We start from the raw sequence: 57,297 nt of genomic DNA on the forward strand, positions 1-57,297 counted from the left end.
CTAGTCCGGTTCGACTCCGGAACGCGCCTCCACTTTATTTCCCGAGGCCGGATGGTGGAATCGGTAGACACAAGGGATTTAAAATCCCTCGGCGTTCGCGCTGTGTGGGTTCAAGTCCCACTCCGGCTACCATGGGAAAACAAGAATAAAATCAATGATAAGCAGTGTCGTGAAACCGCCCGCAAAGGCGGTTTTTTTATTGCATCGATTATCCCCCTCATTCCATTCTCGATACACCTTGTTATCTTTCCCGCACTGCGCACAAACCCGCACTTTGATGCCTTGATGTCTCCCTTATACCCACGTAATTTGTATTGTTAATGCCATATCCCAGGGAGCAGTCGCGGTCATGAGTAGCCAACGTCGGCGTCAACAGCTGGTTCGTGAAATTAACGTCATCAAACAGGCGAGCGTTGAAGAGCTCGCTAAACTGTTCAGCGTTTCTGTTGAAACTATCCGCAGGGATCTGGCGTGGCTGGAGACCACCGGGCGTCTGGTCAGAATTCACGGCGGCGCCCGCACGCTGCAAAGTGATGATGTCGGAGTGCTGTTCAAAAAACGGCGCAATGAACACACTGAGGCTAAAAATATCATGGCGCAAAAAGCGCTATCGATGATTGATCGCTACATGACCATCGGGTTAGATGCCAGCAGCAGCGACTGGTATCTGGCAAGAATGCTGCCCGATATGCCGTTGACCGTGGTGACAAATAGCCTTGAAGTGGTGAAAGAGCTGAGCTCCCGCGAACAGATCCACGTTATTTGTGTCGGGGGCGATTACTGCTCTCGCTATGCCGATTTTATTGGCGAGATGGCTCAGCGTAATTTCCGTTGCTTCACCATCCACATGAGTTTTGTGTCCTGTTTTGGCGTAAATCTGTTTACCGGGCTGTGGGAAAACAGTGAAATGAATGCCGCAACCAAGAAGACCATGATTGAGGTTTCGCAAAAGACAGTATTGTTGGCGGATTCCAGCAAATATGGTCGCCGTAGCCCCTATAATATGGCGGATTGGTCAATGATTGATTACGTCGCCAATGACGGGTTGATGGATGATGAAACGCGCAATTCGCTGAATGCGCTGGGCGTGACGATTGTCTGACGGGCGTTTTATTCTGCACGCTACCCCGAAAAAGGCTATAGCGTGCAAAGTGCGATGACTTATTCTGCTATGTACACAATTTTAATGCCTTCCTGCCGCATATTTATCTCCATGGCATCGGCCAGTTTTGCTAACGGGTAGCGGTGGGTGATTAATGATTCAAGCGGCAGTCCGATGGCCGTCGCCCGGCGAATAAAATCAAGTGTGACAGGGTAATCCTGAAGGCTATAGGCCCAGGAGCCCACGGCGATAATCTCTTTATTACACAGATCAAAATGCGGGTTGATACTGCATTCCCCATTATTAACAAAAAAGCCGACTTCGCAGAGCCCGCCGCCGCGCCGGACAAATTTCCAGAGATTCGCCGCAGCCTGAGGAACGCCGGTACATTGAAACGCAAAATCAACACCGTTTCCGCCTGTGAGCGTTTTAATCTGTGCCGTCAGTTGAGCAACATCCGGAAAATCGCTGATGTTGATCTGATGCGTGGCGCCCAGTGCTTCAGCCATTGCCAGACGTTTTGGGTTACCGTCGAGGGCCATGATATTTTCGATCCCCATTGTGCGTAACGCCGCAATCTGGAGCAGGCCGATGGGGCCGCATCCCTGAACCATGACTTTGCTGTTAAAGCTGAGCAGGCCCGTCAGTTTGGCTCGCTCGAGCGCATGAATCACCACGGCGGCGGGTTCAATCAGCAGGCGTTGAGCCAGCGTCATGTCATTCACCACAAAGAACGTACTTTTTGGCCGTAACACAATATATTCCGCGAACCAGCCATTGAGGTGATAGCGCTCATCATCGGGCAGCAGGCCATATAACCCAAGGTTTTCGCACAGATTCCCTTTACCGGGCGTTTGCCGGCATGACGGACACTCGTTGCAAACCAGCACGCTGGTGACGATATGATCGCCGCATACGACAGGGTGTCCGGCTGAATCGCATTTTACCTGTTTTCCGAGCTGTACAATTTTACCGGTCCCTTCGTGTCCGAGAATCACCGGCGCTAAACCAAACGGGTCGCTTTTATATTCGTGCACGTCTGTCCCGCAAATCCCACATCCTTCCACTTTCACCAGAATCTCGTCGTCACCCATTTCTGGCAGTGGAAAGGCCTGTAGCTGGATCTGCCGTGGCCCGGTCAACACTGCGGCAAGAGACTGTTGTGGTTGTATCGTCATAACCTGAACTCCTTTTGATGAATAAATTCCTCCAGTTCGCTGAGCGAAACGGCTCCCTCAGTTGCCGATACGCTGAACAGGTTAAACCGGGCGCTGGCGCAGCCAAGACGTAGCGTATCGACGAGTGACCACTGCTGATGAATGCCGTACAGCATGCCCGCACAGAACGCATCACCCGCCCCGAGCGTGCTGACGACATCGCAGTCTGCAACCTGATAAGCGGAGACAGTGGCGTTTTCCCCCTCGCGAGTCATCACCGTTGCGCCTTGTGGATAATGGATGCAGACCAACTGCCTGACGCCTTTTTCAAGCAGCAGGGCGGCCTGCTGCAAATAACTGAGCGTGCTCTCTGACGATGTGGCTGTTAATTGCCGGGCCTCCTCGTCGTTGATGATCAGATAATCGACGTAAGGCAGGGCTGGCACGACCCAGCGCTGATAGCGATCGGTGTTGCTGGCAGAAATCAGGTCTAATGACACTCTGAACCCCTGCTGTTGCAAGGTATAAAGCGCCCTGGCACCGGTGGTGCCAAACTGCTCGTCGTCTTGTTCCAGCCCCGGGAGTAACAGAAGGTACGCGACATGAGCGATCCGCGCCTGGCTGTTCAGTCCGTTGAAGTCATTCACGCTGAGGCACTGGTTTGCCCCCATAAAATGGAAAAAGGTTCGATGACCATTTTGTTTATTGATCATCACATCGGTAAACGAGGTTTCATCACTGTCGGTGATCTTCACCTGATGCGTATCGATGTGATGTGCGTGGGCTTGTTGCAGAATAAACTGGCCTAATTCATCGCGACCGACCTTGCCACAGAGCGAAAGCGGCAGCTGTGGATCCAGCTTCGCCAAATCAAACAGCACGTTAGTGCATCCCCCTCCGCAGCTGTTGACCACCTCAGACACCATCGTCAGCAGGGATTCACGGGGATATTCACTACAGCGTAACGTACGGTCTGCCAGCAGATTTCCGATAGCCAGAATCCCATGGCGATTACGCATAAAGCACCGCCTTATCGATGCTGTTAAAGATAGCCATCTGCTCAGAAACGGTTTGCGTGATGGCTTGCTGAACCTCTTTCATCAACAGCAGGTAGTGATCGTATTTGCAGCTCAGTTCCGGTGCCTCTAACCGTCCCGCCAGCGTCTGTAATGCCACTTGTGACATTCCGGTGTAGAAGTTAATTTTGGCAATGCCGAGCGCAATCGCGCGTTGAAAATCCTGCGTGGATAAACCGGAACCGCCATGCAGCACCAGAGGGATATCGACGACGTGTGATAATGTTTCCAGACGCGCAAAATCCAGTTTCGGCTCGCCTTTATAGCGTCCGTGGCTGTTGCCAATCGCCACGGCGAGGGCATCAACACCTGTCTTTTTCACGTACTCCTGCGCCAGCGAAATATCCGTATAGCAGGCGATATCCGCAGCGCCTTCCAGCGCTCCCCCTTCATCGCCGCCCACTGCGCCAAGCTCTCCTTCGACAGAAACATGGCGGTTATGGCACATTGCGACGACTTCCGCGGTCTGCCGGACATTTTCTTCATAGCTCAGATGCGAACCATCAAACATGATTGATGAAAACCCGCAGTTCAGGGCGCGCTCCACCATCGTAAACGTCAGCCCGTGATCGAGATTCAGGGTCACTGGCAGTGCGGTTCGCCGGGCTTTAAAGCTGACGTAAGACGCAATTTCTTCAATCGTCACCAGCCGACTGTGGACTTCAGCAAAGTTAAGAATAACTGGCGAACGATGGGCTTCGGCGGCGGAAAAGATGGCATCCACAAAATGGCTGTCGATGGCATTAAAGGCACCGACCGCAAAGCGGTGTTTTTTCGCCGGGGATAGCATCGCAGACAGGGTAATCAGGCTCATAGATTATCCTTTAATCAGGGAGTATTCGTTGCACAGGACCCATTTCACGGGCTCATCTTCTTCAATGTCGGCAAAGCGTTCCTGCGGTTTGAGGAAACGGTTGTCGAGGTAATCGTCGTTCACCATCGAGACTTCCCAGCCCAGCACCGGTTCGCCCTCGGCCCAGAAGCGGTGATAGGTTTTAGGCGGGAAACAGACGCCCTGGCCCGGGTGCAGCACCAGTTTTTCGCCCGGCTTCAGTTCAAGCCTTTTTCCTTCTACCGAAAGCGTGACTGGCCGGTGCAAATCGAGCTGCTCATCTTCGGTCGCATGGTAAATTTCCATGCAAAGACTGCCGCCCCCGCGATTGAGAATGTCCTCCATTTTGGAATAGTGAAAATGGAAAGGGGTTTCCTGATTGACACCGACCAGCAGCATTTTCTCTGCATAGGGCTTGCGATAGCGTTTATCGCTCAGGGAGCCATTGCGCAGGGTAAATAACCCAAGCCCAAGTTTGTCAAAATGACCGCCGCCAAAATCGGTGACATCCCAGCCAAGCTGTAAATCCAGGACTTCCTGCCATGCGGTCAGATCTTTAGTGCGCCAGTCATCCAGGGTGAAATAAGCGAAGTCAGGTAAGGCAACCTGATATTTTTTTGCGAATAAAAGGGCCTGATCCAGCGTTCTGTTGATAAATGATCGTTTCATCGTGCTTTCCTGCAAAGGTTAATGGTCGGCTGAACAACGCAGTTGATAATTCAACGTCAGTGCGTCTTCAGCGCCCAGAGAGATAAAAGTGGCGGCCCCCGTTTCCTGGAGTAAGTTGGAAGCCAGGCTGACGGGGCCGAGATCCCAGGCCGAACAGACAGGCTCCACGCCCAGGCAGACGTTTTGCCCGTTCCAGGGGGCGAACTGGCGGCCGCCATTGCTGATCCACAAAAGGCAGTGGGGAAGCACGGCGGTGTCCCATGTCAGGGCGACGCGCAAACGTCGCTGCGGGTAACGCAGAGCGATCCCCTTCTGAGGGTAAATCAGCTGGACTATCTCCTCGGTGGCGTAAGGCAGGGGCAGGGCGCTAATGTCGCAGTACCCGCCATCGGTTGTAGCCACCTGGGTAAGCCGTTTAAACGTCTGGCCGGGGGATAAGCGGCTGACGCCGGGCTCAGTCGCCTTTGGGTAAGTGATACCTTTGTCGTGGCCGCCGGTCTCGATAAGCACGTTTCCGGCTTCGCCGCCCACAGGGAAAACGGGGTGGATGCCGAGGGGAAAGCGGCATGCTTTTGCGGAGCCAATCTTCAGGCTGAATGCCACCACCCCGTCGTTTTGCAGGCTAATGGAGCGCGATAGCTCACGTAGCGGGAAACCGGGTTGGAAGCGATAGCTCAGTTGAATACTGTGCTTATCGCTGTGAACGCACTCCCAGCTTTCGTTCGCGGGTGCGCCGTGGGGCGAATCAGCCGAAAACAGGGCATCGCTTGCTTCAGCGCAACCAAAAGGCACGCCGACCCATTCACCGGACAAGTGCTGAAGCAAGGGTGGAAGACCTTCTGACTGTGACGGTTTATCGAGCCAGTGGGCCTGAAAGAGAACCGGGATCTTCTGCGTATGCCCGGCACCATAGTCCAGTGCAGAAAGCCTTCCTCCCTGTAAATCAACGCGGCCAGACAGTAAGCCATCCGGGCTGGTAAGGTGATAAACAGCCACCATTTCACGCCTCCTTCTGCGAGGTTTGCGCCGTCTGGTTTCGCACGCGGGCTTCATGATGAAAATGCTGCCCAATGTCTTCCAGAGAGCGCCCCTTGGTCTCAGGCAGAAAGCGCAGACAGACCCACAGGAAAATCAGCGTCAGGCCGCCGTAAACAAAGAACGGGAAGGCGCCGTGGAAAGTGGCAATCAGCCAGGGGCTGTCGTTGATCATCGGGAAGGTCTGCGCGACGACCACGTTGGTCAGCCAGAAGAAGACCGTCGCAATGGATACGATCGTGCCGCGATAAGCGTTGGGGGAGATTTCGGAAACGATTATCCAGGTGAGAGGGCCAATTGTGCCGCCAAAAGCGAAGATAAAGAAAATAATCACGGCCAGCAGCCAGATACCGGTGAGTTGTAAATAGACTGCAGCGCCAATAATCAGTAACGAAGCAGCTACGCAGACACAGCCTCCCACCATTAAGGGCTTACGCCCCAGACGTTCAATATAATAAAGCGCAACAAAAACGGACAACGCCACGGCCAGGCCAATCAGAACATTCTGAAAGAAAATATTGCCAAGGAGGGAGTCACCGCCGCCAGTGCCAATACTGCTGAGCAGTTTGGTCGCATAGTAAATAACAACGTTGATGCCGGTTGATTGACTCAGAATTTGCACGACAATGGCAAGAAGCAGAACCCCGCCGAATCCTGCGGCAAATAATCCTTGCGAAGCCTTAACGCTGTTCAGATCGTTTTTTATTTCCTGAAGGACGTCGCTGGCGCGTTGTTTATTTCCGTTAATGCGTTCCAGTAAGGCCAGGCAAATCGTGTCGCGGCCCTGTTGCATTAACCAGCGGGGGCTTTCCGGCACGGTCTGCGAAACGATCAACAATATCAGCGCCGGGATTGCCCCTAAACCAAACATCCAGCGCCAGCCGTAGTCGATAAGCCACTGCTGCTCGCCCGAGTTTTGCACCAGGTAGTTGACCATGTAGGTCAACAGGATCCCAAAGGCGATGGCAAATTGATAGAACGTCCCCAGCGCACCGCGCTTTTCCCTGGGTGCAATTTCTGCCAGATACACCGGGACAACAAATGAGGCAATCCCCATGCCGACTCCGCCGACAATGCGGAATATCACAAACTGGCTGAAGGTGACCGGAAATGCGGTGCCCAGTGCGCCAATAAAAAACATAATGGAACAGACAATCAGGCTTTTCTTGCGGCCAAATTTATCGCTGAGTTTGCCTGACAGCATCGAACCGATAATACAACCCACCAGCGCGGAGGAAACGCCCCAGCCTAATTCAGCCGGTGACAATGCAAAGTGCTTCTCAAAATAATTTACTGCGCCAGAAATAACGGCGGTGTCATAGCCAAATAACAACCCGCCGAGTGATGCAACAACGGCAACAAAATAGACATAAGTATTCGATTTCATTATTGCTCCCGGTTATCGTAGTTTTAATTTCCGGGTCAGCATACCTGCGCTGATTGATAAAAATATGATCTGACTCGCAATCCCCCAGGGGCGGTCAATATACATGACCGATTACACTGCTATATTCGTGAAACGGGCGAAAAATTGCGTTATTTTGCCCGTTTTAATGCCTGTCCCCGAAACCGGGCAGAAATAAGCAGCGTTATTGTTATTGCTGCCTTTTTATATTTGCGTGCAGGTGAAAGGTTCAATGCAAAGGGCGCACATCGCGCGCCTGATGGTGCGGTGGCGTAATCTGTGTATACTAACGGCGTTTTTTGGCGCTCAACCCTGCCGCTTCATCTTTAACACTTCCAACATGAGATCTCAGTAATGAAAACCGGACCGCTAAACGAAAGCGAACTTGAATGGCTGGACGATGTTCTGGCTCGTTATGGCAATGAACACGCGGTCATGGACGTCTCTGAGCTTGACGGCATGCTGACGGCTATTCTGTCTGCTCCGGTGGAGACAGAACCTGCTGAGTGGATGCTGGCCGTGTGGGGCGGAGCGGATTATGTACCGCGCTGGGCTAACGATCGTGAGCGCGATCGCTTTGTGAATCTGACCCTGCAGCATATGGATGATGTCGCCGAGCGTTTAGGGGAGTATCCGGACCAGTATGAGCCACTGTTCGGCACACGTGATGAAGAAGGCCAGGAAATCACGATTGTTGAAGAGTGGTGTTTTGGTTATATGCGTGGTGTGAGTTTAAGCGACTGGTCTGCGCTGCCCGCTGAATTACAGCCGCATTTCGATACCATTGCGCTGCACGGTAAAGAAGAGAATTTCGAACGTCTCGATACGCTCTCTGCTGAAGAGTATGTGGCAAGCGTGGATGCCATTAAACCTGCAGCTCTGGCGTTGTGTCACTATTGGCTGGATAATCCGCAGCCAGCGCCAGTGAAGCAACCTGTTAAGAATGAAAATAAAACAGGTCGCAACGATCCTTGCCCGTGCGGCAGCGGTAAAAAATATAAAAATTGCTGCATGAAGTAATCAGTAAAAAAGGCCCTTTACGGGCCTTTTTCTTATTCCGGGCAACGATAGACATTGCCTGTGAGCGTGACGTTGGTCTGCTCAACGCTGCCTGAACCGTTATACGCGCTGCCCGTCTGGCCTGCGCGCTGGGTGATAATGGATACCACATTTCCGCCCATATTGGCCGCCTGGTTTTTCAGGTCATTGCGAGCGCCGGTTTCCAGATTACTGTTCGACGTCCAGCCACCGGTAAAGAAATTACCCTGGCTGCCGGTAATATCACCCAGGAATTTACACTCTTTGCCAGGTTCATTATTGGTCACACGAACATGGCTGGCATTGGTATTTACGCTGGTCGCACTGCAACCGGCGAGCGTCATCATTACTAAGATAAGCGAGATCTTTTTCATATACTTTTTCTGTCTGGTGGAAAAAACAGCGCAAGATTACGTCAGATAAAAACAGGCTGTACAGGAAAAGTCTTAATGCGCAGGAGCGAATGGCGGAGTGATTCGGGTTTCGTTTAGGTATGTTGAAAACATTCGGCAAATCAATGGTTGTTTGTGATTTGTTTGTTAATTTTATGAGGGTAATCCAGCGCCGTTGCGCCAGATTACCCTTAAACGGCTTATCCCACTGAAGGCAGCAGGTCAGTTGCGATGAGAGCCTGAACCAGAATCACTGCGATGCCGCAAACGAACACCAGCCATAAGGCGGGCTGACCGCCAGCGACACGGTATGGCGCATCCGGATGCTGCTGGCGGCTTTTCATTGTCAGAAGTGACGGGATGATCAGTGCCAGCACCGCGAGTGCCACCCCGGCGTAGCCCAGCGCCATGACAAAGCCTTTTGGATAAAACAGTGCGAAAGCCAGCGGCGGCACGAAGGTGATCACGCCGGTTTGCAGACGGCCGCCGGTGGTGTTTTTGCGCTGGAACAGATCGGCCAGATAGTCAAACAGACCCAGTGCAACACCGAGGAAAGAGGTCGCCAACGCCAGGTCCGCAAACAGGTGTACAGCCAGCTCGACATGGGGTGAGGCGACCACTTCGCGAATGGCCTGCAGCAAGCCATTCAGCCCAGCGTGGTTAGCCAGCAGCGCGCTAAATACCGGGGATTCAATGCTGCCAAGCGTCGCCAGCTGCCAAAAGATATAGGCCACCAGCGGAATGAAGCTGCCGATAATAAAGATGCGGCGCAGCTTACGCACATCGCCCTGCATGTAGCTGACAATGCTCGGGACGCTGCCATGAAAACCAAACGACGTGAAGATAACCGGGATCGCCGATAGCGCCAGGCCCTGCTGCAGCGGGAGCGTCAGCAGGTTCATCTGGTGAATATGCGGCATCAACAGCGCCAGCATGATAACCAAAAAGATAATTTTGGCGCTGAACAGGAAGCGGTTAAAGAGATCGACCAGCGCGGTGCCGACACAAATGACGCCACCCCCAACAAGGGTAAACAGCAGTGTGCCCGCAGAAGGGGGCAGGTGGAGGTTAAACCAGTCGCCAAGGCTGGAGGCAAGAAGTTCTCCCGCGCCACTGATATAAGCCGCTGTCAGGGCATACATCAAAAACAGCATGCTAAATCCCGTCACCCACTGGCCGTAGCGTCCAAGATAACGCAGCGCCAATGAGCCAAGACCGGTATCGGCAGGGACGTGCTGATACACTTCCAGCAGCAGTAAAGCGGTGTAGCACATCAGCGCCCAAAGGCTCAGCAGTAACACCAGTGTGACACCAAAGCCCACACCCGCAGAAGCCAGCGGCATCGCCAGCATCCCTGCGCCGATGGTGGTGCCAGCGACGATTAAAATACTCCCTACGGTGCGGTTCTTCACGCTTTCCTCTGCTATTCAGGATTCATACGGCAAAATATGCCGCGCAGGGTAGGGGAAAAGCGTCAGCTCGTCAAATCTGAATTACAGTGGGTGTAACGACAGGTTTACGATGTGCGGGGAAGGAGAGAATGGCAGCGAGAGCCGCTGCCATTTGAGGCATTAATTCTGTGCGTCGAGGGTGGCCAGTTCTTTATCGACAAAGTACAGGCCTTCACCGCTTTTACCGACCAGAGACAGTTTATCGAGAACGGATTTAAACAGTTTCTCTTCTTCGTGCTGTTCAGCCACATACCATTGCAGGAAATTAAAGGTTGGATAATCCTGATTGGTCATGGCCGCATGAGCCAGTTCATTTATTTTCTGGGTGATCAGCTGCTCGTGTTCGTAGGTTGAACGGAACAGTTCATCCAGCGAATTATATTCTGCGAACGGAGATTCAATGGTATTAATGCGCGGCAGGCTTCCTGTGTCAGTCAGATAATCAAACAGGCGCTGCATATGAGTCATCTCTTCCTGAGCGTGGCGACGCAGAAACGCGGCGGCCCCTTCAAAGCTGTGGTAGCTGCACCAGGCGCTCATCTGCTGATAGAGCAGAGAGGAGTACAGTTCCAGATTCATTTGCTCATTCAGTTTGTCGATCATTTCCGTTTTCAGCATGTTTTGCTCCGTGATATTAAGCTCAGGTGACGATGCGGAAAGTCTAAGATGTAATTAAACTATTTGCAAAAGGTAAAATAAAAAATATTTATTGTTAAATGCAAATGGGAATAAAACGCATTGCGGCTATTAAATAATAAAATGAGAATAAGTATTTTTACCGCCGGATATTTCCGGCGGAATAAAAAGCATTACCAATAATTTGCGTTTGGGGTCGAAGTCACCGCAATACCACGGCATTGATATTGCAGCGTGACGCTGGAGTTCATACAGAGTGGGCCGCTGGTCACGGTACAGGTTGTCACCGGTTGGCCAAAAGCCACCGCCGTGGCATAGCCCATTTGCTGGCACTGTTTGGTCGCGTTACCGTTCGCCACATAGTTGTCGGTGGTCGCCGACTGCAACATTGCCTGACCATAGGTGAGACGCACGATGCCGCTGGTGGCATCCACGTCGGTGACGTTAGCCTGACGATGAACCGTACAGGCGGAAAGCACTATCGCCGCAGCGACAGGGATGAGTTTCTTCATAGCTCACTCTGCGTAAATGTCCGATCGCGTTATCTTATCGGCTGAGCAAACCAGCAATGCGTTGAATAACCCGCAGATCCCGCCTTAGTTTTCGTCACTGCCCATTTAATCAGCCTGATTGTCATAGATGGCCTGGAATTTGGGATGGAGTTGTCTGAAGAGATGAATCAGTTCCGGATCAAAATGTTTTCCGGCCCCGGCAAATATCAGCGAACAGGCGTGCTCGTGAGTGTAGCCGGGCTTATACACCCGCTTTTGGCGTAATGCATCGTACACATCCGCGAGCGCCAGAATGCGGGCTTCAATCGGAATTTGTGCCCCGCACAGGCCTTCAGGATAACCGCTGCCGTCCCACTTCTCATGATGATAATGAATGATGTTTTCCGCCACCGGCCCCAGGCTGAGCCCCTGAATAATGCGCCAGCCTTTCAGGGTATGAAGCTTCATTTCATTGAATTCATCTTCGTCCAGCGACCCTTGCTTGCGCAAAATCCGCTCCGGAACGGCGATTTTTCCGACATCGTGTAAAGAGGCAAAGCGTGCAATTTCATGCACCCTTTTTCGCGGTAAGCCAATTTCACGGGCCAGTAATTCGCAATAAGCAGACACTCGCTGAATATGACTGCCGGTTTCATCATCGTGGGCTCGGTTCACTTTTTCCATCGCTTCGACAATGCTACGGTTCACTGCCCGGCTTTGTTTCATGTGGCGCCACATCAGCCAAAGAAGACACAGGCTAAACAGGACGGTGATGAGCAGCACCACGCTGATAATTTTAAAGGTATTTTTGCTGAATTCCGGCAGCAGCGAGCGTTCAGGCTGGCGCTCCATCTGCGTGCGGAAACTCGAAATGCGGTGGATTTGTGTCAGTAAGGGATGGAGGGGATGAGAGCTGTCCACCCAGGAAACGATACGGTAATCCGATCGGGTCAACCCGGCGACTTTTAATACTCCACGGAACAGATCGTTTCCGCGTAAGGAACCCTCCAGTGAACTTAAATCACCGAGGATAAAATCAATTTTGCGCTGTTCGATGGCGCTCACCAGGGCTTCGATGGAGCCTGCGGGCACAATGGTCACATCGTTACCAAAACGCTGGTGCAGATACAGTGCCGAAAATGAGCCTTTAATAATGCCCACGCGCTTATAGCGAACCTGTTCTTCATCCCACAAAAACGGCTGTTCACTGCGATTGTAATAGGCATTATGCCAGGAGAGCGCGGGGCCAATGATACCCTCAGCCTGTGATTCATCCCGGCTTTCAACGATATTCACCAGACGAACAGGCCAGTTCTCCTGGCGCAAATGGGTGATGTAATCCTCGGTGTATTTCACATCAATGTTGACGTGCAGCAGGTCGCGCATGTCATTGATCATATCCAGCACGCTGCCGTGATAACCCTGAGCGTCCTGCCACAGCAAAGGGGCAAAATTTTCACTTTTAGGCAGCCAGACCGTGAGGCGGTTATCGCGGATCCACGCGGCTTCTTCGGGCGTTATCTGGATCCTGCTGACCAGGTAATTGCGCTTGCTTTCGTTTTCCAGCGCCTTGAGTCGGCCATTTTGCTGCCATTCGGCAATCAGTTGATTGATGTTATCTCGCATAGAGCGCAGCTCGGGGCTAAACCCCATCACGCAGGGAAGGCGAAGATCGGCGAACGGGCGCGACATCGTGTAGTAATGCAGCGTGTCGTCCATTTCGGAGTCGTCATTAATATAGAAATCAGCTTTGTGTTCGCGCAGCAGGGCAAAGGCTTCCGCGCTGCTGTCTACCAGAATCACCTTGCGAAATTTGAGCCACGGGTAACGTTGATCAACCTGAAGATGAGTGGCGTCGTCGCGACGGAAGATAACGCGGGTATCGTTCAGGTCTTCGGGTACCGATGCCGTTCGGCTGAGGCTTGCGGCAAGTACTTCGTTATCAAACAAGCGTGCCGAGAGGATTTTAGTGCGAGAACGTTCTTCCGTTCGCACCACGCCGGCATACAGGCCAAAACTATCCGCGTTAAAGCGTTTCCCTATTTCCTCGCCATTGATCGGCTGCAGTTCAAGCTGGTACCCGTAGCGTTTATTGATTTCCCGAATGAGTGACTGGTAATACCCTTGATACTGACCTTGCTTGTCACGCCAAAATTCAAAATTGTCAGCATCAAAAAGCCAGACCGGTACCGCGTGATCCGAACGAGAGGTATTGGCCGTGGAAGCCCGCAGAGAAAAAGGGTAAACAGAGCACAGCATCCAGATCAAAGTGAGCGACAATCTGAGCAAGGAGCGCACAAGAAAGGTTCCTGATTTTTATCGTATCGTTTGTTTTCAGTCTAACCAGGCGAGGCGGTTGCGGGTAGTAATTTATTGATTTTGTGAATAGTCATGCATTTTACTGATGGCCGATGAAAATTGTGAACTCATCAATAATTAATGAAACAATATTTCATTAAGTTTGAAAATGCGTTTGATGAGCGCTAAGGTGACACTCACACATCTGTTCACTGCGGAGCTTTCCGCGTAGATCTCAGGAGAGGCATGAATGAAAATTGCACTGATGATGGAAAACAGCCAGGCGGCGAAAAACGCCATTATTCATCGTGAGCTAAAAGCTGTCGCGGATGAGAAAGGCTATCCGGTTTACAACGTCGGCATGAGCGATGAGCAGGATCATCATCTGACCTATATCCATCTCGGGATCATGGCCAGCATTCTGCTGAATGCCAAAGCCGTGGATTTTGTTATCACGGGCTGCGGTACCGGGCAGGGCGCACTGATGTCACTGAACATTCATCCGGGCGTGGTGTGCGGGTATTGCATCGATCCGGCGGATGCTTTCCTGTTCGCGCAAATCAACAACGGCAACGCGCTTTCGCTGCCGTTTGCCAAAGGGTTTGGCTGGGGCGCAGAGCTGAATGTGCGCTTCATCTTTGAGAAAGCCTTCACCGGGCGTAATGGCGAAGGGTATCCGCCAGAGCGTAAAGAGCCGCAGGTGCGTAACGCGGGCATTCTGAATCAGGTGAAAGCGGCCGTGGTGAAAGAGAACTACCTCGACACCTTACGCGCGATTGATCCTGAACTGGTCAAAACAGCCGTTTCCGGTCAGCGTTTCCAGCAGTGCTTCTTCGAAAACTGCCAGGATAAAGAGATTGAAGCTTTTGTTCGTCAGCTGATTGCGTAATCAGCCGGGTCTCCGGCGGCGTTCTGCCGCCGGAACGCTATCTTTTCTTTTTCGATACCGAGCTGCCTGCATCCCGCGTCAGCTGTAGCGTATCAAACATCCCGACCAGGCAAATCAGCGCAATAAACACGAATGCTAACCGGAAGCTGACGCCCGGCAGCGTCGTCATATCGAGCCAGATACTCACTTTTTCCCCGAGACGAATGCCTATCGCGCCAAGCGTGATGCCAAGCCCAACGGCCAGCTGTGTGGCGGTACTGAACAGCGTGTTGGCGTAACTCATTTGCGCAGAAGGCACGTCGGCAAAGGCCAGGGTGCTGACACCGGTGAACTGAATCGAGCGGAACACGCCGCCAAGATAAAGAATCAAAAGCGTCACCCACAGCGGCGTCTGTGGTGTGAGAAATGCGCAGGCCAGCAGCGCCAGCACGTTTAGCGCGCCGTTGATCAGCAGTAGATTGCGAAAACCTAAATGACGGATCAGCGGCGTGGTGGCGGGTTTGATGGTCAGGTTGCCGACAAAGACCGCCAGAACCAGCAAACCGGCATGGAAGGGGTCCATCCCGAAACCGACCTGAAACAGCAACGGCAGCAGGAATGGCACCGCACTTATTGAGGCGCGGAACAGCGAGCCTCCGTACATTGTCACCCGGAATGTCGGCACCTGTAGCGCATCCAGGCGGATCATCGGCCATTTAGCGCGTTTAAAATGACGCAGGGTGAAGATAAACGTAGCGGCACCTGCGGCAAGCAAAGCAAAAGGTAACCAGCCGTGACCGTGTTCTGCGCCGAAGGCTTCCATTGCATACACCAGGCTGACCATTGCGACGGCGGTAGCAATAAATCCGGGCATATCGAAGGGGCGACGGTCATCATCGCGGATGTCCGGAATAATGCGCAAAGCGAGAACGATCGCCAGGATACCCAGCGGCACATTGATAAAGAAAATCCAGCGCCAACTGGCAAAGCTGGTGATAAATCCGCCCAACGGTGGGCCGATAATCGGTGCGACAAGCGCCGGCCACGTCAGCGTCGCAATGGCGGTAATCAGTTGGTGCTTGGGCGTTGTTCTCAGTACCGCCAGTCGCCCAACCGGCACCATCAATGCGCCGCCTACGCCTTGTAAAATACGCATCGCGACAAAGCTGTTAACGCTGGTGGCTAAGCCGCAAAAAACGGAAGCCAGAGTAAAAATGGCTAACGCCAGCGCGAAGACTTTACGCGCACCAAAGCGATCGGCAATCCAGCCGCTGGCAGGGATAAGCACCGCTAAGGTGATGAGATAAGCGCTGATGCCAATGTTGAGCGCGACGGCTTCGACACCAAAGCTCTTTGCCATGTCTGGCAATGCAGTCGCAATGACGGTGCCGTCCAGAAACTCCATAAAAAACGCGCCAGCCACCAACAAAGCGGCGGGCGAAAGACCACGGCTCTCCTTTGCGGAGATGTTTTCACTCATGATTAGGCTGCCATTTCCCGACTCGTTCACCGAACGCACATCGCCTGATAATAACGGGAAAAGCGCCGGATTGTTTTCTGTTTATGGCCCTAAATCGGGTACTATTGCGGCCTGGAAAACAGGAGTAAATCATGTCCCAAAATCTGACTGAAAACGATGAGCTGGTCTCCGACGTTGTCGCATGCCAGCTCGTTATTAAGCAACTTCTTGATGTTATTGATGTTATCGCCCCGGTTGAAGTCCGTGAAAAAATGGCGAATCAGCTGCGAGCTATCGACTTCAGCGCAGCGGGTGCCGATCCGGTGACCATGCGAGCAGTGCAAAAAGCCATTGCGCTGATTGAACTGAAGTTCACTCCGCAGGAAGGCGGTACGCACTAATAAAAAACGGCGCACTCAGCGCCGTTTTTTATTTCGGGGGTTCAGAAGAACGCTTCAACCAGCAGATAGCTGGCGACACAGGCGCAGCTCACGCCAATCAGACCTGGAATAATAAAGCTGTGGTTGATGATGAATTTACCGATGCGCGTGGTGCCGGAGCGATCAAAGCCAATGCAGGCTAAATCGCTGGGATAGGTTGGCAACACAAAATAGCCGTAGGCGGCAGGAAAGAAGGCAATCAGCATTTTCGGCTCTACGCCCAGCATCAGGCCCATCGGCGCCACGGCGGTGAGCGCAGCGGCCTGGCTGTTCACCAGCTTTGAAACCAGAAACAGCACAATCGCATAGGTCCACGGATGGCTTTTCAGCACGCCTTCCAGCGCCATTTTGAGCTCAGGTAGGTGCGACTGGAAAAAGGTATCGCTCATCCACGCCACGCCGAAAACAGAGAAGATAGCCACCATCCCAGCTTTAAACACCGCACCACCGGAAATACTGGCGGCGTTGACTTTACAGGCGACCAGCATTACCGCCCCGGCAATCAGCATCATCATCTGAATCACCAGGTTCATCGACAGCGGTGCCAGTTTGCCTTTCACCTCAAAGGCAGGGCGTAACCCCGGGAAGGCGCCCAGCAGCACCACGAATAAGATCCCGGCGAAGAAAATCCAGGTCGACCAATACGCTTCTTTATTAAAACGCTGGTCGAGCAGAGTTTCGCTGCTGCCGTAGATAAATTCCTTTTGCTTAGGGTCACTGATTTTTGCCTGAAACTCCGGGTCATCAGCCAGATCTTTACCGCGACGCAAACTCCACAGCGCGGCAATGGCCACACCAAACAGCGATGCAGGCACAGAAATTGCGAGGATCTCCAGAATGCTCCATCCGTGTCCGATGCCATGTTGAGCGCCTAAAATCGATACCAGCGACACCACCGCGACGGAAACGGGCGAAGCGGTAATCGCCATCTGAGACGCAATGGAGGCGACGGCCATCGGGCGTTCCGGGCGGATGCCTTTTTTCAGCGCGATATCGGCGATGATTGGAAACATGGTGTACACCACATGCCCGGTGCCGCACAGAAACGTCAGCGTCCAGGTGGTGAACGGGGCGAGCAGGGTGATGTGCTGAGGATGCTTACGCAGCAGCTTTTCCGCGCATTGCATCATCACGTTCAGGCCGCCTGCCGTTTGCAGCGTGGCCGCACAGCCGATCACCGCCAGAATAGTTAACATGACATCCACTGGCGGTTTTCCGGGCTCCAGGCCGAAAACAAAACAGAGGATAAATAAACCGATACCGCTGATAAGCCCAAGACCCATCCCGCCAAACCGGGTTCCTGCCAGCAGGCACAAAATAATGACAACAAACTCAAGCGTAATCATGACTCACCTGTCTCATCCATAAAGAAAGGAAAATCATTACATTTCATAATGGTATTCACTGAGAGGCAGATCGGATTTACAAAAAGCTGTAAAAACAAACTGTTGAGTACATTTTGTTAACAACTGGAAGGCGATGTGGGCGACGCTCGTCGCCCTGAGGAGGTTAGTGCTGTTGCTGGTTAACGACGTTGAGCAGATGCTGGTCGGTTTGATGCATACAGAGCCCCGCTTTATGGGCACTGCGGACTTCATCAAGGATGGTTTGCAACAGAATGCCGTCCTGGTGTTGTTCTTTTTCCAGGGCGTTTAAAAAACGCAGGGTGGTGTCGTCCTGCATCGCTTTCGCCTCACGGGTTAGTGCCGAAAGGGTACTGCTGCGCTGGTGATGTTCTTCCAGCGTTTGCAAAAACAGATCTTCAAGGGTGACGCAATGTTCATCAATGGGCTGTGAGGCTTTTACGACCGGATAAGCACCTGCTTTTTTCATGAAATCAAACATGCGCATCATTTGGGTGACGTTAGCCTGAGCCTGGGAGCGCAAAAACGTGGCGGTCCCCGTCAGTTTATGTTCGGAACACCATTCGCTCAGACGCAGGTACAAATTGGAAGCACAGAACTCAAGATTCATCTGGGTGTTGAGCTTTTGAACCATTCCTGGAACTGCCATAGTAATATCCTTATATCCTGAAGAAACGAACTCTGCTGATTACCGCAGAACATCCGTTCACACGACGACAGAAGCTTGCGCTATTCAGCATTCACACTTATGGATGGTCACTACGATATTCACTGTCCTGACCGTTTAAAGAATACGCCTGGTTTTTCTATAAGAAAACTCCTGGCTGTTATTATTTACGGTTCGTTACATGATCGCTGAATTAACTCGAATTTAGAGATGATTTGACGAGGAAAAACCGCCTGAACAGTATGATGTTTAAGTAACTTGCATTACGCTTTTTAGTGGGAAAACTGCGATCTCGCTAGCATTCAATAATATTAATGGTCGGAAAAGGGTTATTTGTTGATGTCATTAATGCTATTACCAGTAATGTTAATTCGGGCTTAAATTGCAGTAGATCATCTTTTATCGGAATGCTTAAAAAAACAGAAGCTCAAAAAATTTGATTTTAAGGAGGAATAAATGAAAAAGGTCGCGGTGCTGTTGGCACCTGGATTTGAAGAAGGGGAAGCCATTGTCACTATCGACATTCTGCGCCGGCTGAATCTGGAAGTAGAGACTCTCTCCTGCGCGGAATCTCGCGGTGTCACCAGCTATCACAATATTCCCATGGTGGCAGATTGCACCCTTACGGAACGTAGCGGCGCACTTTACGACGCCGTCGTCCTGCCCGGCGGGCCGCAAGGCAGCGTGAATCTTGCTGCTGTTCCCGCGGTTATCGATTTTGTTGCTACCCACGATGCTGCGGGAAAATTGATTTGTCCTGTCTGTTCTGCTGCGGCACGCGTGCTGGGCGGCAATGATTTGCTGAAAGGACGTCGTTATGTGTGCTCCGGCGATCTCTGGCAGGACGTTCGCGATGGCGAGTATGTGGATGCGCCCGTGGTGGAAGACGGCAATTTGATCAGCGGTAAAGGGTTGGGTCATGTGTTTGATTTTGCCTTTACCGTCGCCGCCCGATTATTGGGTGACGAAGCTCCGGTTCGTGAACACGCCGAACATATTTATTATCGTTGGTGAGATAAGGATTCACTGGCTGTTGATATAGATTATTCTGCTAACCCCTGGGTGAATTGTCTGACAACTCGCCCTTTATTTATGTCATTTCCCGCTAAATATATGCACGCGATAACTGTAATTCTGCGGTGTGATGGCGCTCTCCTATGGATAATTAATTTCCCGCTATTAATGTCTCAGCGTAACTGCTCTCCATAGCGAAACCGCTAATGCATTGTTTTACTGCTGATAAATAAAATTAGTTTGAATTTCCCCTACGAAAAAGAACATTAAAGCTGGAGTTAACCATGCACAAATTCACTAAAGCGCTGGCGGCCGTCGGCCTGGCCGCGGTTATGTCACAATCGGCTATCGCTGAAACCATGAAACTGGGTTTTCTGGTCAAGCAGCCAGAAGAACCGTGGTTCCAGACTGAATGGCGTTTCGCCGATAAAGCAGGCAAAGATCTCGGTTTTGACGTCATTAAAATCGCCGTGCCGGATGGCGAGAAAACCCTGAATGCCATCGACAGCCTGGCGGCAAACGGGGCCAAGGGCTTCGTTATCTGCACGCCAGATCCTAAACTCGGGCCCGCCATCATGGCGAAAGCCCGCAGCTATGACATGAAAGTCATCACCGTGGACGATCAGTTCGTTAATGCCAAAGGCAAACCCATGGACACTGTGCCGCTGGTGATGATGGCGGCCAGCGAAATCGGCGCACGTCAGGGTGATGAGCTGTACAAAGAAATGCAGAAACGCGGCTGGGATGTGAAAGATACCGGCGTCATGGCGATTACTGCGGATGAGCTTGATACCGCGCGCCGCCGCACGACTGGTTCCATGGACGCGCTGAAAAAAGCGGGCTTCCCTGAAGCGCAAATCTACAAAGTACCGACCAAATCCAATGATATCCCTGGCGCATTTGATGCCGGTAACTCGCTGCTGGTGCAACACCCTGGGGTGAAACACTGGCTCGTGCTGGGCATGAACGACAACACCGTGCTCGGCGGCGTGCGTGCCATTGAAGGGCAGGGCTTCAAAGCGGCTGATGTTATCGGGATTGGCATCAACGGCGTGGATGCAGTGAATGAGCTGTCTAAAGCTCAGGCGACCGGTTTCTATGGGTCACTGCTGCCGAGCCCGGATGTTCACGGCTATAAGACCAGTGAAATGCTTTACAACTGGGTGCAGAAAGACGCTGAGCCACCGAAATTCACCGCGGTGACCGATGTGGTGCTGATTACCCGCGATAACTTCAAAGCCGAGCTGGCGAAGAAAGGGCTGTGATTTGAATTGCCCGGTGGCGCTGACGCTTACCGGGCCTACGGACTGGCGCCATCTTTTGACTTTGTAAGTCGGGTAAGCGAAGCGCCACCCGACAAAAAAGACGTGTAGAAGTGAATTCGCGTTCTCTGGAGTGCATATGCAACAGTCACAACCTTATCTCTCATTTCGCGGCATCAGCAAAACCTTCCCCGGCGTGAAAGCCCTGACCGACATCAGCTTCGACTGTTATGCCGGGCAGGTGCATGCGCTGATGGGGGAAAACGGTGCCGGAAAATCCACGCTGCTGAAAATCCTGAGCGGTAATTACACCCCAACCGCTGGCACGCTGGCATTGCGCGGCGAAGAAGTGAGTTTTCCGGATACGACGGCCGCACTGAACGCCGGGGTTGCCATCATTTATCAGGAGCTGCATCTGGTGCCGGAAATGACGGTGGCGGAAAACATCTATCTCGGCCAGTTGCCGCATAAAGGTGGGATCGTCAATCGCTCGTTGCTCAACTATGAAGCCGGGCTGCAGCTGCAGCACCTTGGGCTGGATATCGATCCGCAAACGCCGCTGAAGTATCTCTCCATCGGGCAGTGGCAGATGGTGGAAATTGCCAAAGCGCTTGCCCGTAATGCCAAAGTGATTGCGTTTGACGAACCGACCAGTTCGCTGTCGGCGCGTGAAATCGAGAATCTGTTCCGCGTCATCCGTGAACTGCGTAAAGAAGGGCGCGTCATCATTTATGTCTCGCACCGCATGGAGGAAATTTTTGCGCTTAGCGATGCGATCACCGTGTTCAAAGATGGTCGCTACGTTTGCACGTTCGACGACATGCAGCAGGTTAATCACGACCAACTGGTACAGGCGATGGTGGGGCGTGAGATTGGTGATATTTACGGCTGGCAGCCTCGTGAATACGGGGCCGAAAGGTTACGCCTCAATAACGTCAAAGCGCCAGGCGTTCGCCAGCCTGTCAGCCTGAGCGTCAAAAGCGGTGAAATCGTCGGCCTGTTCGGTCTGGTGGGAGCGGGTCGAAGTGAATTAATGAAAGGCTTGTTCGGTGGCACCCGGATCACCGAGGGCGAGGTGTTTATCGACGGACAGCAGGTGAACATTCAGAAACCGGCGCACGCCATTCGCGCAGGGATGATGTTATGCCCGGAAGATCGCAAAGCCGATGGCATCATTCCGGTTCACTCGGTGCGGGACAACATCAACATCAGCGCTCGCCGCAAACACATTCATGCCGGGTGGCTTATCAACAATGAGTGGGAAGCTCGCAATGCGCAGCACCACATTCAATCGCTGAATATCAAAACGCCTGGAGCGGAACAGCTGATCATGAATCTCTCCGGCGGCAACCAGCAAAAAGCGATTCTCGGGCGCTGGCTGTCTGAGGCGATGAAAGTCATTTTGCTGGACGAACCGACGCGCGGCATTGATGTCGGCGCTAAGCACGAAATCTATAACGTCATTTATGCGCTCGCAGCATCCGGTGTGGCCGTGCTGTTTGCCTCAAGCGATTTACCCGAAGTGCTCGGTGTGGCTGACCGCATCCTGGTGATGCGCGAAGGCGAAATCGCCGGGGAACTGATGCACCAGAGCGCCAATGAACAACAGGCGTTAAGCCTGGCGATGCCGAAAACAACCCAGGCCGTCGCCTGATAGCCTGAGAAGGAGAGAACCATGTCATCTGTCACAACGCCCGGCGTGCGCCGGAATTCGTTCAGCCTGGGACGCATCTGGGATCAGTACGGCATGCTGGTGGTGTTTGCCGTCCTGTTTATTGTCTGCGCCATTTTTGTGCCTAACTTTGCCAGTTTTATCAATATGAAGGGGCTTGGCCTCGCCATTTCAATGTCCGGCATGGTCGCCTGCGGCATGCTGTTTTGCCTCGCTTCGGGCGATTTTGACCTGTCCGTCGCCTCGGTGATTGCCTGTGCGGGCGTCACCACGGCGGTAGTCATTAACGTCTCTGAAAGCCTGTGGTTAGGTGTCTTTGCCGGGCTGCTGCTTGGCGCGGTGAGTGGGTTAATTAACGGATTCGTCATCGCCCGTTTGAAAATTAACGCGCTCATTACCACGCTGGCAACGATGCAAATTGTGCGCGGGCTGGCGTATATCATCTCTGACGGTAAAGCGGTCGGGATTGAAGACGAGCGTTTCTTCACGCTGGGCTACGCTAACTGGCTGGGTTTGCCAGCGCCTATCTGGCTGACGGTTGGCTGTTTGATCCTCTTCGGCCTGCTGCTCAACAAAACGACTTTTGGGCGTAATACGCTGGCAATTGGCGGCAATGAAGAAGCGGCAAGACTGGCGGGTGTGCCGGTGGTACGAACCAAAATCATTATCTTCGTGCTGTCGGGGCTGGTGTCTGCGGCGGCAGGGATAATCCTGGCTTCGCGTATGACCAGCGGCCAGCCGATGACGTCGATTGGCTATGAGCTGATTGTGATTTCGGCCTGTGTGTTGGGCGGCGTGTCGCTTAAGGGCGGTATCGGCAAGATTTCCTACGTGGTCGCGGGGATCCTGATCCTCGGCACCGTGGAAAATGCCATGAACCTGCTGAATATCTCGCCGTTCTCGCAGTATGTGGTGCGTGGTTTGATACTCCTCGCGGCGGTGATCTTCGACCGTTACAAACAAAAAGCGAAGCGCATGGCCTGATTTATCCCCAACTTTTAAGTGTAATCCCAACCCAACGCCAGCGCCGAATTCCGCTGGCGTTTTCCGTTTAAAATGGCGAGCCCGGTCACACTGTCTATACTTACACTGCTAACGTTTGATTAACATTAGCTGAAATTGAGTCAATGTCAGGAGGTAGACAGGGTGACAGACCCGTTAACCGCTCCGCCGGTTTTGCGCGGAAATTACGCTTTTTTCTTTGATTTGGATGGCACGCTTGCCGAGCTCAAACCCCATCCCGATCAGGTATCCATCCCCGAACCTACCCGAGCGGCGCTGCATCAGCTAGCGCAGCAGCAGAGTGGGGCACTGGCCTTGATCTCAGGGCGCTCAATGGCTGAGCTTGACGCGCTCGCCGCTCCGTACCGATTCCCGCAAGCGGGAGTCCATGGAGCTGAACGCCGTGATATCAAGGGTCAGGATCATATTGTCACCCTGCCTGAGACGCTCGCCGGGGCGCTTCATCTATGGCTGGTTGACTCGATGTCAGGTCTGACAGGCTGTGAGCTGGAAAACAAGGGCATGGCCTTCGCGCTGCATTATCGCCAGGCCCCTCAGCATCAGCAGGCTATCGAACAGCTGGCCGAACAGGCTGTTGCTCGTTTCGACGGGCTGGCCGTGCAGCCGGGTAAATGTGTGGTAGAGATAAAACCGGCCGGAATTCATAAAGGTGCAGCCATAGCGGCCTTTCTGCAAGAAGAGCCCTTCCGTGGACGGATCCCTGTTTTTATCGGCGATGACCTGACCGACGAAGCTGGCTTTGAAGTGGTGAACAAGGCGGGTGGCGTGTCAGTAAAAGTCGGGCCGGGGGAAACGCTCGCCCACTGGCGATTAGCTCGCGTGGCGGATACCCATTCGTGGCTGCAACAACTCGTACAACAAGACAAAACCGCGCTAACAGACAGGAGAGATGGCTATGAGTCGCTTAGTCGTAGTATCTAATCGTATTGCGCCGCCTGATGATAAGAAAACCAGCGCAGGCGGGCTGGCAGTCGGTGTACTGGGAGCGCTTAAGGCCGCAGGCGGACTGTGGTTTGGCTGGAGTGGTGAGACGGGTGATGAAGACAAGCCGTTGAAGAAGGTGACGAAGGGCAATATCACCTGGGCGTCGTTTAACCTTGAAGAGAAAGATCACGATCTCTATTACAACCAGTTCTCCAACGCCGTGCTGTGGCCTGCGTTTCACTATCGTCTGGATCTGGTGAACTTCCAGCGTGAAGCGTGGGAAGGGTATTTGCGCGTAAATGCAACCCTTGCAGAGAAACTGTTGCCGCTGGTCAAACCCGACGACACGCTCTGGGTGCATGACTACCATTTGTTGCCGTTTGCCAGTGAGCTGCGCAAACGCGACATAAACAATCGCATTGGCTTCTTCTTACATATTCCGTTTCCGACGCCGGAGGTGTTTAACGCCCTGCCGACCCATGCTGAACTGCTGGAACAGCTTTGCGATTACGACCTGCTGGGCTTCCAGACCGAGAACGACAGGCTGGCTTTTCTTGATTGCGTCTCCAGCCAGACGCGTCTGACCAGCCGCGGCAGCAAAACGCATAATGCATGGGGAAGAACGTTCCGTACAGCCGTTTATCCTATTGGCATCGATCCGGATGAAATCGCCCGTCAGGCCGAAGGCCCACTGCCACCAAAACTGGCGCAGCTGAAAGCGGAGCTGAAAAGCGTGCAGAACATCTTCTCCGTGGAACGTCTGGACTACTCGAAAGGGCTGCCGGAACGGTTTCAGGCTTATGAGGCGCTGCTGGAGAAGTACCCACAGCACCACGGCAAAATTCGCTATACCCAGATTGCGCCGACCTCGCGCGGTGATGTGCAGGCCTATCAGGACATCCGTCATCAGCTGGAAAACGCCGCAGGCAGAATTAACGGCCAATACGGTCAGCTTGGCTGGACACCGCTCTATTACCTCAATCAGCACTTTGACCGAAAGCTGCTGATGAAAGTCTTCCGTTACTCTGATGTGGGTCTGGTGACGCCGCTGCGAGACGGGATGAATCTGGTGGCGAAAGAGTATGTTGCTGCACAAGATCCAGCCAATCCTGGCGTGCTGGTGCTATCGCAATTTGCCGGGGCGGCAAACGAACTCACGTCAGCATTGATCGTCAATCCTTATGACCGCGATGAGGTCGCCGCCGCGCTGGACAGGGCATTGACCATGCCTCTGGCCGAGCGTATATCACGGCATGCCGAGATGCTGGAGGTGATTAAGCAGAATGATATTTATCACTGGCAGGCGCGGTTTATTGACGATCTAAAGCAGATAACGCCGCGCAGTGATGAGAGTCGATTGCAGAATAAAGTCGCGGCTTTTCCAAAACTGGCGTGATAAACGAGAGGTGCGCCCGGTGAGGGATACCGGGCACTTTTTCATTCGGTTACTCGTTTTCGAGCGTGACCAGCAGAACGTCCACTCCGCTGTTGCCGACCACATTTTTCGCCGCACAGGTTGCGCGTGAGAAAAAGCTTTGGTTGTGATTCCCGCAGATAACCAGGTCGACCTGCTGCTTCTGGCAGAACTCTTTGATGTGCTCGCTTAATTCACCGCAGGCGATACGTGTGTGGGTGACCGGGTAATCGGCGTGCGCGATTAAGTCATTGAGGAACTGGCGGGTTTCTTCCTGCATGACTTCACGCAGGTTTTCGAGCATTGGCGCCGCGAACTGGTTATACATCTCCGGGTCAGCAGAGGAGGTGATGAGACTGATGCGCGCATTGATCGGGCGCGCAATAGACACGGCCTTACTGACGAGCTTTCGACTTTCCGGTGTCGGTGCAACAGCCACCAGCAAATGTGAGTAGGTCATCCTGCCTCCTTCCTGTTCGACGAAAAAACGCCCATGTCCTGGTATTACTCCGTTTCGGCATCGGCTGCAAGAGGGGCCATGAGCCGGAAATGTGAGTTTCTTCGAATATTCATTAATTATTCTTATGTGACGAATATCCCTTGACAGCCTGTTTTACTGAATTTTTACGCACTTATCTTAAATTCAAAAATTAAATAATAAATTTGCAACCTATTTCACATTAAAACTAAATAAATTGAAATTGTTACTCTGTGTAATCATCATAAAAAACTGAATGGATAACTGTCTGTTTTACAAGGCTAACTTTTTATCGTCTTTCAGGCGTTATGGTCGGTTTTATATCGCAAACGGGACGGCAATTTTCCCTGACTAAAAAAGAAGCAACAAAATGTGTTCAGGGTGTTTATTCAAAAGCCAGGAATAGAAAAGCGGTGTAATTGAATGAAAAACCAACAACTCACAATTGTAACTGATGGATTTAGTGTTATCATTCACCTAAATTATGTGATATCTATCACATAATTTTCAAATTTACGGTAAAGCCACGTTGTATGTGTCAGAACTGGCGAGTAGAGTTGCGTCGAATTAGGAAAAATCTTAGTCAATTGTAAGAATTGTTTAAAATTGCAGGCTTATCCTCACACTCGTGCAGATGACCTTGCAGTGCGCAGGGATGCAACACCTAAGTCAACTATGCATTTGGCCGTTTCTTTTTTTTACCGGGTTTTTTCCCGGCGACATCACGGGGTGCGGGTGTTACCGCATAAAATAATGGTTGGTTATTCGGGATGGGAAAAATGCATACATCCGAGTTGCTAAAGCATATCTATGACATTAATTTGTCCTATTTATTACTTGCACAGCGTTTGATTAGTCAGGACAAAGCCTCTGCTATGTTCCGTCTCGGCATCAACGAAGAGATGGCCACCACGCTTGGCGAACTGACACTGCCTCAAATGGTTAAATTAGCGGAGACCAACCAGTTGGTCTGCCAGTTCCGCTTCGACAGCCACCAGACCATCACCCGACTCACTCAGGAGTCGCGCGTTGACGATCTGCAGCAAATTCATACCGGTATTCTGCTCTCGACCCGCTTACTGAAGGAAGCCAGCCTCGCAGACGGCTCTGCACGGAAGAAAAGGGCCTGATCATGAGCGAAAAAAGCATTGTTCAGGAAGCCCGCGACATACAACTGGCAATGGAATTGATCACGCTTGGCGCGCGTCTGCAGATGCTCGAAAGCGAAACGCAACTCAGTCGCGGCCGCCTCATCAAGTTGTACAAAGAGCTTCGCGGCAGCCCGCCGCCGAAAGGCATGCTGCCGTTCTCAACCGACTGGTTTATGACCTGGGAACAGAACATTCACTCCTCCATGTTCTGTAATGCCTGGCAGTATCTGCTGAAAACGGGGTTATGTACTGGCGTTGATGCGGTGATTAAAGCTTACCGTCTGTATCTCGAGCAGTGTCCGCAGCAGGAAGATGGGCCGATTCTGGCGCTGACCCGTGCGTGGACGCTGGTGCGATTTGTCGAGAGCGGCATGCTTGAACTCAGCGGTTGCAACAGCTGTGGTGGCAATTTCATTACCCATGCTCACCAACCCGTGGGGAGCTTTGTGTGCAGTCTCTGCCAGCCGCCATCACGAGCCGTAAAAAGACGTAAACTTTCCGGCGAAGGTGCCGATATAACACCACAACTGCTGGATGAACAGATAGAGCAAGCTGTTTAACCGAGATTCAGGTGTGGCAAAACACTCCAGCAGCGGACGCAGGTCCGCTGCTTTTTTTTTGCCGCCGCTTAGGTGAAATGCTCTGTCGTTCGTCCCGGGCTTATCAATAGCGGAAGGATGATGTCGTGCTTATCTTATTAGGTTACCTGGTTGTTCTTGGTACAGTTTTCGGCGGTTATGCAATCACCGGCGGACACCTTGGGGCACTCTATCAGCCTGCTGAACTGATTATCATTGGCGGCGCGGGGATAGGGGCGTTTATCGTTGGCAACAACGGGAAGGCCATCAAGGGCACGCTGAAAGCGCTGCCGTTACTGTTTCGCCGTTCAAAATACACCAAATCGATGTACATGGATCTGCTGGCACTGCTGTATCGCCTGATGGCCAAGTCCCGTCAGCAAGGCATGTTCTCGCTGGAGCGTGACATCGAAAACCCGACCGAAAGCGAAATCTTTGCCAGCTACCCGCGCATTCTGGCGGACAAAGTGATGCTGGAGTTTATCGTCGATTATCTGCGCCTCATCATCAGCGGCAACATGAATACCTTCGAAATCGAAGCGCTGATGGACGAAGAGATCGAAACCCACGAAAGCGAATGTGAAGTGCCAGCCAACAGCCTGGCGATGGTGGGCGATTCGCTCCCGGCCTTCGGGATTGTTGCTGCGGTTATGGGCGTGGTTCACGCACTGGGTTCAGCGGATCGTCCAGCCGCAGAGTTAGGGGCGATGATTGCCCACGCGATGGTCGGCACGTTCCTCGGTATTCTGCTGGCTTATGGATTTATCTCGCCGCTGGCGACCGTGCTGCGTCAAAAAAGCGCGGAAACCACCAAGATGATGCAGTGCGTCAAAATCACGCTGTTGTCGAATCTGAACGGCTATGCGCCGCCAATCGCGGTGGAATTTGGCCGTAAAACGCTTTACTCCAGCGAGCGTCCTTCGTTCATCGAACTGGAAGAGCACGTGCGTGCCGTCCGTAACCCAACCGCACAGCAGACGACGACTGAGGACGCATGAAAAATCAGTCTCACCCAATCGTCGTCGTCAGGCGGCGCAAGCATAAAAGTCACGGCGGGGGCGCGCACGGCTCGTGGAAAATTGCTTACGCCGATTTTATGACCGCGATGATGGCCTTCTTTCTGGTGATGTGGCTTATCTCCATCTCCAGCCCGAAAGAGCTTATCCAGATAGCCGAATACTTCCGTACGCCGCTGGCGACAGCCGTCACCGGGGGCTCGCGTATCTCAGAAAGCGAAAGCCCGATTCCCGGTGGGGGAGATGACTACACCCAGCGCCAGGGCGAAGTGAAAAAAGAACCGAACATCGATGAGCTGAAAAAACGCATGGAGCAGAATCGCCTGAAGAAAGTGCGCGGCGATCTGGACCAGCTGATTGAATCCGACCCGAAATTAAAAGCTCTGCGTCAGTACCTGAAAATCGATCTGGTGCAGGAAGGGCTGCGTATTCAGATTATCGATAGCCAGAACCGGCCGATGTTCAAAACCGGCAGCGCGGAAGTGGAGTCGTACATGCGCGACATCCTGCGCGCCATTGCGCCGATTCTGAACGAAGTGCCGAACAAAATCAGCCTGTCCGGGCACACCGACGACTACCCGTACGCCAACGGCGACAAAGGGTACAGCAACTGGGAGCTTTCCGCCGATCGCGCCAACGCCTCGCGTCGGGAACTGGTTGCCGGTGGGCTTGATGACGGAAAAGTGATCCGCGTGGTGGGCATGGCAAACACCATGAAACTCCAGGCGCACGGCGGCGATGATGCCATCAACCGCCGGATTAGTTTGCTGGTGCTCAATCACCAGTCCGAAGCGGCGATCCTCAACGAGAACGCCGAAAGTCAGAACGAACCTTTAAGCGTATTACAGCAGCCGGGCGCACTGCCGAACCCGGTCAGTACTGGATCGCCACAATCCGATCAGAGGTGAGAGCGTGAGTATGGATATCAGCGATTTTTATCAGACGTTTTTTGATGAAGCCGACGAATTGTTGGCGGATATGGAGCAGCACCTGCTGGATCTGGTACCGGAAGCCCCTGACTCAGAGCAACTGAACGCCATCTTTCGTGCCGCACACTCCATCAAGGGCGGCGCAGGCACCTTTGGCTTTAGCGTTTTGCAGGAAACCACGCACCTGATGGAAAACCTGCTGGACGAAGCACGGCGCGGTGAGATGCAGCTCAATACCGACATTATCAACCTGTTTTTGGAAACGAAAGACATTATGCAGGAACAGCTCGATGCCTATAAAAGCTCGCAGGAGCCGGATGCTGCCAGCTTTGAATACATCTGTCACGCCCTGCGCCAGCTGGCGCTCGAAGCGAAAGGCGAAGCACTGGCTCCCGCTGCGGCTGGGGCAAAACTGACGGTGGTCGAAAGCGACGAAGCGGAAGACGACGCCGTTGCACCTGTCGCCGCCGAAGGGCAGCTGCGCATTGTGCTCTCAAGGCTGAAAGCCGGTGAGCCGGACATGCTGCAGGAAGAATTAAGCAACCTGGCGCAAATCAGCCAGGTGGTGAAAACCGCTGATTCTCTCAGCGCCAGTCTTGATGGTGCCGTCTCGCAGGATGATATCGTGGCGGTGCTGTGCTTTGTCATCGAAGCCGATCAAATCGCGTTTGAAACCGCCTCAACGGCCGTCGCCGGGACAGCGGCAGCGCCTGCGGTGGTGGAAACCCCAGCAGCACCGGTGTTGAAAGCCGTGCCAAAAGAGACTGTTGCCTCGCCGCGCGTTGAACGTGAAAAACCGGCGAAGGTGAGTGAATCCACCAGTATTCGTGTCGCCGTTGAGAAGGTCGATCAGCTGATCAACCTGGTCGGTGAACTGGTGATCACTCAATCGATGCTGGCGCAGCGCTCCAACGAACTCGACCCGGTCGAGCACGGTGACCTGATCACCAGCATGGGCCAGCTGGAGCGTAACGCCCGGGATCTGCAAGAGTCGGTGATGTCGATTCGAATGATGCCGATGGAGTACGTGTTCAGCCGCTTCCCGCGGCTGGTGCGCGACCTGGCCGGCAAGCTCAACAAACAGGTCGAACTGACGCTGATGGGCAGCTCCACCGAGCTCGATAAGAGCCTGATTGAACGCATCATCGACCCGTTAACGCACCTGGTGCGTAACAGCCTCGACCACGGTATCGAATCGCCAGAAAACCGCCTGGCCGCCGGGAAATCTGCGGTCGGCAACCTGATCCTCTCCGCTGAGCATCAGGGCGGCAATATCTGCATTGAAGTCACCGACGATGGCGCTGGCTTGAATCGCGATCGCATACTGGCGAAAGCCCTTTCGCAAGGCATGGCGGTCAACGAAAACATGACGGATGAAGAAGTCGGGATGCTGATTTTCGCGCCGGGCTTCTCCACGGCGGAACAAGTGACCGACGTTTCCGGACGCGGTGTTGGCATGGACGTGGTGAAACGTAACATCCAGGAGATGGGCGGCCACGTCGAAATCAAATCGAAGCAGGGCGCAGGCACCACCATTCGTATTCTGCTGCCGCTGACGCTGGCGATTCTGGATGGCATGTCCGTCAAGGTAAGCGGCGAAGTCTTCATTCTGCCGCTGAATGCGGTCATGGAATCACTGCAACCGCGCGAAGAAGATTTGCATCCTCTGGCGGGTGGCGAGCGCGTACTGGAAGTGCGCGGCGAATACCTGCCGCTGGTGGAACTGTGGAAAGTGTTTGATGTTCAGGGGGCGAAAACTGAAGCCACTCAGGGCATCGTGGTGATCCTGCAAAGTGCAGGCCGACGCTACGCGCTGCTGGTGGATCAGCTGATCGGCCAGCATCAGGTCGTCGTTAAAAATCTGGAAAGCAACTACCGCAAAGTGCCGGGCATCTCTGCCGCGACCATCCTCGGAGATGGCAGCGTCGCGCTGATTGTCGATGTCCAGGCGTTGCAGGGTTTGAATCGTGAACAACGTGTGGCGCACACCGCCGCCTGATTGCAAGAAGAAGGGAAAAAAATGACCGGTATGACGAATGTAGCAAAACTGGCGGGCGAACCCTCGGGCCAGGAGTTTCTGGTCTTCACGTTGGGGAATGAAGAGTACGGCATTGATATCCTGAAAGTGCAGGAGATCCGTGGTTACGACCAGGTGACGCGCATCGCCAACACGCCGTCATTCATCAAAGGTGTGACCAACCTGCGCGGCGTGATCGTGCCGATTGTCGACCTGCGCGTGAAGTTTAGCCAGGAAGACGTCGAGTACAATGACAACACCGTGGTTATCGTGCTCAATCTCAGCCAGCGCGTGGTGGGAATTGTGGTCGATGGCGTTTCTGATGTGCTTTCACTGGCCGCTGAACAGATTCGCCCGGCGCCAGAATTTGCGGTCACGCTGTCCACCGAATACCTGACCGGCCTGGGTGCGCTCGGTGAACGTATGCTGATTCTGGTGAACATCGAAAAACTGCTCAACAGCGAAGAGATGTCGCTGCTCGACAGCGCGGCTGTCAGCGTGGCGTAACGGATTTCCCCCTGTGAGTGCAGGGGGAATTTGTCTTCATATTTACCCTTCCTTAATTGCTGATTAGCCCCACTAATATGTCCCACTTTGCGATATGTGATTAAGATCACAATGAAAGCAATATATTCTTTGCAGTGTGTCATTTTATCCTGCCGCTTTGCTTTCAATTTACTGATAAATAATCACTTTTATGTAAATAGCGAAAAAGGCTTAAATTATCGCCCTGAGTTGGTTGAATGAAATCTCCTGAACTAAATTTCAGATAAGGCACCCGCGCCGGGGCCTGATAACCTTCTGACGCAAAACAATAAAGCGTCAGGACTCTGACTCTGGAGACGACCGATGAACAAAATACGTCTTCTTATCGCTACAGGAAGTTTGCTGGCCCTGGTGTCATCAGGCGCGCAGGCGGTGACCAGCAGCGGGACGATAGCTGCGACCCTCACGCTCACTAACGGGTGTCTGATCAACGGGCAGCCAACCCAAAGTGGGATCAATTTCGGTACTCTGGATTTTGGTACGCATCCCGCGACCTTCTCGCAGCTGACCACACAGCTTACCGGCGCCAGCGGCGGCAACAGCTTTAGCGTGCAATGTACAACCAGCAGCTACACGGTGCAGATAACCGGTAACGCCAACAGCACGGCACCCGGCACGGTGATAGGTACGCCAGGTACGCCCGCACGCTATCTGATTAACACCACTAACGCGGCGCAAGGGGTGGCATACAGCCTCTACAGCGACAGCGGCTACAGCAATGTCGTGGCCAATGGCGCGCCACTGCCGATTGCCTCCACCACCGGCGGGGTCGATAACTACACGCTGTATGGCCGAATTTCGGGCGGTGGCAACAGCGTCACCGTGGTGCCGGGCACGTATACCGACACAATCAACGTCAGCGTCACGTACTAACACCCCTTATGACTCCGGGTGCATCAGGCTTCCTGCGGGAAGCCCGGGGCTGGCTACGCCTTTTGATCCCCGTTGCGTTGCTGTTCAGCACAACGGTGCAGGCGCTGACGGTCACCACCCAGTCATTCAAGGTGAATGCCACCATTACGCCAGGCTGTTCGGTGGCGACAGGCAGCGGCGGGGCGATGGGGACGCTGAATTTTGGCAGCTACAGCGGGGTAAAAACGGGGCAGGTGAGCACCCAGTTTGTGCCGAATGCGTCGCTCTTGTTGGCCTGTACGCCTGGTGTGGCGCTAAGCATGAGCATCAACGGCGGGCAGAATTACACCACGGTGCGCAACATGCAGCGCTCAGGCGGAACGGACAGAGTGCCGTATCGCCTGTACAGCAGCAGTTCGCTGGCGGCGAACAGTGAAATTGGCGTCAACCAGAGCGTCTCCGTGGCCTACAGCAACAGCAACAATATCGCGCTGACAATTTTTGGCGCAGCGCAACTGACCGGGTTCAGCCCGGCGGGAACCTATAGCGATCAACTCACTGTGACGTTGTCATGGTAAGACAGGGAGAAACAGCATGAATGTAAGGTGGCTGCCTCAGACCTTATTCTGCGCCTTATGCCTTGCACCGCAGGCTCACAGCGCCGCGACGGTGCTTATCTGGCCTATCGATCCCATTCTGACGGCGGACAAAAACGCCACCGAACTGTGGATTGAAAATCAGGGAACCACCGCCACCACCATGCAGGTTCGCATCGTGCGCTGGCAGCAGGAAAGCGGCTTTGAGCGCTATCAGCAACAGCAGGACGTGGTGGCCAGCCCGCCCATTTTGCGGATCGATAAAGGCGGCAAGCAGCTTATCCGTTTGATTAAGCAAGCCGCCGTGCCGCAGAGCAAAGAGCAGGCTTACCGCATTATTGTCGATGAAATTCCACAGCCGACCGATACCAGCAAGCCGCAAATCGGACTGAAGTTACAGATGCGCTACTCCATCCCGCTGTTCGTTTACGGGCAGGGCATGCCGGTAGTGACGGAAGGTGAAAACCACGTGCTGGTGAGCCCAAACAATCTCAGCTGGCGTGTCACCTCTCTCGACGGAAAACCCGCCATTGAAGTGCGTAATCGCGACCTTGTCCATGTTCGCCTGAGCAACGTGTCGGTTCGACAGGGCAGCAGCGAGCGGGAAGTGGCACCGGGGTTGCTCGGCTATGTGCTGCCAGGGCAAACCCGAATCTGGGCGCTCCCGGCGGGCGTTACGCACCCCACAGAGCTTAGCGCCACCGTCAATGCACAGGACGCGAAATGGCAGTCCGCCGCGGGCAACTAACGAAAATTGCCATGTGCCTGCTGCTTTCCGGTTCAGGGCTTTGTCGTGCAGAGCCTGGGGACGATCTTCTGCCGCCGCCGCCGGATGCGAACGCGATTCAGAAACAGTCGGTGTACCAGCTTGGGCTGGTTATCAACCACTACGATACGCAGAAGGTGGTGCCCGTGACTCAGCGCGACGGCCGCTGGTATATCGCCAGCGCAGATTTGCAAAGTGCAGGGCTCCCGGCGGCAAAACTGCCTGTCGGGGAAGTGGATCTTTCCTCGATTGAGGCGATTAAAACCGAGTATGACGGCAACGGGCAGCGCTTGTTGCTGACGGTGCCGCCGGACTGGTTTGCCGCAAAAGAGGCCATGTTTCAGAATGGCACCCAACGTGCCGTTCCGCAGGCGGGCAGCGGTGCGCTGTTCAATTACGATTTCTACACCAGCCAGACAGAGCACGGGGCCGGGCAGGCCGCGCTCTGGCATGAGCTTCGCTTTTTCAGTGGCAAAAACTCACTCTCCTCCACAGGCTATGTGCGCCAGAGTCTTAGCGGCGGCGATCAGCTGGATGACGGCTACATTCGCTATGACACCACGCTCAGCTACACCGACGACGACTCGGCAACAGAATGGAATTTCGGCGACACCATCAGCGATGTGCTGAGCTGGAGCAACAGCGTCCGGGTCGGCGGGGTGCGATTCGGGCGTGATTTTTCGGTGAGGCCGGATTTAGTCACCTGGCCGCTGCCGACCTTTTCCGGTGATGCAGCGGTACCCACGTCGGTGGATTTATTTATTGATGGCTATCGCGCGGGGTCCACTCAGCTGCAACCCGGCCCGTTCACGCTGACCAACTTGCCGTATATCAACGGGGCAGGGAATGCGGTGCTGGTCACCACCGATGCGCTCGGGCGGCAGGTCAGCACGACGCTGCCCTTTTATGTCGCCAGTGAAATGCTCAAACCGGGGCTCAGTGACGGTGCAGCAACCTTCGGCGCCCTTCGTCGCAATTATGGCATCGAGAACTTCGACTACGGCCCGGCGGTGGGCAGCGGCACTTACCGCTATGGGGTCAATGATTATCTGACGCTGGAAGGGCATGCGGAAGGCGCTGAGTCGCTGGCGCTTGGCGGAGCAGGGGCGCTGGTGAAGCTTGGGCAATTCGGGATCGTTAACGGCAGCTACACCCACAGTCAGATGTACGGCGAGGGCGGGCAGCAGCTCAACTGGGGCTATCAGTACAGCACCGGCATTTTTAGCTTCGTCACCCAGCATACTCACCGTGACAAAACCTTTGGCAACCTGGCGCTTTACGATCAACCGCGCCTGTACGATGACCAAAATAACCCCATCGCCAGCCTGAGCCAGAGCAGTGACCAGTATTCGCTGTCGCTGAACATGGGCGACTACGGCAACCTCGGCGCGGCGTGGATTGGGGTGAAGAGTTTCGACAGTCAGAAAACCGAGCTGCTGAACCTGTCGTGGAGCCGCAGTTTATGGGGCGCCAGCAGTATTTATCTTGCCGCCAGCCGCGATCAGCAACGTGATGACTGGACGGTGGCGCTGTCGCTGCAAATTCCGATTGGCGATCGCGACAGCGTGGCGGTCACCACTGAAAATACGCCTGATTTGGGCAGCACTCAGCGCATTAACTACAACCACACCATGCCCTCCGACGGCGGTTTCAGCTGGAACATGGCGTGGGCGCGTCAGTCGCAGACCAGCAACTACCAGCAGGCCACGCTTGGCTGGCGTAATAACAATATCGAATTGCAGGGCGGCGGCTATGGCGAACAGGATGCGATGACCTGGTGGGGAGAGGCGATGGGCTCGCTGGTGTTGATGGACGGGCAACTCTTTGCGGCCAACAAAATCAACGATGCCTTTGTGGTGGTCAGCACCGACGGGCAGCCTGAAGTGCCCGTCAGCTATGAACACCAGCCGATTGGCAGTACCAATGACAAAGGCTATTTGCTGATAAGCGGCGTGTCGGCCTGGTATCCGGCCAATTACAGCATCAACGCGCTGGATCTTCCTGCCGACACGCAGCTTAAACAGACAGAACAGCGGGTGGCGTTACGGCGTAACAGCGGCTATCTGCTTGAATTTCCTATGGAACAGGAGCGCGTTGCCAGCGTTGTCCTGCATGATGAACAGGACAAACCGCTGCCGGTGGCAAGCGTGGTTTCACGTCTAGGGCTGCCTGATTCACCGGTGGGCTATGACGGTATTGCCTGGCTTGAAAATCTCTCCAGTGTGAACCCGTTGACGGTGACGACCCCGGACGGTAAACGGTGCCGTACCACGTTAACGATCCGCGCCAATCCAGTCCATAAGTTGCAGACTTATGGGCCGTTGCTTTGCCGGGAGGTGAAATGATGATCCGCCGTTTAGGGTTGCTGTTGGCGTTGTGGCTTGTCAGTTTGCCGTTGCAGGCGGCTTGTACCGTGACTATTGCTAACGGCGGGTTTGGCTCGCTCTCTTCCTTCACCGTGAACAGCACCGAGCAGCAGACCTCCGTAAATCTGGTGGTCACCTGTGACGCTATTTTAAATCTGCTGACCAATGACACCGTCTCGATGACCGTGCAAAGTGCCACCGCGACCAGCGGGACGCGTCCGGCGTTGAAACGTACTGACAACTTAACGGTAACGGATGCCATTCCTGTTCGGGTGTGTGGCACCTCCTCCTGTTCGAACAGCACGGAAACCCCCATCAGCCAAAGCTACACCTGGAGCGGAAGCACGCTGCTCAGTTTATTAGGCTCGAAGAGCTACACCCTGCCGGTCTATTTCCGTACGGTTGCCGGGCAGAGTGTCAGTGCCGGGCCGTATCAGGTGTCCGTCACAATGAATGTGAGCTACAGCGTTTGCCCCACGGGTCTGGTCGGGATCTGTCTGGGTACCCCACAAACGGGCACCACGGCAGTCACCACCGTATTAACCATGACGGTCACTAACGACTGCATCACGATTAGCGCGCCGGACGTGAATTTTGGCAGCGCGCCGCTGGTCAGCAATTTCCCCACCGTTTCGCAGTCCGTCGCCATCACCTGCACCAAAGGCAGCGTTTATACCGTCGGCATCAATAATGGGGTGAATGCGGGCAGTGGCTCGGTGCGCAATATGGTCAGCGGCAGCAATGCCATGAGCTACGACATCTATAAAGGCAGCACTTCTGCGCGTTGGGGGCCAACCGGCACCGATCGCTGGGCCAGCAGTGCCGCCAGTTCAGTCAGTGCCAATGGCACGGTCAGTACTTACAACTACACAGCCAAAGTGCTGACAGGGCAGAACACGCCGCCTGCGGGGAGCTACACCGATACGCTGATCGTCGATATCGCCTTCTGATGAAAAGGTGACTTAACGTAAAGTTCCCCGCCAACGTGCCGATAACACCGCTATCACGTTAATGAAAAGGTGTTGTATGTTGAACCGTCTGCGCGTTGTCACCCTGTTGATGTTAGTGCTGGTCGTCTTCGCACTGCTTCAGCTGCTGTCCGGTGGCTTTCTTTTCTCGTCGTTAAAACAAAACCAGCAAAGTTTCGCCCTCTCTAATGAACTGCGCACCCAGCAGACCGAGCTGAGCAAAACCTGGGAGCTGATGCTGCAAACGCGCATCAACCTCAGCCGTTCATCTGCCCGCATGATGATGGATGCCAGCAACCAACAAAGCAGCGCCAAAGCGGATCTGCTGAACAATGCCAAACTCTCGCTGGCAGAAGCGGCGAAGCACTACGCCGCGTTTTCGCAAATGCAAACGCCACCGGAGCTTAGCGCGGTGAGTGAAAGCGTTGACGCCAGCTACCAGAAATACTTCGCCGGGTTGACGGAGCTGACTGGCTTCCTGCAAAGCGGCAACATGGATGCCTATTTCGCCCAGGCGACACAGGGCATGCAAAATGGGCTGGGTGAGGCGCTGAACCGCTATGCCGAAGAGAGCGAAAAGCTCTATCAGCACGCCTTCGTGACCAGTACTCATGACTATCGCTTTGCTCAGTGGCAGCTTGGGGTGATTGCCGTGGTGCTGGTGCTGATCCTTGCCGCTGCGTGGTACGGCATTCGCCAAATCCTGCTTAATCCTCTGGCTAAAGTGATGGCGCACCTGCGTCAAATTGCCGACGGGGATTTGACTCAGACGATGAACGTGTCCGGGCGCAACGAGATTGCAGAACTGGCTGGCACAGTAGGTCACATGCAGCAGTCGCTTATCGACACTGTCACGCGTGTCCGTCTTGGCTCGGATGCTATTTATTCCGGCACCAGTGAAATCGCTATCGGGAATAACGATCTCTCTTCCCGCACCGAAGAGCAGGCTTCTGCGCTGGAGCAAACCGCTGCCAGCATGGAAGAACTCACCGCCACGGTGAAACAGAATGCCGAGAACGCTCGTCAGGCTTCACAGCTGGCGCTAAGCGCTTCAGAAACCGCCCAGCGCGGCGGCAAAGTGGTGGATGGCGTGGTGAAAACCATGCACGACATCGCCGCCAGCTCGCAGAAAATCTCTGACATCACTGGCGTTATCGATGGCATTGCCTTCCAGACCAACATTCTGGCACTGAATGCGGCCGTTGAAGCGGCTCGCGCCGGGGAACAGGGCCGTGGCTTTGCCGTGGTCGCCGGGGAAGTGCGTAATCTTGCCAGCCGTAGCGCTCAGGCTGCGAAAGAGATCAAAGGTCTGATTGAAGATTCCGTGGCGAAAGTCGACACCGGCTCGGTGCTGGTGGAAAGCGCAGGCGAAACCATGAGCGACATCGTTAACGCGGTTACGCGTGTCACTGACATCATGGGCGAGATTTCATCCGCTTCCGATGAGCAAAGTCGCGGTATCGATCAGGTTGCGCTGGCGGTGTCCGAAATGGATCGCGTCACCCAGCAAAACGCCGCACTGGTTCAGCAGTCTGCGGCTGCCGCCGCCGCGCTGGAAGAACAATCCAGCAGCCTGACCCGCGCCGTCTCGACGTTCCGCATTGCGACCGTAAACAACTCTGTTGTGGCTAAAAAAACCAGCGTTCATGAAGCCAGCGCCGCGCCGTTGCGTCCGCGTGCTGCTGCTGTCGGAACGGATGATAACTGGGAAACTTTTTAACTTTACGCGGCACGTTGCCGCATGACGGGAGTGGTGATGTTCAATCGTATTCGTATCTCGACCACCTTATGTCTGATTCTGGTGGTGTGTGGCCTGTTGCAAATTGGCAGTAACGGTTTGTCCTTTATGGCCTTTCGCGATGGACAGCAAACTCTGGGTCAGGTAGAGCAAGGAAATCTGCTGCTGAACAGCCTCGGCGACGCTCGTGTGGTGTTGCTACAGGCCAGCAGTTCACTGAATAAAGCCGGGACGCTGACGGCGCTGAGCTATCCGCCGGAAGAGATTAAAGCGCTGCTTACTACCGCGCATCAAAGCCTGAAGCAGGCGGACAAAGAGTTCGCTGAGTTTGTCGCCTTCCCGGTGGCAGACAGCAGCGCGCAGGCCCTGAAGGAGCAGACACAGAAACGCTATGCCGACTGGCACGGGGCGCTGGAGCATCAGATGACCTGGCTTGAAAGCAACCAGCTTTCTGACTTTATGACCGCGCCGGTACAGCAGGCGCAGGACAATTTTGACGGCAGTTGGCGCAGTTGGATCCAGTATATCGGTGCACATCTGGAAACCGCGCGCGAGGCGGGCGACAGCAACTATCACCGTTCAGCAGCCATCTTCATTGTGATGGTGGTTCTGGCGGTGGTGCTGGTAGGCGGCGCATTGCTGTGGACTCGCCGGATGATCGTCCAGCCGCTGGGCATCATCAGCAGCCATTTCGACAGCATTGCTAATGGCAATCTCGCTCGCCCGATCTCGGTGTTTGGCCGGAACGAAATCTCCGCCATCTTCGCCGGGCTGAAGAACATGCAAAGCGCACTGCGCGATACGGTGACGCAGGTTCGTCAGGGCAGCCACGCCATGCATACTGGTATCTCTGAAATCGCGGCGGGGAATAACGATCTCTCTTCGCGCACCGAACAGCAGGCGGCTTCGCTTGCGGAAACGGCAGCAAGCATGGAGCAACTGACCGCCACCGTCGGGCAGAACGCTGACAACGCGCGTCAGGCTTCCGGTCTTGCCAGCAGCGCGGCGGAAACGGCAAAACGCGGCGGCCAGCAGGCTTCGCACGTCGCTGACACCATGCACGACATCGCCAGCAGCTCGCAGAAAATTGGCGACATCATCAGCGTGATCGACGGTATCGCCTTCCAGACCAACATTCTGGCGCTGAATGCCGCGGTGGAAGCCGCGCGTGCGGGTGAGCAGGGGCGTGGCTTTGCGGTGGTGGCGGGTGAAGTGCGTAACCTCGCCAGCCGAAGCGCCCAGGCTGCGAAAGAAATTAAAGGCCTGATTGAAGAGTCCGTTTCCCGCGTGCAGGAAGGGTCGGCGCTGGTGGATACCGCCGCGCAGACCATGAACGAAATCGTCCGCTCTGTTTCGCAGGTTAACGACATCATGGGTGAAATTGCCTCGGCGTCAGATGAACAGCGTCGCGGTATCGAACAGGTCGCGCTGGCGGTCAGCCAGATGGACCAGGTCACGCAACAGAATGCCTCGCTGGTGGAAGAAGCGGCGGCGGCCACAGAACAACTGGCGGGGCAGGCCGATAACCTGACCACGCTGGTGGCGCAGTTTGCGCTGGAAGAGAAAAGAGTACCGAAGCAAGAAGGGGTGCCGCCTGTGGCGGTAGCCGTGGTTTCCTGATTGACGTAAGAAGGCGCTATGACTGCAACGCTGCCCACCGGGCAATCGTCATTATTAACGCAGATGACACAGCGCCTGGCGCTGTCCGATGCGCAGTTTCGTCGGATATGCCAGCTTATCTACCAGCGCGCAGGAATTGTGCTGGCCGATCATAAGCGCGACATGGTTTACAACCGACTGGTGCGCCGTCTGCGCCAGCTTGGTCTGGATGATTTTGGTCGTTACCTGGCGATGCTGGAGGCGAATCAGGATAACGCGGAGTGGCAGGCATTTATTAACTCGCTGACCACCAACCTGACGGCCTTTTTCCGCGAGGCGCATCACTTCCCGACGCTGGCAGAACACGCCCGCCGTCGGCAGGGTGAATATCGCGTGTGGAGTGCGGCGGCATCGACAGGAGAAGAGCCTTATTCGATAGCCATCACGCTTGCCGACACGTTAGGCACCGCCCCGGGACGCTGGAAGGTGTTTGCCAGTGATATCGACACGGAAGTGCTGAACAAAGCGCAGAGCGGCATCTACCGACAGGATGAACTGAAAACCCTGTCCCAGCAGCAGCTTTCGCACTATTTCATGCGCGGAACCGGGCCACACAACGGGCTGGTGCGCGTGCGGCAGGAACTGGCGAATTATGTGGATTTTGCGCCCGTTAACCTGCTCGACAGGCAGGTCAACGTGCCGGGGCCGTTTGACGCGATTTTTTGTCGCAATGTGATGATCTATTTCGACAAAACGACCCAGCAGGACATTCTGCGCCGTTTCGTTCCCCTGCTTAAGCCTGACGGATTGTTGTTTGCCGGGCACTCAGAGAACTTCAGCAATCTTGTGCGCGAGTTCAGTCTGCGGGGGCAGACGGTGTACGCGCTGAGTAAGGATAAAGCATGAGTAAAATCAGGGTGTTGTCTGTTGATGATTCGGCGCTGATGCGCCAGATCATGACAGAGATCGTCAACAGCCACAGTGATATGGAAATGGTCGCTACCGCGCCTGATCCGCTGGTCGCCCGGGATCTGATTAAAAAGTACAACCCGGATGTGCTGACGCTGGACGTTGAGATGCCGCGTATGGACGGCCTCGATTTTCTGGAAAAGCTGATGCGATTGCGCCCGATGCCGGTGGTCATGGTGTCGTCACTGACCGGTAAAGGGTCTGAAGTGACGCTCCGGGCGCTGGAGTTAGGCGCGGTGGATTTTGTCACCAAGCCGCAGATTGGCATTCGTGAAGGGATGCTGGCCTACAGCGAAATGATTGCCGACAAAGTCCGTGCGGCAGCCAGAGCTCAGGTCAGTGCGCACAAGCCGCTGGTCGCGCCAAAGGCGCTGAAAGCAGGCCCGATGCTCAGCTCGGAAAAACTGCTGGTGATTGGCGCGTCAACGGGCGGTACTGAGGCCATTCGCCACGTGTTGCAGCCGCTGCCGCTGACCAGCCCGGCGATCCTGATCACCCAGCATATGCCGCCGGGCTTTACCCGTTCGTTTGCCGAACGCCTTAACAAGCTGTGTCAGATAGCGGTGAAAGAGGCCGAAGACGGTGAACGCGTGCTGCCGGGCCATGCGTACATTGCGCCGGGGGATAAGCATATGGAGCTGGCGCGAAGCGGGGCGAACTATCAAATCAAAATTCATGACGGGCCGCCGGTGAATCGCCATCGCCCGTCGGTGGATGTGCTGTTTCACTCGGTCGCCAAAAATGCGGGGCGAAATGCGGTGGGGGTGATCCTCACCGGCATGGGCAACGACGGTGCGGCCGGGATGCTGGCGATGCACCAGGCGGGCGCCTGGACGATTGCCCAGAATGAAGCAAGTTGTGTGGTGTTCGGCATGCCGCGTGAGGCCATCAATATGGGTGGCGTCAGCGAAGTGGTCGATCTCAGCCAGGTAAGTCAGCAGATGCTGGCAAAAATCAGTGCCGGACAGGCAATACGTATTTAAGAGGAGTAGTGAAATGGCGGATAAAGAGCTTAAGTTTCTGGTTGTGGATGACTTTTCCACCATGCGTCGCATCGTGCGTAACCTGCTAAAAGAGCTGGGATTTAACAACGTAGAAGAAGCGGAAGATGGCGTGGATGCGCTGAATAAATTGCAGGCAGGCGGGTTTGGCTTTGTGATCTCTGACTGGAACATGCCGAACATGGACGGTCTGGATCTGCTGAAAACCATTCGTGCCGATGGCGCAATGGGCGCGTTACCGGTGCTGATGGTGACCGCAGAAGCGAAGAAAGAGAACATTATTGCCGCAGCTCAGGCCGGAGCCAGTGGCTATGTCGTGAAACCATTTACCGCCGCCATTCTCGAAGAGAAGCTGAACAAAATCTTCGAGAAACTGGGCATGTAAGGGAGAGACGATGATGCAATCCCCCATGAAACCTGCTGATGAACATTCAGCCGCAGATATCATTGCCCGCATCGGCAGCCTCACCCGCATGCTGCGCGACAGCCTGCGTGAGCTCGGCCTCGACCAGGCCATTGCCGAAGCGGCGGAAGCGATCCCGGATGCCCGTGACCGTCTGGATTACGTGGTGCAAATGACCGCGCAGGCGGCTGAGCGCGCGCTGAACTGCGTCGAGCTGTCACAGCCGCACCAGAACCAGATGGAAAAAGAAGCCAAAGCGCTGTCTGGCCGCTGGGATGCGTGGTTTGAAGACCCCATTGAGCTTTCCGATGCCCGTGAACTGGTGACCGACACCCGCAGTTATTTGGCGGATGTGCCAAAACACACCAGTTTTACCAACGCGCAGCTGCTGGAAATCATGATGGCGCAGGACTTCCAGGATCTGACCGGGCAGGTGATCAAACGGATGATGGACGTTATCCAGGAGATTGAGCGCCAGCTGCTGATGGTGCTGCTGGAAAATATGCCAGACCAGAGCGCACGGCCGAAACGTGAAAACGAAAGCCTGCTCAATGGCCCGCAAATGGACACCAGCAAAGCGGGCGTGGTCGCAAGCCAGGATCAGGTCGACGATCTGCTGGACAGCTTAGGCTTCTGAGTCTTGTATCGCCCGGTGGCGCTGGCGCTTACCGGGCCTACAAAATTCTCCTGTAGGCCGGGTAAGCGTATGCGCCACCCGGCAATCCGCCACCCGCCCGTTTTTTTTCAATAGCGCAAATAGCCCCGTTAAAACGGGCTTTCTCCCGCCATTAGCCTCTCACGCCGCTGGCATCATATCCTCAGAATTTTATTAGCGGGATGTTGCTTGTGGCTGAAGAAAGCGACAACGAAGACAAAACAGAAGCCCCCACACCCCAACGGCTGGAAAAGGCGCGTGAAGAAGGGCAGATCCCGCGTTCGCGCGAGCTGACCTCACTGCTGATTTTGCTGGTGGGCGTTGGCGTGCTCTGGCTTGGCGGTGAATCGTTGGGGCGCAGGCTCGCCAGTCTGCTTTCTTCCGGGCTGCACTTCGACCACAGCATCATCAATGACCCGAACCTGATCCTTGGGCAAATCATCCTGCTGATTAAACAGGCCATGCTGGCGTTAACGCCGCTGATTGTGGGCGTGGTGGTGATGGCGCTGCTGGGGCCGGTGATGCTCGGTGGCCTGGTGTTCAGCCCAAAATCACTGGCCTTTAAGTTCGATAAGCTCAATCCCTTGCCGGGGATCGCGCGAATGTTCTCGGCGCAGTCTGCCGCTGAATTACTGAAGGCGATCCTCAAGTCTGTGCTGGTGGGCTGCGTGGCGGGCGTGTTCGTCTGGCTGCACTGGCCCGACATGATGCGGCTTATCAGCGAGTCACCCATGACGGCGATGGGCAATGCGCTGAATATGGTCGGGCTGTGCGCGCTGCTGGTTGCGATTGGCGTGGTGCCGATGGTCGGCTTCGACGTGTTCTTCCAGATTTTCAGCCACATCAAGAAGCTGCGCATGTCTCGTCAGGACATTCGCGATGAGTTTAAACAGAGCGAAGGCGACCCGCATGTAAAAGGGCGTATTCGCCAGATGCAGCGTGCTGCTGCCCGTCGCCGCATGATGGCCGATGTGCCAAAAGCCGACGTTATCGTCACTAACCCGACGCACTATTCGGTGGCGTTGCAGTACGAAGAAAACAAAATGAGCGCGCCAAAAGTGGTGGCGAAAGGCGCTGGCCTTGTCGCGCTGCGTATTCGCGAACTGGGTGAAGAACATAAGATCCCCGTGTTGCAGGCGCCTCCGCTGGCTCGTGCGCTTTATCGTCACGCCGAAATCGGCCAGCAAATTCCCGGCACGCTGTATGCGGCCGTGGCAGAAGTGCTGGCGTGGGTGTGGCAGCTGAAGCGCTGGAAACTGGCGGGCGGCACGCCTCCGAAGAAACCTGAGCATTTACCGGTGCCTGAAGCACTGGATTTTTTGAACGAGAAGGACACTGATGGCTAATCTGGTCGCAATGCTGCGTCTGCCCGGCAACTTTAAATCCACCCAATGGCAGGTGCTTGCCGGGCCGGTGCTGATCCTGCTTATCCTGTCGATGATGGTGCTGCCACTCCCTGCCTTCGTCCTCGATTTGCTTTTTACCTTCAACATTGCGCTGTCGATTATGGTGCTGCTGGTGGCGATGTTCACGCAGCGCACGCTCGAATTTGCGGCTTTCCCGACCATTCTGCTGTTCACGACGTTGCTGCGTCTGGCGCTGAACGTGGCCTCCACCCGTATCATTTTGATGGAAGGGCATACCGGCGCGGCAGCGGCGGGGAAGGTCGTTGAAGCCTTCGGCCACTTCCTTGTCGGGGGCAACTTTGCCATCGGGATCGTGGTGTTCGTGATCCTCGTTATCATCAACTTTATGGTTATCACTAAAGGTGCCGGGCGTATCGCCGAAGTCGGCGCGCGCTTCGTGCTTGACGGGATGCCGGGTAAACAGATGGCGATTGACGCCGATCTGAACGCCGGGTTGATTGGCGAAGAAGATGCCAAACGTCGCCGCGCAGAAGTGACCCAGGAGGCCGATTTCTACGGTTCGATGGACGGTGCGAGTAAATTCGTTCGCGGGGACGCCGTCGCCGGTATTCTGATCATGGTGATTAACGTCATCGGCGGGTTGCTGGTCGGGGTTCTGCAACATGGCATGGATTTAGGCCACGCCGCAGAGAGCTATACGCTGCTCACCATCGGTGATGGCCTGGTAGCGCAGATCCCGGCGCTGGTTATCTCTACCGCCGCAGGCGTTATCGTGACTCGCGTGGCGACCGATCAGGACGTCGGCGAACAGATGGTGGGCCAGCTGTTCAGCAACCCGCGCGTGATGATGCTGAGTGCTGCTGTACTCGGCTTGCTCGGCATGGTGCCGGGGATGCCGAACTTTGTGTTTCTGCTGTTTACGGCGGCACTGCTGGGCCTTGCCTGGTGGCTGCGTGGGCGCGAGCAGAAGGCTCCGGCACAGGCGGCTCCAGTACGTCCACAGGAAAGCCCGCAGGCCGTCGAAGCCACCTGGAATGACGTGCAGCTGGAAGATACGCTTGGGATGGAAGTCGGTTATCGCCTGATCCCGATGGTGGATTCACAACAGGACGGCGAGCTGCTGGGGCGCATCCGTTCTATTCGTAAGAAATTCGCCCAGGAGATGGGCTTCCTGCCGCCGGTGGTGCACATCCGCGACAATATGGATTTGCCGCCCGCTCGTTATCGCATTCTGCTTAAAGGCGTGGATATCGGCAGCGGTGACGCTTATCCGGGGCGCTGGCTGGCGATCAACCCGGGCACCGCTGCGGGTACGCTGCCCGGTGAGCCGACGGTCGACCCGGCGTTTGGCCTGGCCGCTATCTGGATTGAAAGCGCGCTGAAAGAGCAGGCTCAGATTCAGGGCTTTACGGTGGTAGAAGCCAGTACTGTCGTGGCGACACACCTCAACCACTTAATCAGCCTTCATTCGGCCGAGCTGTTTGGCCGTCAGGAAGCGCAGCAACTGCTGGATCGCGTGACGCAGGAGATGCCTAAGCTCACCGAAGATCTGGTGCCGGGCGTGGTGACGCTGACCACTCTGCATAAGGTCCTGCAAAACCTGCTGGACGAGAAAGTGCCAATTCGCGATATGCGCACCATTCTGGAGACGCTGGCGGAACATGCGCCTGTGCAGACCGATCCGCATGAGCTGACCAACGTGGTGCGCGTGGCGCTGGGCCGCGCTATCACGCAACAGTGGTTCCCGGGCAATGGAGAAGTACAGGTCATTGGGCTCGATACCCCGCTGGAGCGCTTGCTGTTGCAGGCCTTGCAAAATGGCGGTGGCCTGGAGCCGGGTCTGGCTGACCGACTGCTGGCACAAACTCAGGAAGCGCTGTCTCGTCAGGAGATGCTCGGCGCGCCGCCAGTGCTGCTGGTTAACCATGCGCTTCGCCCTTTGTTGTCCAGATTCCTGCGTCGGAATCTGCCGCAACTGGTGGTGTTGTCAAATCTGGAACTGTCGGATAACCGCCAGATCCGCATGACCGCGACCATCGGAGGGAAATAATGCGTTTATTACTGGCGCTGATAATGATGTTGCCGCTGATGGCGCAAGCTGCCGGAGAAGGAAGCTGGCAGGCGAGCGGCAGGGGGGTAGTACTCAATCACCGCGGTGAATCTGCGTCTTCGTCGCCGTTAGTCTCTTCACAACCGGCCAGCGGCCTGGTGACGGTGATTGCCTGGCGCTATACGCTGATTGGCCCCACGCCCGCAGGTTTACGTGTACGTCTGTGTTCACAAACGCGCTGCGTGGAGCTCGACGAGCAAAGCGGTACCACGTGGGGATTACAAAACATTCCTGCGGCTGAACCGTTACGCTTTGTCTGGGAAGTGCCGGGGGGCGGCCGCCTGATCCCGGCCCTCAATGTGCAAAGCAATCAGGTCATTGTTAACTACCGCTAATCCCTTCCCCTTACCCGCCAGCCTTGTTTTGCAGGCGGCGTCGCAAAATCGGCCTCGCCTTTTGATTGAATCAAAACGTTGTTTTATAAATCGGTGACGCGCGTGCTCCGACTCTTTGCGTTTTTGCCACATCCGATCCAGCGCTGGCAAAAATGAAAAGGTTTAACGCAGACCATAATTCTACTGTAGCCGTGTAAGGGTCGCTCCAGCACTGATGGGGCAAGCTCTCCTGATAAAAACACGGGATTTACGGCAATGAAAACACGTAAAATCGGATTAGCAAATTATCTCGCCTACGGCTCGGGCGATTTTCTGGGCGCAGGGACCACCGCGCTGACCGCCGCATGGCTTTTATACTTCTACACCACCTTCTGTGGACTCTCTCCCATTGAGGCAACCTTTATCTTTGCCACCGCAAGGGTGCTGGATGCCGTCGTCAGCCCATTGATGGGCTTTTTAACGGATAACTTCGGTTCCACCTGGCTCGGTAAACGCTTTGGCCGCCGTAAGTTTTTCATCATGCTCGGGATCCCTTGTGTGTTCAGCTACTCCTTTATGTGGGTCGGCGACATGGGATTCTGGTACTACCTGCTGACCTATCTGATTTTCGATATCGTCTACACCATGATTCTGGTGCCGTATGAAACGCTGGTGCCGGAAATGACTGACGACTTCAAACAGAAGACCAAATTCTCTGGCGCTCGTATCTCGATGGCTCAGATGTCTGCCATTCTGGCGTCGTTCCTGCCGGGGATCCTGCTGACGCACTTTGGCAAAGACAACGCCGTTTCCTTCTTCTATGCGAGTCTGGTGTTCTCTGTCCTTTGTGCGCTGATGCTCACGTTCGTCTGGTTCTTTACCTGGGAACGGCCACGTGAGGAGTGGAGCGAAGCCGCACTGAGAGCAGAAGAAGAGAAAAAGCAGCTGACGCTGGGGCAAAGCCTCAACCGGCTGATTATCGAGCTGACCTCAACGCTGCGCATCCGCATTTTCCGTCAGCATCTGGGCATGTATCTTGGCGGCTATATCGCACAGGACGTGTTTAACGCCGTGTTCACCTATTACGTGGTGTTTGTGCTGATGCAGGAAGCCTCGTTTGCCTCCAACCTGATGGGCACGATGGCGATTTTCCAGTTCATCGCCGTGATAGCCATGATGCCGCTGTGCATTCGCTTTGGGCCTGCGCCGTCATACCGCCTGGTGGTGGTGTTGTTCGGGCTGAGCTCCATCTCCTACGCCGTGCTCTACTACGCAGGCTTAAGCGATATCTGGTCGCTGATGCTGTTGCTTTCTGCGGTCGCAGGTCTGGGTCGTGGCGGGATCAACTATGTGCCGTGGAACACCTACACCTATATCGCTGATGTCGATGAGGTGATCACCGGGCAGCGCCGCGAAGGGATTTTTGCCGGGATCATGACCCTGACCCGCAAAGCCTCTCAGGCAGGGGCCATCATGCTGGTGGGGATCATCATGCAGGCCTCAGGCTTCGTGTCCGGACAGAAAGTCCAGTCTGCGGAAGTCAGCCACACCATCCTTTTGATCTTAAGCGTGGGCACGGTTGCCGTGTTGATTTGCGGCTTCCTGGTCTCACTGCGCTTCAAGCTGAACCTGCAAACCCACAGTATTTTGCGCGAAGAAACCGCCAAAATGCGCCAGTCCGGTCATGCGATGCGTGAAGCCGCAACGCCCGAAGCTCAGGCGACCGTTGAAATGCTCGCGGGTATGCCGTTCGACTCCCTGTGGGGGAACAACAACATTGGTTATCTGAATCGCAATAAGCCTGCCGCGCCATCGCTCAGGCAGGGTGCTCCACTGAATTCGACATTTAACAGAGGGTAATTACATGAAAGTCTGGCCTGTCAAACATAGCCCATTACTGTGTCAGCCCGAGCGCTTTATTGCTCAGGGTGACCTTAAAGCCCTGATCCAGAAAGTGACGCACAATCTGGTCAGCATCAAGGATGAGAGCGGCGAGTTTTTACTGCGGCTTGATGACGGGCGCGTTATTGACACCAAAGGGTGGGCCGGTTGGGAGTGGACCCACGGCGTCGGGCTGTACGGCATTCATCAGTATTACCAGCAGACCGGTGACGAACAGATGCGGGATATCATCGACGGCTGGTTTGCAGACCGTTTCGCTGAAGGCGCGACCACCAAAAACGTCAATACCATGGCGCCGTTCCTGACGCTGGCTTATCGCTATGAAGAGACGAAAAATGCGCAGTATCTGCCGTGGCTGGAGAGCTGGGCGGAATGGGCGATGAATGACATGCCGCGCACCGAACACGGTGGCATGCAGCACATCACGCTGGCAGAAGAGAATCACCAGCAGATGTGGGATGACACACTGATGATGACGGTCATGCCGCTGGCGAAAATCGGCAAATTGCTGGATCGTCCTGAGTATGTCGAAGAGGCGGTCTATCAGTTCCTGCTGCATGTGCAGAACCTGATGGACAGGCAGACCGGGTTATGGTTCCACGGCTGGAATTACGAAGGCCATCATAACTTTGCCAATGCCCGCTGGGCGCGAGGTAACAGTTGGCTGACCATCGTTATTCCTGATTTCCTTGAACTGGTTGATCTGCCGGAAAACAACGCGGTTCGACGTTATCTGGTTCAGGTGCTGAATGCGCAGATTGCCGCGTTGGCGAAGTGTCAGGATGACAGTGGTCTTTGGCACACGCTGCTCGACGATCCGCATTCGTATCTCGAAGCGTCCGCTACGGCAGGTTTTGCCTACGGCATCCTGAAATCTGTGCGTAAGCGCTATGTTTCTGCGGAGTATGCAGAAGTGGCCGAGAACGCGATTCGCGGAATTATCGCCAACATTTCGCAAGAAGGGGAGTTACTGCAAACGTCCTTTGGAACAGGCATGGGCAGCAATCTGGAGTTTTACCGCCAGATCCCGCTCACCTCGATGCCTTATGGACAAGCGATGGCGATCCTTTGTCTGACGGAGTATTTGCGGAAGTACTTCTGAGAACAAAAAAACCGGCAACAGGTGCCTGTTTTTTTATGGATTGATTTGTAGGCCTGATAAGCGCAGCGCCATCAGGCATGTTCCCCGGTGTCGCGATGCTTACCGGGGCTAAAAAAACAAAACCCGGCAAAAGCCGGGTTTTTTTATGCGCCGTTGGAACGTGTCTTACATACGTTCGATGGTTTCAATACCCAGCGTATCCAGACCCAGTTTCAGGGTCTTCGCCGTCAGCAGTGCCAGCTTCAGGCGGCTGTTACGAATTTCTTCGTTTTCTGCGCTCAGGATAGGGCAGTGCTCATAGAAGCCAGAGAACAGCCCCGCCAGATCGTAGAGGTAAGAACACATCACGTGTGGCGTGCCTTCGCGGGCAACCACATTCAGCATCTCTTCAAACTGCAGCAGACGTGCAGCCAGCTGAGCTTCACGTTCTTCATTAATGACCACAGGGGCATTGATGATAGCCGCTTCTTCCAGACCTGCTTTACGGAACACCGACAGCACGCGGGTGTAGGCATACTGCATGTATGGCGCAGTATTGCCTTCGAATGCCAGCATGTTGTCCCAGTCAAAGACGTAGTCAGTGGTACGGTTTTTGGAGAGATCCGCATATTTCACGGCACCGATACCGACTGCGTTTGCCAGTTTTTCCAGCTCATCAGCAGGCATGTCCGGGTTCTTCTCTGCCACCAGACGGCGTGCACGTTCCAGCGCTTCATCCAGCAGGTCAGAAAGCTTCACGGTGCCGCCCGCACGGGTTTTAAACGGCTTGCCATCTTTGCCAAGCATCATGCCGAACATATGGTGTTCCAGCGGCACAGACGCTGGCACGTAACCTGCTTTGCGCACGATGGTCCACGCCTGCATCAGGTGCTGGTGCTGGCGGGAATCGATGTAGTACAGCACGCGATCGGCATGCAGCGTTTCATAGCGGTATTTCGCGCAGGCGATATCAGTGGTGGTGTACAGATAGCCGCCATCCTTTTTCTGGATGATCACGCCCATCGGTTCGCCTTCCTTGTTTTTGTACTCATCAAGGAACACGACCGTCGCGCCTTCGCTTTCTGTTGCCAGACCTTTCGCTTTCAGGTCTGCCACGATGCCCGGCAGCATTGGATTGTAGAGGCTTTCACCCATTACGTCGTCGCGGGTCAGGGTGACGTTAAGACGATCGTAGGTGATCTGGTTCTGGGTCATGGTGATGTCGACCAGCTTGCGCCACATCTCAAGGAAGTACGCATCGCCGCCTTGCAATTTCACCACGTAGTTACGCGCGCGCTCGGCAAAGACTTCGTCTTCGTCGTAGTGCTTTTTGGCTTCACGGTAGAAGCCTTCGAGGTCCGCCAGCGCCATTTCACCGGCGTTTTCCTGCTGCTGCTTTTCAAGGTAAGCAATCAGCATACCGAACTGAGTGCCCCAGTCCCCGACGTGGTTTGCGCGGATAACTTTATGGCCGAGGAATTCCAGCGTACGGACAGCGGCATCGCCGATGATGGTGGAACGCAGGTGGCCGACGTGCATCTCTTTTGCCACGTTTGGCGCAGAGTAGTCGATAACCACGGTTTGTGCTTCAGGCTGCGCCACGCCCAGACGCTCGGATTTCAGGGCATCGCTTACGCCCTGAGCCAGAAACGCCGGGTCGAGGAAGATATTGATGAAGCCAGGACCCGCGATTTCGACCTTATTGGCGATGCCGTTGAGATCCAGATGAGTCAGAACCTGCTCTGCGAGTTGTCGTGGTGCCATGCCCAGTTTTTTCGCAACTGCCATCACGCCATTGGCCTGATAGTCGCCAAACTGTACTTTTGCAGACTGACGAACCTGCGGTTCGCAATCGGCAGGCGCACCTGCCGCAATCAGGGCCTGACTGACTTTTTCTGAGAGAAGAGCCTGAATATTCACCGGAATACCTTACGTTTTTGACGCGGGTAGAAAAATACCCGTATCAGTTGAAGAAATGAGGGCAGAAGTATACTGCATTTGCACTAAGCCGTCAGCCCTGGAGCGGCGCGTTAATCAGCAGTTGGATGCGCTCTTTCAACAAGGTAAATTAGCGGCCTGCAAAAAAGAACTGAGGTAAAGAATGGGCTGGCAAACAATCGAAGCGTTACAGGATATTCAGGCGGATTTGCCAAGGTTTACTCAGGCGTTAACGGCGCTGGCTGAACGTCTCGGCCTTGAGATTGCCTCGCTTGAGGCGGACCATATTTCTTTGCGCTGCCATCAAAACGCCACCGCGGAACGCTGGCGTCAAGGCTTCGAGCAGTGCGGTGAGCTGTTGTCAGAAAACATCATTAACGGGCGTCCAATCTGCTTATTCAAATTGCACGAGCCCGTCTGCGTTGAGCACTGGCGTTTTACGGTGGTTGAATTGCCGTGGCCTGGCGAGAAACGCTATCCGCACGAAGGCTGGGAGCATATCGAAATTGTGCTGCCGGGCGCGCCTGAAGCGTTGAATGCGCGCGCACTGGCTTTACTGTCGGATGAAGGGCTGAGCCAGCCGGGGATTTTCGTCAAAACCAGCTCACCGAAAGGCGAGCATGAACGGCTGCCGAATCCGACGCTGGCGGTCACCGATGGCAAGGTCACGATTAAATTTCACCCATGGTCTATTGAAGAGATCGTGGCGAGTGAAGCGGGCGATACAACAATGTGAGCTTACGCGAGATCTGCTTTTTGAGAACGTGTCAAAATGCAGTATTAGCGTGAACAGGAGAAGGTAATGGCTTTGCTGGAAGTGTGCTGTTACAGCATGGAATGTGCGCGTGAGGCGCAGGAAAAAGGCGCCGATCGCATTGAGCTTTGCGCAGCACCGCTGGAAGGGGGCTTAACGCCGTCATTTGGCGTGCTGAAAACAGCGCGTGAGCAGGTGAGCATCCCGGTACATCCAATTGTGCGTCCGCGCGGTGGCGATTTTTGTTATACCGACGGTGAGTTCGCCGCGATGCTGGAAGACGTTCGCACCATTCGTGAACTCGGTTTTCCGGGGCTGGTGACTGGCATTCTGGATGCCGATGGCAACGTGGATATGCCCCGTATGCGTCAGGTGATGGAGGCAGCAGGGCCGCTGGCGGTCACTTTCCATCGGGCATTTGATATGTGTGCTAATCCGTTGCAGGCATTTGAAAACCTGCGAGAACTTGGTGTGGCACGTGTGCTGACTTCTGGTCAGCAGCCGACGGCGGAGAAAGGACTTTCATTAATTGGGGAACTTATTGCCCTGGGCGACGCTCCAATTATTATGGCCGGTGCTGGCGTACGAGCTAACAACATCCCGTTGTTCCTCGAAGCTGGCGTGAAGGAAGTTCACAGTTCAGCCGGGCAGTGGGTTCCGTCAGTAATGCGTTATCGCAACCCGGGGCTGTCGATGTCCACAGACCCGACAGCAGATGAATACTCACGATACGCCGTGAACGGCGAATCGGTAGCGGAGATGAAGGCGATCGTTGACCGTTACAAGCACTAGCGATTTTTACCGCGCATCATGTCGCCCAATGTGATGCATATTTGTACCAGGCCCCTGCCATTAACAGGGGCCTTTTTTTGTCTCATTTTCGGCCAAACAAATCCCTTGCCGTAGGCCCGGTAAGGCATCGCCGCCACCGGGCATGCAATTAAGGCTTTTTCGCCACAATCACCGCACGCAGCGGGGCAGGGTAGCCTTCAATGGTTTTGCTGCTGTCATTCGGGTCGAGGAAGTCGCCCAATGATTCGGTGATCATCCACCCGGTACGACGCTGTTCTTCGGTGCTGGTGACGTTCATGTCGACAATTCGCACATCCACGAAGCCGCATTTTTCCAGCCACTGTTTCAGGGCCGGAGCCGACGGAATGAAGTAAACGTTACGCATCTGTGCGTAGCGGTCACCCGGAACCAGGACGGTGTTTTCATCGCCTTCCACCACCAGGGTTTCCAGCACCAGTTCGCCTTCACTTACCAGCTGATCTTTCAACTGCCAGAGATGTTCCAGCGGTGAACGGCGGTGATAGAGCACGCCCATTGAAAACACAGTGTCGAACGCATTAAGCGCAGGCATTTGCTCAATGCCGAGCGGCAGCAGGTGAGCACGCTGATCGTTGCCCAGCAGTTTACGCACCGCTTCAAACTGACACAGAAATAACTGCGTCGGATCGATGCCGACAGCCAGCTTGGCGCCTGCGCCAATCATGCGCCACATGTGATAGCCGCTGCCGCAGCCAACATCGAGAATGGTGCGTCCTGATAAGTCAGACAGATGGGGTAACACGCGGTCCCACTTCCAGTCCGAGCGCCATTCTGTATCAATATTGATGCCGTACAGCGAAAACGGCCCTTTGCGCCACGGCATGAGGTTGCGCAGCAGGACGTCCATGCGTTTCAGCTGACCTTCGCTTAACGGCTGCTCGCTTTCGGCGGTAACGCTGTGCAGTAAATCAAGCTTGTACGGCTGAATTTCAGGCATGAATTCTACCGCGCGGGTCCACTGTTTCATCAGGCCATGAACGCCTTCGCGCTGCCATGCGCCAATCTGCGCAGGCAGCGTTTCCAGCCAGCGCGACAGCAGCGGATCTTTGGCGATGAGCTGATAGAAATGGCCAAACTCAATCATTCGTCAGCCCCGGCTTTCAGTGCGATCAGCGATCCGAAATTGAAACACTGGAACCACAGTTCGCTGTGAGCAAACCCGGCGGCGTGCAGACGCGCTTTGTGCGTTTCGACAGAATCGGTGAGCATCACGTTTTCCAGCATGCTGCGCTTCTGGCTTATTTCCAGCTCGCTGTAGCCGTTGGCGCGTTTAAAATCATGATGCATGTTAAACAGCAGCTCGCCGACGTTGTGGTCTTCGAAGCTGAATTTCTCGGACAGCACCAGCGCACCGCCAGGGTTCAGCCCTTTGCAGATTTTTTCCAGCAGCGCCTGGCGTTCCGGGGGCTCAATAAACTGCATCGTGAAATTGAGGACCACCATCGAGGCGTTCTCAATCTCGATGTCGCGAATATCGCCTTCGATGATTTCCACGGGGGTCGGCGCTTTATAAGCGTCGATATGGCGACGGCAGCGTTCAACCATCGCGGGTGAGTTGTCTACGCCAATGATTTTGCAGCCTTCTGCGGCAATGTTGCGGCGCACAGAAAGTGTGGCTGCGCCCAGCGAACAGCCTAAGTCATAAACCTGGGTATTTGGCTTAACAAAGCGCTCGGCCAGCATGCCAATCATCGAGATGATGTTGGAATAGCCAGGCACTGAGCGTTGGATCATATCGGGGAAAACTTCTGCTACCCGTTCATCGAAGGTCCAGTCGCCGAGGCTTGCGATCGGCGCGGAAAAAAGCGTGTCGCGATGGGACATAACGTGATTCCAGAAAATAAAAAACGGCGTATTGTGCGCTAACGCAGGGAGAAAACCAACTCCCACGGCAGATACCAGAGATTTGCCAGCACCATTAGCGCAAGCGAGCACCAGGTGGCACTCATCGCGGAACGACGCCAGCGGAACAGACAGTGATGGAAACCGTAGTAGTGCATCAGGCGCCCGGCAATCAACAGCAGCCCGCAGACGTGCACCATCCAGGTTTCTGCGCCGTTCATCTCCATAAACAGCAGCAACACCAGGCCGACGGGAATGTATTCGACGGCGTTGCCATGAATACGAATGGCGCATTGCAGTTCGCCAAAACCGCCGTCGCCATAGGCCACGCGATACTGCAAACGCAGGCGAACCACATCGAAAGAAAACTTAATCAACAGCAACGCACCTAACACGGCGTATAGCGCGCTTACCATACAAACTCCCTTTTAAACTGGCTGACTGCACTGACTGTTCGAGGAAGGATAACTCAAAAAAGCGAAGTTTGCTTTGGGATAGCGGGTGCGGAACCGACTTCTGGCAAAACGTCTTGCAGACTCTTCCACAGCGTATCGACCAGTTCAGGAGCCTGGGCAATATCCGGCGTGTGGAGAAATAAATAAGGCGTGGTGGTTTGCGTCCATTTAGGCAGGGCTTTTAGCCAGACGGCAAACAGCGCCTGATTCTGTGCCATATCGTCGCTGCCGATAAATCGCACCATTGGGTTATGGGCGGTGACGACTGCATGCACGGGAACCTTCGGCTTTTTACGCTGAGCGTCGATAATGGCTTCATTGTGCGGCTTCGCGCTGTGCACCGGGCGGCTGTCCATAATCACCCGATTCACGCCTCGCTCATGCAG

Annotated in this window: 54 protein-coding genes and 1 tRNA gene (1 of these 55 only partly in view); 35 read left to right on the forward strand and 20 right to left on the reverse strand. The window is 54.6% G+C overall.

Features of this window, described 5'->3' with window-relative positions; all coding sequences use genetic code 11:
- Window positions 1-45 precede the first annotated feature (45 nt).
- Window positions 46-132 (forward strand) — tRNA-Leu (locus tag ACRCWW_RS10195).
- A 217-nt stretch (window positions 133-349) separates the two neighbouring features.
- Window positions 350-1,102: a DeoR/GlpR family DNA-binding transcription regulator gene (locus ACRCWW_RS10200; RefSeq protein ID WP_438682319.1), complete on the forward strand. Its 753-nt coding sequence runs from the start codon at window positions 350-352 to the stop codon at window positions 1,100-1,102.
- A 59-nt stretch (window positions 1,103-1,161) separates the two neighbouring features.
- Here the strand turns inward: ACRCWW_RS10200 and ACRCWW_RS10205 are convergent, their stop codons facing one another.
- From ACRCWW_RS10205 to ACRCWW_RS10230, 6 genes are read right to left on the reverse strand one after another with little or no spacing between them, the layout of a single operon-like run.
- Window positions 1,162-2,280: a zinc-dependent alcohol dehydrogenase gene (locus tag ACRCWW_RS10205; protein ID WP_438682320.1), complete on the reverse strand. Its 1,119-nt coding sequence runs from the start codon at window positions 2,278-2,280 to the stop codon at window positions 1,162-1,164.
- Window positions 2,277-3,278: a carbohydrate kinase family protein gene (locus ACRCWW_RS10210; protein WP_438682321.1), complete on the reverse strand. Its 1,002-nt coding sequence runs from the start codon at window positions 3,276-3,278 to the stop codon at window positions 2,277-2,279. Before ACRCWW_RS10210 ends, ACRCWW_RS10205 begins: the two co-directional genes overlap by 4 nt.
- Entirely contained in the window at window positions 3,271-4,149 is an 879-nt protein-coding gene (locus ACRCWW_RS10215) for a ketose 1,6-bisphosphate aldolase (RefSeq protein WP_438682322.1), read from the reverse strand. The genes ACRCWW_RS10210 and ACRCWW_RS10215 overlap by 8 nt, the downstream gene beginning before the upstream one ends.
- Window positions 4,150-4,152: 3 nt before the next feature.
- Complete coding sequence (locus tag ACRCWW_RS10220) at window positions 4,153-4,836, reverse strand: D-lyxose/D-mannose family sugar isomerase (RefSeq protein ID WP_438682323.1); 684 nt, start codon at window positions 4,834-4,836, stop codon at window positions 4,153-4,155.
- Between the two features lie 18 nt (window positions 4,837-4,854).
- The gene (locus ACRCWW_RS10225) at window positions 4,855-5,835 is read right to left on the reverse strand and encodes a hypothetical protein (protein ID WP_438682324.1); all 981 of its coding nucleotides are present in this window, start codon (window positions 5,833-5,835) and stop codon (window positions 4,855-4,857) included.
- Between the two features lies 1 nt (window position 5,836).
- Window positions 5,837-7,258, reverse strand: coding sequence for a sugar porter family MFS transporter (locus tag ACRCWW_RS10230; RefSeq protein ID WP_438682325.1), 1,422 nt, complete (start codon window positions 7,256-7,258; stop codon window positions 5,837-5,839).
- 372 nt (window positions 7,259-7,630) lie between these two features.
- Here ACRCWW_RS10230 and ACRCWW_RS10235 point away from each other — a divergent pair, with 372 nt between their 5' ends.
- Window positions 7,631-8,296 carry a YecA family protein gene (locus ACRCWW_RS10235; protein ID WP_438682326.1) on the forward strand — a complete coding sequence of 222 codons (666 nt, stop codon included), beginning with the start codon at window positions 7,631-7,633 and terminating at the stop codon, window positions 8,294-8,296.
- A 32-nt stretch (window positions 8,297-8,328) separates the two neighbouring features.
- Here the strand turns inward: ACRCWW_RS10235 and ACRCWW_RS10240 are convergent, their stop codons facing one another.
- The 5 genes from ACRCWW_RS10240 to ACRCWW_RS10260 all read right to left on the reverse strand — a co-directional run bounded on the left by ACRCWW_RS10240 (window position 8,329) and on the right by ACRCWW_RS10260 (window position 13,582).
- Window positions 8,329-8,688, reverse strand: coding sequence for a DUF4156 domain-containing protein (locus ACRCWW_RS10240; protein WP_438682327.1), 360 nt, complete (start codon window positions 8,686-8,688; stop codon window positions 8,329-8,331).
- A gap of 218 nt (window positions 8,689-8,906) precedes the next feature.
- The gene (gene tyrP / locus ACRCWW_RS10245) at window positions 8,907-10,118 is read right to left on the reverse strand and encodes a tyrosine transporter TyrP (protein WP_438682328.1); all 1,212 of its coding nucleotides are present in this window, start codon (window positions 10,116-10,118) and stop codon (window positions 8,907-8,909) included.
- A 159-nt stretch (window positions 10,119-10,277) separates the two neighbouring features.
- A complete protein-coding gene (ftnA, locus tag ACRCWW_RS10250) occupies window positions 10,278-10,775 on the reverse strand; it encodes a non-heme ferritin (RefSeq protein WP_438682329.1) in 498 nt (165 codons plus the stop codon).
- A 191-nt stretch (window positions 10,776-10,966) separates the two neighbouring features.
- A complete protein-coding gene (yecR, locus tag ACRCWW_RS10255) occupies window positions 10,967-11,305 on the reverse strand; it encodes a YecR family lipoprotein (RefSeq protein WP_438682330.1) in 339 nt (112 codons plus the stop codon).
- Window positions 11,306-11,410: 105 nt separating this feature from the next.
- Window positions 11,411-13,582, reverse strand: a complete 2,172-nt coding sequence (locus tag ACRCWW_RS10260) for an HD domain-containing phosphohydrolase (protein ID WP_438682331.1) — start codon at window positions 13,580-13,582, stop codon at window positions 11,411-11,413.
- A gap of 250 nt (window positions 13,583-13,832) precedes the next feature.
- Here ACRCWW_RS10260 and ACRCWW_RS10265 point away from each other — a divergent pair, with 250 nt between their 5' ends.
- The gene (locus tag ACRCWW_RS10265) at window positions 13,833-14,471 is read left to right on the forward strand and encodes an RpiB/LacA/LacB family sugar-phosphate isomerase (RefSeq protein WP_330984395.1); all 639 of its coding nucleotides are present in this window, start codon (window positions 13,833-13,835) and stop codon (window positions 14,469-14,471) included.
- Between the two features lie 37 nt (window positions 14,472-14,508).
- Here ACRCWW_RS10265 and ACRCWW_RS10270 read toward each other — a convergent pair whose 3' ends face one another.
- The gene (locus ACRCWW_RS10270) at window positions 14,509-15,930 is read right to left on the reverse strand and encodes an MFS transporter (RefSeq protein ID WP_438682332.1); all 1,422 of its coding nucleotides are present in this window, start codon (window positions 15,928-15,930) and stop codon (window positions 14,509-14,511) included.
- Between the two features lie 131 nt (window positions 15,931-16,061).
- Between ACRCWW_RS10270 and ACRCWW_RS10275 the strand changes: the two genes are divergently transcribed.
- On the forward strand, window positions 16,062-16,310 hold the full coding sequence (locus ACRCWW_RS10275; RefSeq protein ID WP_438682333.1) for a DUF2766 family protein: 249 nt from the start codon (window positions 16,062-16,064) through the stop codon (window positions 16,308-16,310).
- Between the two features lie 41 nt (window positions 16,311-16,351).
- Here ACRCWW_RS10275 and ACRCWW_RS10280 read toward each other — a convergent pair whose 3' ends face one another.
- Both ACRCWW_RS10280 and ACRCWW_RS10285 read right to left on the reverse strand, forming a co-directional pair.
- Complete coding sequence (locus ACRCWW_RS10280) at window positions 16,352-17,695, reverse strand: anaerobic C4-dicarboxylate transporter (RefSeq protein ID WP_438682334.1); 1,344 nt, start codon at window positions 17,693-17,695, stop codon at window positions 16,352-16,354.
- 163 nt (window positions 17,696-17,858) lie between these two features.
- Window positions 17,859-18,362, reverse strand: a complete 504-nt coding sequence (locus ACRCWW_RS10285; RefSeq protein ID WP_438682335.1) for a non-heme ferritin-like protein — start codon at window positions 18,360-18,362, stop codon at window positions 17,859-17,861.
- A gap of 474 nt (window positions 18,363-18,836) precedes the next feature.
- On the opposite strand from ACRCWW_RS10285, the gene ACRCWW_RS10290 reads away from it, so the two are divergent.
- The 6 genes from ACRCWW_RS10290 to otsA all read left to right on the forward strand — a co-directional run bounded on the left by ACRCWW_RS10290 (window position 18,837) and on the right by otsA (window position 25,671).
- Window positions 18,837-19,394, forward strand: coding sequence for a DJ-1/PfpI family protein (locus tag ACRCWW_RS10290; RefSeq protein WP_438682336.1), 558 nt, complete (start codon window positions 18,837-18,839; stop codon window positions 19,392-19,394).
- Between the two features lie 284 nt (window positions 19,395-19,678).
- Window positions 19,679-20,659, forward strand: coding sequence for an arabinose ABC transporter substrate-binding protein (locus tag ACRCWW_RS10295; protein WP_438682337.1), 981 nt, complete (start codon window positions 19,679-19,681; stop codon window positions 20,657-20,659).
- Window positions 20,660-20,795: 136 nt separating this feature from the next.
- Window positions 20,796-22,310, forward strand: a complete 1,515-nt coding sequence (gene araG / locus ACRCWW_RS10300; RefSeq protein ID WP_438682338.1) for an L-arabinose ABC transporter ATP-binding protein AraG — start codon at window positions 20,796-20,798, stop codon at window positions 22,308-22,310.
- 21 nt (window positions 22,311-22,331) lie between these two features.
- Window positions 22,332-23,312 (forward strand): L-arabinose ABC transporter permease AraH, encoded by a 981-nt coding sequence (gene araH, locus ACRCWW_RS10305; protein WP_438682339.1) that lies wholly within the window; start codon window positions 22,332-22,334, stop codon window positions 23,310-23,312.
- 162 nt (window positions 23,313-23,474) lie between these two features.
- On the forward strand, window positions 23,475-24,272 hold the full coding sequence (otsB, locus tag ACRCWW_RS10310; protein ID WP_438682340.1) for a trehalose-phosphatase: 798 nt from the start codon (window positions 23,475-23,477) through the stop codon (window positions 24,270-24,272).
- Window positions 24,247-25,671 (forward strand): alpha,alpha-trehalose-phosphate synthase, encoded by a 1,425-nt coding sequence (otsA, locus tag ACRCWW_RS10315; RefSeq protein ID WP_438682341.1) that lies wholly within the window; start codon window positions 24,247-24,249, stop codon window positions 25,669-25,671. Before otsB ends, otsA begins: the two co-directional genes overlap by 26 nt.
- Before the next feature lie 49 nt (window positions 25,672-25,720).
- Here otsA and uspC read toward each other — a convergent pair whose 3' ends face one another.
- Window positions 25,721-26,149 carry a universal stress protein UspC gene (gene uspC, locus ACRCWW_RS10320; protein ID WP_438682342.1) on the reverse strand — a complete coding sequence of 143 codons (429 nt, stop codon included), beginning with the start codon at window positions 26,147-26,149 and terminating at the stop codon, window positions 25,721-25,723.
- 797 nt (window positions 26,150-26,946) lie between these two features.
- Here uspC and flhD point away from each other — a divergent pair.
- From flhD to bglB, 22 genes are all read left to right on the forward strand, one after another.
- The gene (flhD, locus tag ACRCWW_RS10325) at window positions 26,947-27,297 is read left to right on the forward strand and encodes a flagellar transcriptional regulator FlhD (protein WP_217992672.1); all 351 of its coding nucleotides are present in this window, start codon (window positions 26,947-26,949) and stop codon (window positions 27,295-27,297) included.
- A 2-nt stretch (window positions 27,298-27,299) separates the two neighbouring features.
- On the forward strand, window positions 27,300-27,878 hold the full coding sequence (gene flhC / locus ACRCWW_RS10330) for a flagellar transcriptional regulator FlhC (protein WP_404657974.1): 579 nt from the start codon (window positions 27,300-27,302) through the stop codon (window positions 27,876-27,878).
- Between the two features lie 125 nt (window positions 27,879-28,003).
- Complete coding sequence (gene motA, locus ACRCWW_RS10335; protein ID WP_330984383.1) at window positions 28,004-28,894, forward strand: flagellar motor stator protein MotA; 891 nt, start codon at window positions 28,004-28,006, stop codon at window positions 28,892-28,894.
- Window positions 28,891-29,820: a flagellar motor protein MotB gene (gene motB, locus ACRCWW_RS10340; protein WP_438682343.1), complete on the forward strand. Its 930-nt coding sequence runs from the start codon at window positions 28,891-28,893 to the stop codon at window positions 29,818-29,820. Before motA ends, motB begins: the two co-directional genes overlap by 4 nt.
- A 4-nt stretch (window positions 29,821-29,824) precedes the next feature.
- A complete protein-coding gene (cheA, locus tag ACRCWW_RS10345) occupies window positions 29,825-31,840 on the forward strand; it encodes a chemotaxis protein CheA (RefSeq protein ID WP_438682344.1) in 2,016 nt (671 codons plus the stop codon).
- A gap of 21 nt (window positions 31,841-31,861) precedes the next feature.
- On the forward strand, window positions 31,862-32,365 hold the full coding sequence (gene cheW, locus ACRCWW_RS10350; RefSeq protein ID WP_438682345.1) for a chemotaxis protein CheW: 504 nt from the start codon (window positions 31,862-31,864) through the stop codon (window positions 32,363-32,365).
- Window positions 32,366-32,707: 342 nt separating this feature from the next.
- Window positions 32,708-33,277, forward strand: a complete 570-nt coding sequence (locus tag ACRCWW_RS10355) for a Csu type fimbrial protein (RefSeq protein WP_438682346.1) — start codon at window positions 32,708-32,710, stop codon at window positions 33,275-33,277.
- Window positions 33,278-33,285: 8 nt separating this feature from the next.
- Window positions 33,286-33,834: a Csu type fimbrial protein gene (locus ACRCWW_RS10360; protein ID WP_438682347.1), complete on the forward strand. Its 549-nt coding sequence runs from the start codon at window positions 33,286-33,288 to the stop codon at window positions 33,832-33,834.
- A gap of 16 nt (window positions 33,835-33,850) precedes the next feature.
- A complete protein-coding gene (locus ACRCWW_RS10365) occupies window positions 33,851-34,600 on the forward strand; it encodes a fimbrial biogenesis chaperone (RefSeq protein WP_438682348.1) in 750 nt (249 codons plus the stop codon).
- Window positions 34,576-36,963 (forward strand): fimbria/pilus outer membrane usher protein, encoded by a 2,388-nt coding sequence (locus tag ACRCWW_RS10370; RefSeq protein WP_438682349.1) that lies wholly within the window; start codon window positions 34,576-34,578, stop codon window positions 36,961-36,963. The genes ACRCWW_RS10365 and ACRCWW_RS10370 overlap by 25 nt, the downstream gene beginning before the upstream one ends.
- A gap of 2 nt (window positions 36,964-36,965) precedes the next feature.
- Complete coding sequence (locus tag ACRCWW_RS10375) at window positions 36,966-37,934, forward strand: Csu type fimbrial protein (RefSeq protein ID WP_438682386.1); 969 nt, start codon at window positions 36,966-36,968, stop codon at window positions 37,932-37,934.
- A gap of 76 nt (window positions 37,935-38,010) precedes the next feature.
- Window positions 38,011-39,672 (forward strand): methyl-accepting chemotaxis protein II, encoded by a 1,662-nt coding sequence (tar, locus tag ACRCWW_RS10380; RefSeq protein WP_438682350.1) that lies wholly within the window; start codon window positions 38,011-38,013, stop codon window positions 39,670-39,672.
- Window positions 39,673-39,708: 36 nt separating this feature from the next.
- Window positions 39,709-41,310 carry a methyl-accepting chemotaxis protein gene (locus ACRCWW_RS10385; RefSeq protein WP_438682351.1) on the forward strand — a complete coding sequence of 534 codons (1,602 nt, stop codon included), beginning with the start codon at window positions 39,709-39,711 and terminating at the stop codon, window positions 41,308-41,310.
- Window positions 41,311-41,328: 18 nt separating this feature from the next.
- Window positions 41,329-42,195, forward strand: coding sequence for a protein-glutamate O-methyltransferase CheR (cheR, locus tag ACRCWW_RS10390; RefSeq protein ID WP_438682352.1), 867 nt, complete (start codon window positions 41,329-41,331; stop codon window positions 42,193-42,195).
- Complete coding sequence (locus ACRCWW_RS10395; protein ID WP_404657962.1) at window positions 42,192-43,241, forward strand: protein-glutamate methylesterase/protein-glutamine glutaminase; 1,050 nt, start codon at window positions 42,192-42,194, stop codon at window positions 43,239-43,241. The genes cheR and ACRCWW_RS10395 overlap by 4 nt, the downstream gene beginning before the upstream one ends.
- Before the next feature lie 13 nt (window positions 43,242-43,254).
- The gene (gene cheY, locus ACRCWW_RS10400) at window positions 43,255-43,644 is read left to right on the forward strand and encodes a chemotaxis response regulator CheY (protein ID WP_330984371.1); all 390 of its coding nucleotides are present in this window, start codon (window positions 43,255-43,257) and stop codon (window positions 43,642-43,644) included.
- A 10-nt stretch (window positions 43,645-43,654) separates the two neighbouring features.
- Entirely contained in the window at window positions 43,655-44,299 is a 645-nt protein-coding gene (cheZ, locus tag ACRCWW_RS10405; RefSeq protein WP_330984370.1) for a protein phosphatase CheZ, read from the forward strand.
- 209 nt (window positions 44,300-44,508) lie between these two features.
- On the forward strand, window positions 44,509-45,663 hold the full coding sequence (gene flhB, locus ACRCWW_RS10410; protein ID WP_438682353.1) for a flagellar biosynthesis protein FlhB: 1,155 nt from the start codon (window positions 44,509-44,511) through the stop codon (window positions 45,661-45,663).
- On the forward strand, window positions 45,656-47,734 hold the full coding sequence (gene flhA, locus ACRCWW_RS10415; protein ID WP_438682354.1) for a flagellar biosynthesis protein FlhA: 2,079 nt from the start codon (window positions 45,656-45,658) through the stop codon (window positions 47,732-47,734). The genes flhB and flhA overlap by 8 nt, the downstream gene beginning before the upstream one ends.
- On the forward strand, window positions 47,734-48,129 hold the full coding sequence (flhE, locus tag ACRCWW_RS10420) for a flagellar protein FlhE (protein WP_438682355.1): 396 nt from the start codon (window positions 47,734-47,736) through the stop codon (window positions 48,127-48,129). Before flhA ends, flhE begins: the two co-directional genes overlap by 1 nt.
- A gap of 255 nt (window positions 48,130-48,384) precedes the next feature.
- Window positions 48,385-49,968 carry an MFS transporter gene (locus ACRCWW_RS10425; RefSeq protein WP_438682356.1) on the forward strand — a complete coding sequence of 528 codons (1,584 nt, stop codon included), beginning with the start codon at window positions 48,385-48,387 and terminating at the stop codon, window positions 49,966-49,968.
- A gap of 4 nt (window positions 49,969-49,972) precedes the next feature.
- On the forward strand, window positions 49,973-51,112 hold the full coding sequence (gene bglB / locus ACRCWW_RS10430) for a beta-galactosidase BglB (protein ID WP_438682357.1): 1,140 nt from the start codon (window positions 49,973-49,975) through the stop codon (window positions 51,110-51,112).
- A 165-nt stretch (window positions 51,113-51,277) separates the two neighbouring features.
- Here the strand turns inward: bglB and argS are convergent, their stop codons facing one another.
- Window positions 51,278-53,011: an arginine--tRNA ligase gene (gene argS, locus ACRCWW_RS10435; RefSeq protein ID WP_438682358.1), complete on the reverse strand. Its 1,734-nt coding sequence runs from the start codon at window positions 53,009-53,011 to the stop codon at window positions 51,278-51,280.
- Window positions 53,012-53,192: 181 nt separating this feature from the next.
- On the opposite strand from argS, the gene ACRCWW_RS10440 reads away from it, so the two are divergent.
- Window positions 53,193-53,765, forward strand: coding sequence for a VOC family protein (locus tag ACRCWW_RS10440; protein ID WP_404657952.1), 573 nt, complete (start codon window positions 53,193-53,195; stop codon window positions 53,763-53,765).
- Window positions 53,766-53,831: 66 nt separating this feature from the next.
- Complete coding sequence (gene cutC, locus ACRCWW_RS10445; RefSeq protein WP_438682359.1) at window positions 53,832-54,575, forward strand: copper homeostasis protein CutC; 744 nt, start codon at window positions 53,832-53,834, stop codon at window positions 54,573-54,575.
- Between the two features lie 148 nt (window positions 54,576-54,723).
- Here cutC and cmoB read toward each other — a convergent pair whose 3' ends face one another.
- The 4 genes in view from cmoB to ACRCWW_RS10465 are tightly spaced (at most 53 nt apart) and all read right to left on the reverse strand, a layout consistent with a single transcriptional unit that may run on beyond the window.
- Complete coding sequence (cmoB, locus tag ACRCWW_RS10450; protein WP_438682360.1) at window positions 54,724-55,698, reverse strand: tRNA 5-methoxyuridine(34)/uridine 5-oxyacetic acid(34) synthase CmoB; 975 nt, start codon at window positions 55,696-55,698, stop codon at window positions 54,724-54,726.
- Window positions 55,695-56,438, reverse strand: coding sequence for a carboxy-S-adenosyl-L-methionine synthase CmoA (gene cmoA / locus ACRCWW_RS10455; RefSeq protein WP_438682361.1), 744 nt, complete (start codon window positions 56,436-56,438; stop codon window positions 55,695-55,697). Before cmoA ends, cmoB begins: the two co-directional genes overlap by 4 nt.
- Window positions 56,439-56,476: 38 nt before the next feature.
- Window positions 56,477-56,872 (reverse strand): MAPEG family protein, encoded by a 396-nt coding sequence (locus tag ACRCWW_RS10460; RefSeq protein WP_438682362.1) that lies wholly within the window; start codon window positions 56,870-56,872, stop codon window positions 56,477-56,479.
- Between the two features lie 53 nt (window positions 56,873-56,925).
- Window positions 56,926-57,297: the 3' end of a DUF72 domain-containing protein gene (locus ACRCWW_RS10465; RefSeq protein WP_438682363.1), read on the reverse strand. Its footprint extends 447 nt past the window's final position; only the last 372 of its 819 coding nucleotides appear in the window; the start codon falls outside the window, past its right edge — the gene reads right to left on this strand; its stop codon occupies window positions 56,926-56,928.

It is taken from the genome of Scandinavium sp. (genome assembly GCF_051650185.1).
Classification (GTDB): domain Bacteria; phylum Pseudomonadota; class Gammaproteobacteria; order Enterobacterales; family Enterobacteriaceae; genus Scandinavium.

What these genes read in the sequence shown, in the direction of transcription:
- ACRCWW_RS10385 (WP_438682351.1), top strand. Translation starts at nt 39,709, where the DNA reads ATGTTCAATCGTATTCGTATCTCGACCACCTTATGTCTGATTCTGGTG.
- ACRCWW_RS10285 (WP_438682335.1), bottom strand. Translation starts at nt 18,362, where the DNA reads ATGGCAGTTCCAGGAATGGTTCAAAAGCTCAACACCCAGATGAATCTT.
- ACRCWW_RS10280 (WP_438682334.1), bottom strand. Translation starts at nt 17,695, where the DNA reads ATGATTACGCTTGAGTTTGTTGTCATTATTTTGTGCCTGCTGGCAGGA.
- ACRCWW_RS10295 (WP_438682337.1), top strand. Translation starts at nt 19,679, where the DNA reads ATGCACAAATTCACTAAAGCGCTGGCGGCCGTCGGCCTGGCCGCGGTT.
- ACRCWW_RS10395 (WP_404657962.1), top strand. Translation starts at nt 42,192, where the DNA reads ATGAGTAAAATCAGGGTGTTGTCTGTTGATGATTCGGCGCTGATGCGC.
- flhE (WP_438682355.1), top strand. Translation starts at nt 47,734, where the DNA reads ATGCGTTTATTACTGGCGCTGATAATGATGTTGCCGCTGATGGCGCAA.
- ACRCWW_RS10225 (WP_438682324.1), bottom strand. Translation starts at nt 5,835, where the DNA reads ATGGTGGCTGTTTATCACCTTACCAGCCCGGATGGCTTACTGTCTGGC.
- ACRCWW_RS10275 (WP_438682333.1), top strand. Translation starts at nt 16,062, where the DNA reads ATGTCCCAAAATCTGACTGAAAACGATGAGCTGGTCTCCGACGTTGTC.
- ACRCWW_RS10205 (WP_438682320.1), bottom strand. Translation starts at nt 2,280, where the DNA reads ATGACGATACAACCACAACAGTCTCTTGCCGCAGTGTTGACCGGGCCA.
- ACRCWW_RS10360 (WP_438682347.1), top strand. Translation starts at nt 33,286, where the DNA reads ATGACTCCGGGTGCATCAGGCTTCCTGCGGGAAGCCCGGGGCTGGCTA.
- araH (WP_438682339.1), top strand. Translation starts at nt 22,332, where the DNA reads ATGTCATCTGTCACAACGCCCGGCGTGCGCCGGAATTCGTTCAGCCTG.
- yecR (WP_438682330.1), bottom strand. Translation starts at nt 11,305, where the DNA reads ATGAAGAAACTCATCCCTGTCGCTGCGGCGATAGTGCTTTCCGCCTGT.
- ACRCWW_RS10235 (WP_438682326.1), top strand. Translation starts at nt 7,631, where the DNA reads ATGAAAACCGGACCGCTAAACGAAAGCGAACTTGAATGGCTGGACGAT.
- cheR (WP_438682352.1), top strand. Translation starts at nt 41,329, where the DNA reads ATGACTGCAACGCTGCCCACCGGGCAATCGTCATTATTAACGCAGATG.
- bglB (WP_438682357.1), top strand. Translation starts at nt 49,973, where the DNA reads ATGAAAGTCTGGCCTGTCAAACATAGCCCATTACTGTGTCAGCCCGAG.
- cmoB (WP_438682360.1), bottom strand. Translation starts at nt 55,698, where the DNA reads ATGATTGAGTTTGGCCATTTCTATCAGCTCATCGCCAAAGATCCGCTG.
- flhC (WP_404657974.1), top strand. Translation starts at nt 27,300, where the DNA reads ATGAGCGAAAAAAGCATTGTTCAGGAAGCCCGCGACATACAACTGGCA.
- otsA (WP_438682341.1), top strand. Translation starts at nt 24,247, where the DNA reads ATGAGTCGCTTAGTCGTAGTATCTAATCGTATTGCGCCGCCTGATGAT.
- flhA (WP_438682354.1), top strand. Translation starts at nt 45,656, where the DNA reads ATGGCTAATCTGGTCGCAATGCTGCGTCTGCCCGGCAACTTTAAATCC.
- cutC (WP_438682359.1), top strand. Translation starts at nt 53,832, where the DNA reads ATGGCTTTGCTGGAAGTGTGCTGTTACAGCATGGAATGTGCGCGTGAG.
- cheZ (WP_330984370.1), top strand. Translation starts at nt 43,655, where the DNA reads ATGATGCAATCCCCCATGAAACCTGCTGATGAACATTCAGCCGCAGAT.
- ACRCWW_RS10210 (WP_438682321.1), bottom strand. Translation starts at nt 3,278, where the DNA reads ATGCGTAATCGCCATGGGATTCTGGCTATCGGAAATCTGCTGGCAGAC.
- ACRCWW_RS10290 (WP_438682336.1), top strand. Translation starts at nt 18,837, where the DNA reads ATGAAAAAGGTCGCGGTGCTGTTGGCACCTGGATTTGAAGAAGGGGAA.
- ACRCWW_RS10240 (WP_438682327.1), bottom strand. Translation starts at nt 8,688, where the DNA reads ATGAAAAAGATCTCGCTTATCTTAGTAATGATGACGCTCGCCGGTTGC.
- araG (WP_438682338.1), top strand. Translation starts at nt 20,796, where the DNA reads ATGCAACAGTCACAACCTTATCTCTCATTTCGCGGCATCAGCAAAACC.
- ACRCWW_RS10200 (WP_438682319.1), top strand. Translation starts at nt 350, where the DNA reads ATGAGTAGCCAACGTCGGCGTCAACAGCTGGTTCGTGAAATTAACGTC.
- cmoA (WP_438682361.1), bottom strand. Translation starts at nt 56,438, where the DNA reads ATGTCCCATCGCGACACGCTTTTTTCCGCGCCGATCGCAAGCCTCGGC.
- motB (WP_438682343.1), top strand. Translation starts at nt 28,891, where the DNA reads ATGAAAAATCAGTCTCACCCAATCGTCGTCGTCAGGCGGCGCAAGCAT.
- ftnA (WP_438682329.1), bottom strand. Translation starts at nt 10,775, where the DNA reads ATGCTGAAAACGGAAATGATCGACAAACTGAATGAGCAAATGAATCTG.
- ACRCWW_RS10355 (WP_438682346.1), top strand. Translation starts at nt 32,708, where the DNA reads ATGAACAAAATACGTCTTCTTATCGCTACAGGAAGTTTGCTGGCCCTG.
- ACRCWW_RS10215 (WP_438682322.1), bottom strand. Translation starts at nt 4,149, where the DNA reads ATGAGCCTGATTACCCTGTCTGCGATGCTATCCCCGGCGAAAAAACAC.
- uspC (WP_438682342.1), bottom strand. Translation starts at nt 26,149, where the DNA reads ATGACCTACTCACATTTGCTGGTGGCTGTTGCACCGACACCGGAAAGT.
- ACRCWW_RS10440 (WP_404657952.1), top strand. Translation starts at nt 53,193, where the DNA reads ATGGGCTGGCAAACAATCGAAGCGTTACAGGATATTCAGGCGGATTTG.
- ACRCWW_RS10370 (WP_438682349.1), top strand. Translation starts at nt 34,576, where the DNA reads ATGGCAGTCCGCCGCGGGCAACTAACGAAAATTGCCATGTGCCTGCTG.
- ACRCWW_RS10270 (WP_438682332.1), bottom strand. Translation starts at nt 15,930, where the DNA reads ATGAGTGAAAACATCTCCGCAAAGGAGAGCCGTGGTCTTTCGCCCGCC.
- ACRCWW_RS10365 (WP_438682348.1), top strand. Translation starts at nt 33,851, where the DNA reads ATGAATGTAAGGTGGCTGCCTCAGACCTTATTCTGCGCCTTATGCCTT.
- cheY (WP_330984371.1), top strand. Translation starts at nt 43,255, where the DNA reads ATGGCGGATAAAGAGCTTAAGTTTCTGGTTGTGGATGACTTTTCCACC.
- tar (WP_438682350.1), top strand. Translation starts at nt 38,011, where the DNA reads ATGTTGAACCGTCTGCGCGTTGTCACCCTGTTGATGTTAGTGCTGGTC.
- ACRCWW_RS10425 (WP_438682356.1), top strand. Translation starts at nt 48,385, where the DNA reads ATGAAAACACGTAAAATCGGATTAGCAAATTATCTCGCCTACGGCTCG.
- cheW (WP_438682345.1), top strand. Translation starts at nt 31,862, where the DNA reads ATGACCGGTATGACGAATGTAGCAAAACTGGCGGGCGAACCCTCGGGC.
- ACRCWW_RS10230 (WP_438682325.1), bottom strand. Translation starts at nt 7,258, where the DNA reads ATGAAATCGAATACTTATGTCTATTTTGTTGCCGTTGTTGCATCACTC.
- flhD (WP_217992672.1), top strand. Translation starts at nt 26,947, where the DNA reads ATGCATACATCCGAGTTGCTAAAGCATATCTATGACATTAATTTGTCC.
- ACRCWW_RS10220 (WP_438682323.1), bottom strand. Translation starts at nt 4,836, where the DNA reads ATGAAACGATCATTTATCAACAGAACGCTGGATCAGGCCCTTTTATTC.
- ACRCWW_RS10460 (WP_438682362.1), bottom strand. Translation starts at nt 56,872, where the DNA reads ATGGTAAGCGCGCTATACGCCGTGTTAGGTGCGTTGCTGTTGATTAAG.
- ACRCWW_RS10265 (WP_330984395.1), top strand. Translation starts at nt 13,833, where the DNA reads ATGAAAATTGCACTGATGATGGAAAACAGCCAGGCGGCGAAAAACGCC.